Origin of the sequence: Shinella curvata (genome assembly GCF_022899935.1) — a bacterium.
Lineage (GTDB): Bacteria > Pseudomonadota > Alphaproteobacteria > Rhizobiales > Rhizobiaceae > Shinella > Shinella curvata.
The window spans coordinates 230,004-273,889 of record NZ_JALJCJ010000008.1 but is presented as its reverse complement, the minus strand read 5'-3'; the positions used below and the strand labels follow the sequence as shown (position 1 = coordinate 273,889).

The window sequence follows — 43,886 nt, the reverse complement described above, 5'->3', positions numbered from 1 at the left end:
TACAATGAAGGCAAGATGATAGGATCCGTGCTCTTAGGGGCTGGGAACGATTTCTACGATGGGCGCAAAGGCTCCTTAAAGGGCGAGGTCCTTGGCGGAGTAGGAAACGACAAAATCTATGGGGGATCAGCGAACGACATTCTCCGCGGCGAATCTGGAAACGATTCAATACTAGGCGGGTCGGGCGCCGACAATCTGTATGGTGGTGCGGGCGCTGACATGTTTATTTATCGAAGCGTGAAGGATTCCATCCGCGACAAAGCGGGTAGGGATACCGTGTTTGACTTCAACCGTGCCGAGGGTGACAAATTCGATCTTCGGGATATTGACGCCAACACGAAGCTTGCCGGGAACCAGGCGTTCAAATTCATCGGTGGCGCAAACTTCACCAAACATGCTGGAGAGCTTCAGGACTACAGCAATTCAAGCGGGCATTATTTGCGGGCTGATGTGAATGGCGATGGCATTCCCGATTTCTCCATCAAAATCGAGACAAGTAGCGTTTTCGCCAAAGCGGACTTCCTCCTTTAGCACGGCGGCGCGAAACGGCCCGACCCCATACGGCATAGCCGTAACAGAACCGGCAACGGCCGGCAGACGGTAGCCTTCGGGCCGGTTAAGCAAGTTGCCGCGCTGGTGCATACAGCGGTGAGGCTGTGGCGGGCGATATCACTGGAGCCGTCATCCACCCCTCTCCCGCGGGTAGAGCTCCACAGAACCCGCCACAGTCTCTAGTCCGGTCACGTTTCTGGACGAAGCATCGCCAGTGGCCAACCCCGAGCACGCCCATCTGGCCGACGCTCACATCGGTTATCTATGGGCCGCTGTCGAAACACCCGCAAGGGCAAGCGCGTCATAAGCCAGTGCGAGACCGGGACATCCCAGGGCGCCATGGGCAAGTGGGCAAAGGCCCGCATCGAACAGCAGATCACGGAATGGTTCGGCTTCGTCCCGGACTTCATCATCACGCTCGACGCCAACTATTGCGCCCGGTGCGGTGACGCCGAGTTCATGGCTCTGGTCGAGCATGAGCTTTACCACGCCGCCCAGGACGTCGACAGCTTCGGCGCTCCGAAATTCAACAGCATGACCGGCCGCCCGGTCTTCACCATCCGGGGACATGACGTGGAGCAGTTGATCGGCGCGGTTCGTCGCTACGGGGCGGATGCGCCGGCACCTGCGATCTGCGCGTTGCCTAGTCGACGACGATCTGGCCCTTTTGTACATGCTCCGTCACGTCGATATCGTAGCGCTGCACGGTAGCAGGATCACCTCCCATGCTGGGCGGAGCAAAGTGCAGGAAGTAGGACGCATTCCGGCTTTTTGCCCGTTCGATCTCAGTGTCGGATAACTTCTGCCCGACATAGATGCCGTCGCCAATTTCGTGGCCTTCGATCACAACCGCTTTTTTCACGGTGAACTTCACAGGGGTGATGGTCATCGCTTTCCTCCGTTTGACTGGACTTTGACACGGCCATGGCGAAAGCGAAACTCTCGGACGAGGTTAAGACCTATATCGTCCAAGCACTGGCTTGTTTCGACAACCCGTCTATCGTCGCGGCCGCGGTCAAGAAGGAGTTCGCGATCGAGGTCAGCCTGCAGCTCGTCGAGAGCCACGACCTGCACGAGAAGGCGGCCTCTGGCCTGGTGCCGAAGTGGTGGGCGCTTTTCGAGGAAACCCGCAAGACCTTCCTTGAGGATACGGTATCCATTGGTATCAGCCACCGCGCAATGCGCCTTCGCGCACTTCAGCGCATGGTCGACAAGGCCGAGACGCAGGGCAACATGGTGCTGGCATCGTCACTGCTGAAGCGGGCGGCCGAGGAAGTCGGCGGGAGCTACACCAACCGCCGCGAGCTGACAGGGAAGGACCTGCCGGTGCCAGTATCGCCGGTAACGATGTTCCAGTTGCCCGACAATGGAAGGGGATGAGAAGGGCACGGCAGCACAGACGATAATCAGGCGCCACGCCGGGCCGCAGACACAGTTCATCGGATCATCGACCGATATCGCCATCTATGGTGGCTCGGCTGGTGGCGGCAAGACAGGGGCGCTCCTGATGGAGCCGCTGCGCGCCGCACTTGTAAAAGCCTTGGCCACCCGAGGGTGTCGCCGCCAAACGCTCACCGCCAAGCCAGGAAGGTGGCTTGGCAGTCCATTCATGCACCGAGGTAAACAGCGGCGGTAGTCGCCAGCGCAAGAGCAACGACGATGGCTAAGGCAACGACTACGCCGAATTGGCCTGCGACAATCGATCAAGCCATAACCTACGCTGGAGATCCTCAACGAGCACTTTCAGCTTTTCGCGAGGGTTGCCCCACTTCACGCGCCGGAACTTGTAGACGTTGTTGGCCATCTCAGCAGGCTAATTGATGCCCGGTTAATCGCGGGATAACGAGATCGCTCGGGAGCGCGTTGGCGCGCGGGGTTTCGGCTTCCCCCGGCGATCAAATCTGCAAGGGCGAGAGGCGCGGACGGTACGCCAGAAAAGTGACGCTAGTCCAATTGCCGCGCTGTTGCGCACAGCGGAAAGACCGACCGGGCGATATCGTTGGAGTCGTCATTATTCAAAAGGCGTATTGGATCCCGCCGGTTCGTAAACCGGTCATTGATCGTTCTGCGGCTGTTCGCCTGAACTTTAGCGGCTGGAGATATTCGCCAGAAGGCGGGCTCGTCATTTCAATCCGAAATGACTTCGCCGATCGGCGACGAGTTCATCTCGCCAGGCGTCCAGAAAATCAGGTAAGCACCAGCAAAGAACATTCCGATAATGAATATCGCGATGACGAAGCGGATCATGCCAGACTTAGCTTTTTGATCGGTATCTCTCATGCCGTGCCAACTGGCCGAGGTGGCAAAGGTTCCGCGCCAGCCGAAACGAGAGCCAGGCTTGCGCCCGACTTCTCAGAACGTTTAGTCACCGCTCTTGCCGAGACCTGACGGGCCATCAAGACGGCCGGCCGTAGCGGCGAGCGCGGTTATCGCGTCCATCGCCGTGGCAAGGCCCTTCATGAGCATCGCGGTGTCTCGTGTCTCGGTGGCCTTGTCCATCTCAAGTGCTCGGCGCCGCAACTCAGAGCTTTCGGATTGCAGGCGGGAAAGAAGGTCGTCATTCATGGCGCTGTCCTTCACGAGCCGTACGCAGCTTTGTTTGGGTGTTTCGGTGCTTCCGAGTTCACCGCAGTCTGGCCCTCTTTCAGGGCAGGGTTATCGACCGTGCCGGAAACATGATTGGAGGGACCGGTTCCTTTTGTGGCTTTAGGCTGTTTGTGTTCCCGCGCCGAGGGGTGGGTCCCGTCAGAAATGCTGCCGGGATGCGGGTCTTCGACGACCGGTGTCGGTGTCACGGAACTGCTTTCGTCGGTCTTTGCCATAGGTGCTCTCCTTTTCAGGGAGAACGCTACCGCGAGCTATCAGGTTCCTCTGCCCATCAAAACCACTCCCAAGCCATCCAGAAGCAGGCATAGGCAATCACTCCAATTACGAACAGCCACGCAATACGCCGAGCCATGACACAGCACCCTCTGGTTCCAGCCGGACCAGAATGCCCGGTTACGTCGCGAAAGTCGACCTGACGCTCCAAGGCTAATCATCTCAGGAAGGGCGTGGGCAAGGTCGTGAAAGGCGTTAGCGGACTAGAACCGGGCCGCACACCCGAAACAAGAGTTGGCTCTGAGCCCGCGCTCAGCCCCTTATGTAAACACCGCTGAGCAACAGCAGAGGCAGCGCAAACACGGCAAACGAGGCCCCGCCAAAATACTGCAGGCCAATCACTCCCAGGAACCCTCCGATCCCGAAGGAGGCCATATTAGCTAGGTAAAGCTTCAAACGGAGACGCACCGCTGTTTTGTCGGCGCCAGATCGGTTTCCCAAGAGCATGGCGAGGCCAACGCCTAAATCCGTCGCAATCCCTGAAACGTGGGTTGTCCTGACCCTGCTGCCCGATATGCGCGTCGATGCCGCGTTTTGAATGCCCATGGTCAGACTGAGCATACCTAATATCAGAAGCGCATTCGGGGGAACGGGAGTGCGGCGTGCGGTGACGCCAACCATTTTCAGGACGCAAGACTCCAGCACTAAGGTCAGGGCATAGATATTGTTGCGACCGCGCTGCTTCCCGACCTCGATCAGGATGGAGGCGAGGAAGGCGCCTAGAATAAACATCACTACGACGATCAGGAACGCCAGCGCTGCCTGCCATTGGCCTATAGCGAGCAGTTCAGAAGACATCGACACGTTTCCGGTCATGTTTGCAGAGAAGTAGCGGAAAGCCATAAAGCCGGCGCTGTTCACGCCCCCTGCAACGAACGCCAATGACGACGCTAGCATGAGATCCGCTCGAAGGGTTCGGCTGTCGCCTTCGCGGATGAGCATTGGGGTTTTCACTTGCGTTGCTGGAATTGGACCATGGAACGACACGGCGCGCGGGAACGCCGAATTCGCCTTTTTGAAGGCGCTTTACTCTCTATCCTGCGTGGTTGGTAGAGATGGGAACATCACAGCTGGTTTAGAGCAGCGGCAAATCGATTCAGGTAAATGCCAATGGCGCGTTTTGCTTTTGTGCGCTTCCCATTCGCAATATAGACCGCGAGCGGCTGCTGTTCGCATGCGACCTCCGCCCCTCGTCGCGAACTTCGGTAATTTCGCACACATAGAGTCCCATCGGACGTATCAAAATAGATGGCGTACCAGTAGGCATTGTCGTGCGGCAGCCCTTGCCTGAAAAACTCCTTCTCACTAACCACCTGTGCCCCAAGGTTAGCCCATGCCTGTCCTGAAGGATGCAACGCCTGATCGGAGGAGTCGATAGGGCACGCCATTAAGGCCACCGTTCTTTCATGCGCGGCGACAGACAGCCGCGCGGAGAGAATAGCAGATGAAGCCAGATTGTCGCCCGCTGCCTCGCGAGCGCGGCATACCGCCGATCGATGCGTTTCTCGGCGAGCTACCGGCGTTTGCCTGGCCTTAAACGCCGAAAAGAATCCACGGTGGAATGCCGATGACAATGGCTCCGGCCACGATGAGCGCACCGGCCGCCAGCAACGTGTGATCCCGATCCTTCTGCTCCTGCGATCTGCCTTTCATAGCGGCCTCCAGCCAGCGTGATCGATCGCAGGAATTTCGGAGAAGCTGATTTGTTCCAGAGAGCGCGGCTCACCCCGTGCCGGCACACGGCAACTCGATCCGGCTGGGTCTGTTAGACCGGATCGAGACGCACCGAGAATGTCTGAGGATTTTCACGGTAGCAATATCGTACGCAACTTTATGGAAACCGTCAAAGAGTCGACAATCTCATTCCGCGAAGCACATTGACCGGAGGCCGCCCATATGGTCCCCGAGCGGCCTCCGAGATCCAAGCGCCTCGTTACGCTCGGATCACCCTGACTCGGTGGGAGGATTGTACGGCATCGATCGGCAGACTTAAAAGAAAAAGTCCCGCACTGTGGCGGGGCCCGTGTGGCGAGCAAACCACGAACTCGACACAAAACCCTCATTATTCAGGTGGATAGTCCCATGCGAATAGATAATTGCCGCGGCAATTAGTACAGGAGCGGGTCGAAAAATCCAGTCATCTGTTGGGCGGCTACTCGGCGCAATTCTGTTCTAAGCATTGCCTCCCTGGCCCCGACCACCGTGGTCGCCGGACGGGCGAAGGGCCTCGCGACTTGCCGGCAGACAGCAAAGAGGCGCCGCGTCTTTTTTGAACACGGCGCCCTGTAAGCGGCAATACTCGTCTCACTCGTCGCGTTGGCGGCCACCGAGAGCGGCGGCGGCCGAAGCCACGAAGGCGCCGATCAGCAATGACAGGGCGCCGAGCAGCGCCACCGTCGCGGCGGACTTTCGAGCGTCATCGGCAGCCTTGAGGGCTGCGTTCTTCGCATCCTCGATCTGCTGTAGTACCTGGTCCACGCGTGCACGGGCCTCTCCCGCAGGGATATTGGCACGGGAAGCCACGATGGTGGCGATATAGGCACGATCCGCTTCGACGACCTCCCCCTTGGCGGCACCCTGCACCAGGATGCGAGAGACTTCTGCGGCGGCGGCCGTATTGTCAGATTGTGCCCTCACCGCCCCATCCTGTGGACGGAGGAGCATGTCCGTAAAGTATCCGGTGGCAGGATCAGGCGCCGCGTCGCTTCCCGCAGCCGTTGCAGCAGCGCCGACGGTTGCGGTCGTCGCGACGGATGATGCCACTTGCACGCCGCCGCCGAGCAGCGAGGAGAAGGCCGAGCCGGCCAGCCCAGCCACGACGACCGTCGCCAGCGCCCAACTCAAGAAGCCGTGCGCGGTATCGCGAAAGAACACTTCATCGGTATGAACACCCGCCCATTTCGTGCGCAGCCGTCCCGTCAGGTAGCCGCCAAGCGCCGAGGAAAGCCATTGCACGATGACGAACCAGATCGCCGCCGTCACGCTGACGGTTGTGAACGAGGCGCTTTCACCGCCCCAGGGCGAGACCATGGTGAGCCCCACACCGGAGCCAAGAAGCAGGAGGATAAGGCTGATCGCGCAGGCGGCTGTCGCGCCGCCGATAACCGGCCCCCAGTTCAAAGCGGGGACATTGGATTCAACGCCGACGTCGGAGACGCCCGTCGTGTAGTTGGCCATAGCCGCCTCCTATCGCATGAACAGGACAAGCAGGATGACGATCGGCAGGGGAATGCCCAGGAGCCAGAGAAGAATACCGCGACCCATTTGAAATCTCCTTCATGTCGTGAACGCGTCGTGCGCGTGAAAACAACAACTTGTGCAACGATCCGATGTTCCACCTGCCACCGCTTACCGGCCTTTCCGAGAGCACGGCAGCGAGGAACATTGTCCTGTAAGCGGGGTTTGCCGGCTGAGGCGCTTGCGGAGTTTCAGATGGTCAAGGTGCTGAGAGACAATGGGCTGACAATCGTTCTGATCACTTCGACGATGGCGACGTTGGCAGGAATGCTGATGACGGGTGTCAGCGTCTTCAATGACGAATTGGCACAACATCATCAGCCCGCCGTATCGCTCGCTGCGTACCTCACGAGCGGGCATTTTCAATCCGCGCTCTTTGAGAATTGGGAAAGCGAATTTCTGCAAATGTCGGCCTATGTCGTGCTGACGGCCTTTCTCTTCCAGCGCGGCTCGGCCGAATCGAAGGATCCGGACGGCGGCGCGGAACAGGATAAAGATCCTGCAAGCCATGCCGACGCCCTGGAGGCACCGCTCCCAACCCAGCTTGGGGGCTTGGCGGCCAGCCTTTATGCCTATTCGCTTGGGATCGTGCTCTTTATTCTTTTTCTCATGAGCTTTGTGCTCCACCTTCGGCACAGCGCCGCCGCCGAGGCGATCGAGGCATTGAGCCATGGCGAGCCGGCGCCGACGATCTGGCAACATGCGGGTAGCGCTGGTTTCTGGTTCGAGTCCTTCCAGAATTGGCAGTCCGAGTTCCTGTCGACAGCCATTCTCGTCATCCTCTCGATTTTTCTTCGCTTTCGTGGGTCGCCGGAATCAAGACCTGTTGCCGCGCCCCACTCCAAAACGGGAGGATTGACGGTGTCTGCACACGCTCAAAGGAGAAGCAAGACGTGATAGAGCAGTTCACGATCATCAAAGCGCTTGGAGTTCAACCCGACTTCAACGCCGCGCATGAAATCGAAAAGCGCATTGCGTTTCTCAAGACCTATCTCGTCGACAGCCGGCAGACGGCCTATGTGCTCGGTATCAGCGGTGGCGTCGATTCCCTCACCGCGGGCCTTCTGGCCCAGCGCGCCGTGCGGGAGCTTCGCGAGGACGGGCGGACCGCCACCTTCATTGCAGTCCGCCTTCCCTATGGCGTCCAGGCGGACGAAGACGATGCCACCGCGGCGGTCACCGCCATCGGTCCGGATCGCGTCATGACGGTGGACATCAAGCCAGCAGCCGACAGCCTGATGGCCGCCGTGCTTGCCGGCGGCATCGATCCCGTCCTGCACCATCATTTCATTCTCGGAAACGTGAAGGCCCGCCAGAGGATGGTGGCGCAGTATGCGATCGCCGGAACTGCGTCCGGCCTCGTCATCGGAACCGACCACGCCGCCGAAGCGCTTATGGGTTTCTACACCAAGTTCGGCGACGGCGCCGCCGACGTCCTTCCGCTTGCCGGCCTCAACAAACGGCGTATCCGCGCCGTGGCCGCCGCACTCGGCGCACCGGATCACCTCGTATGGAAGGTGCCGACGGCCGATCTCGAATCCGATGCGCCGCTTCGCCCTGACGAAGAGGTCTATGGCGTGACCTATGAACAGATCGACGACTTTCTGGAAGGACGCTCCATAGAGCCGGCGGCGACAGATCGGATCCTGTCGGCCTACAAAGCGAGCGCCCATAAACGCGCGCTCCCCGTCCCTGGCGGATGATGGAACATCGACGGGGCCGGCGGGTTAGGATCGAAAAGGAGATCCGACATGGCTATCGACAAACCCCGGGACGGTGCGCCCGGCACAACCGATCAATCCCCCCGCTGGGAAGGCCCCGAAGAGACCCGGCCTCGCGGCTACCTTCCGGCCAAGGACGACCCGGACAGCACGCGTGATGCCGTCGGGGAGACGAACAAGGATCCGGAACGCAACCGCCCCTCTGACGCTCTGAAAACGAAGGAGCGACCTCATGGCGAATGAGCGCGAAAAGACCGGCGCGTTCGCTCCGTCTCAAGCTGATCGCAAAGCCGATGGTGTGGCCAGCGCAAAGCCGACCGTCATCACGGGCTCCGAGGATGCCACGGCAAACCGGACCCCCGGCAAGAAGCGGCAAAAGGATTGGGAGGTCGGTTTCGACGACGAACAGCCCGACCGGTCATGAGGTGCAATCATGAAAAACAGCCCAAACAATCCCGACAAAACGACTGGTGGTCAGCACACGCGCCCATCGCAAACATCCGACCGCGAGGTTTCGAATCCCCATCCCGGAAGCGTTTCCGACGGCACACATCCCGAAGCCAATGAAACCAAGCTTCCGCGAAACGAAGGAGACAGGAAACATGGGACGCCAAACTGAATCGCCGGCCGTACGGTCCCTGCACGAGGAGCGGGCGCGCCAGGCAAGCGCCGATGCGAAGGGCAAACTTCAAAAGGGATTGGAGGACACGTTTCCCGCTTCGGATCCTGTCTCTGCCACAACAACCTCGACCGTCAAGAAGCATGTCGAGCCGAGCACGTCGCCGGAGGGAAACAGGCAAGAGCAGAAAAGGTAGAATTCCGACCTCGCTCTGTGAGGGGACAGACCGTTAGTTTGTCAACGGTCTGCGCGCACCGCGCGTCCCCTGTCAGGTTTGGTTCTGCTTGATGCTTTTCAAGCGTGGATCGTCGGTTTCGCCTTGGCTTTTCTCATCTGCCCGCAGCGGCGGCAAGCAGAAGCAATACCGCCGCACCGATGACACGCCTCCACCGTATTATGTGACCGCGGTCATGCCGCATCCTCATCCGCTCCCGCAGGGCGGCGACTTCAGCGCGCAGCGCTGCGAGGTCATCGAGCACATTCCGATCGCTCGCCGGCCGGATATCTGCCGGATGTCTCGCCTCTTCGATCTCCTCCAGATATTCGCGCCATTGCGCATCGCTCTCGAAACCATGTTTGCGGATGTCGGTCATTGTTTCCTCTCTCAGATCATGATCTCGCCGCCCGTAACGGGGACAACCGCGCCCGTCATGTAGCTGCCGAGGTCGGAGGCCAGCAGGACGAAGACCCCTGCCAGTTCAGCGGGCTGTCCGGCGCGGCCAAGGAGGGCTTGCTTGCCGAAATCCTTCGTTTTCTCGGGTGGCATGGTGGAAGGAATGAGCGGCGTCCAGATCGGTCCCGGCGCGACGGCGTTCACACGGATGCCCTTGTCCGCGACCATTTCGGCTAGGCCAAGTTCGAAATCGCCCCCTTCGTCGCCGCATAGGCGAGAAGATGGGGCGACGGCTGGCGGGACTGGATCGAGGTCGTGTTGATGATGGCGCTGCCGGGCTTCATGTGCGGAATGGCCGCGCGGGCCAGGAAGAACGGCGCATAGATATTGGTCCGGAACGTGCGATCCCATTCCTCGGTGCTGATATCGCCGATATCCGCATAGGTCCGCTGGAATGCGGCATTGTTCACGAGGATATCGAGCTCGCCGAAGGTTTCCAGGCACTGCCGCACAAGATGGCGGCAGTGATCATCGCTCGTAATATCGCCTGGAAGGACGATGGCCTTGCGTCCCGCCTCCTCAACCCAACGCGCGGTTTCATGGGCGTCCTGGTCTTCGCTGAGATAGGAGATCGCGATATCGGCTCCTTCGCGCGCGAAAGCGATGGCGACGGCCCGACCGATACCCGAATCGGCGCCGGTGATCAGCGCAACCTTCCCCTTCAGCCTTTCAGCTCCGACATAGGTCTCCTCGCCGTGGTCTGGAACCGGCTTCATCGCGCCGGTCAAACCGGGTGGAACTTGCTCCTGCGCGGGTTGCGGCGGAAGGGGGCGGCGCGCATCGTTCTCAGACATCTCGGTCTCCATCGGCAACGGGCATGCGCCTCGAACTCACCGCCCCTGGAGATGTTCCCGCATGGAGCGCAAACATCTGAAAACGTAACGCTCGTGCCGGGCAATCCTGATGACGGGAAAAGTTGGAGGCATATGCCAGTGTGCGGGCAGACCCCAGCACAATGCCCGGGGTCCGCACCTGTGCAGGCGAACCTAGCAACGGTCGACGTATCTGGCACCGTACTGATCCCTGTAGTAGCAGCGTCCTGGCTGATCCGCGACATTGCCAATCAACGCGCCGGCGACACCGCCGACCGCTGCGCCAACGGCTGCGCCGCGCACATTGCCGGTCGCAACGCCGCCGACAACGGCGCCCGTCGCGGCGCCAACACCGGCGCCCCGTTCCGTTGCAGTACATGCGGCGAGCGATAACCCGGCGCAGGCAATAATCATGAGCTTTTTCATGGTAACCTCCCTATCTCGACCTTGTGAGAACCCGCAGTCGCCCCACAAGTTCCCGGCCGTGGTGGCCCGGATTGAGCCGGAGGGCAGGCTTGGGTGCCTATTGTCCGCTTAGGCTTCTGATATGGTCGAGCAGGGCAACGCCACCGCGCAGGGGATCGGCCGGCAGGTGCGGCCCATCGACCGTCGCTGCCGTCATCCGGGCATAGGCACGGGCTGCTTCCGGCGAGAAGCCCAGGGCGCGAAAGCTCTCCTCCCATTTGTCGCGTGGAATGGTCTCCAGCCGCACAGGGCGGCCGAGCGCCGTCGAGAAGGCGGTCGCGACATCGTCGAACGTGTACCGACGCGGCCCTTCGACATAGCGTATGCCGACGTCGTCAGATTTGGAGAGAAGACGGCTGGCGGCCGCTTTCGCGATGTCGACAGGCGAAACCATCGGCAGACGCATGTCGCCCGGAAAGGGTGTCTGCAGGACGCCTTCCCTCGCGGGTTCCAGCAACATGTCGAGGTTCGTGTAGTAGTAGGCCGCACGGTTTATCGCCGTGGGAACGCCGCTTGCCTCGGCTTGCTGCTCGAAGTCGAACAGGACGGACAGGTCACCGATCCCCTCTCCCGGTTGGGCGCCATAGGTCGAGGCGACAACGATCTTTTCAAGGCCCGAACCGGGCAGGGCGTCCGTGATGGCACGCGCCGTCGCCGTTTCCGCTGCATCCGTATCGCCGCCCGGATCGGCCGGCGGATTGAGGAGAAAGGCGCGGCGGCCTCGACGAAAGAGATCGTGCAACGGCGCGGTCTTCCCCACATCGAGAACGATCGGCTCGACATTCGCGGTGCGGATGTCGTCTGCCTTGCCGGCGTCGTGCACGATCGCGATGACCTTTTCGCCGGTCGCATCGAGCAGGTTCACGAGTTCGGACCCGATATGGCCGGTCGCTCCCAGAACAATGAACATTGTGCGCTCCTGTCGCTTATGCCGTCTATTGTCCGTCTTCCGGCGAAACCGCAGGGGCGATATCGGTCTGGGCAGGCGTTGCCGATCCAGCGTCGGGAGAGGCCTCCTCGGGCTTACCCTCCAGCGGGTTTGAGGGCGTCCCTTCATCCATAGTTGAGGACGAAACTCTGTCCGTCGAAAGCGGTTGCGGCGTCGTGGATCCGTCGGCAGCCGCGACCCGCCAGACGGTATTGCCGGCATCATCGGCGATGAGCAGGGCTCCCGTCCCATCCATGGCGAGGCCGACCGGCCGCCCCCGCGCCTCGTCACCCTTCAGGAAACCGGTCACGACATCCTGAGCGGAACCCGACGGGCGTCCATTGGCAAAGGGAATGAAGATGACCTTGTAGCCGTTGAAGGCGTTTCGATTCCAGCTGCCGTGATTGCCGACGAACGCACCGTCTCGGAACGCCTCCGGCATGGCGGAATCGTTGGCAAAGGCGAGGCCGAGGGCCGCGACATGGCTCGACAGCGCGTAGTCCGGCACGATCGCCCGCTCGACCATGTCAGGACGCTGCGGATGAACCCGCGGATCGACATGCTGTCCGTAGTAGCTCCAGGGCCAGCCGTAGAAGCCGCCCTTCGTCACCGAAGTGAGATAGTCCGGAACGAGATCGGGACCAAGTTCGTCGCGCTCGTTGACCACCGTCCAGAGTTCTCCGGTTTGCGGATGGACGTTGAGGCCATTGGGATTGCGCAAACCCGAAGCAAAGACCTTTGCCGCACCGGTCTGGCGGTCGACCTGCCAGATAGCCGCGCGTCCCTTCTCGGCCTCAATGCCCCGTTCTCCGGCGTTGGAATTCGAGCCGATCGAAACGAAGAGAAACCGCGCGTCAGGACTGAGGGCGAGATCCTTCGTCCAATGGTGATTGATCGGTCCGCCGGGAAGCGGCGTCAAAATCTTCGGCTTAGCCGTAATCTTTCCGCCGCCGAGTTCATAGGGATAAGCGAGGATGGCATCGGCCGCAGCGACGTACAGCGTTCCGTCGTGCCATGCGACACCGAAGGGCGAATTCAAATCGGCCAGAATATCCTGGCGCTCATCCACCGCCCCATCGCGATTTGTATCGCGCAGAAGCGTGATTCGGTTCGTCTCGCCGCCTCCCCCTCCTCCGCCGGCCGCCATCGCCATGATCCAGCCACGGATGATATCCTTGGGCCGGTTAAGCAGTTTGCCTTCAGGCGCTTTCGATTGCACGACGAGAACGTCGCCGTTCGGAAGCGTGTGCACTGTGCGCGGATTGGCGAGATCCTTGGCATAGACAGCGACGGCGAGACCCGCAGGGACTTCCGGTGTCTCTCCTTCCTTCCATCCAACAACCGTCGCCACCTTGAGGTCCGGCCACAGGCTTTGCGACGGTTCGGGAAGTACCGGATCGGGGCCGATCTGGCGCGAGGCGTCGAAATCGTCGTTGCCGCCGCATCCGGCGAGCAGAAGAGCCACAAGAAGGATTGCGCGTCTAGACATGAGAAGCCTCCTGCCGGCCGAGCCAGGCAGCCAGGACGATGACCAGCACCGTGACGATCGACACCGCCAGTCCATAGGGGACGACAGCCGTCCAACCGTCGGCGGTATGGATGAAGCTGTTCAACGTCGCCGCCAAAAGCGCGAATACGCCGGCGAGGAGCGCGAGCCATGACGGTCCGTCCTTCCAGATGGCACGGCCGAGCACGGCTATGACGAAGGCGCAAAATCCGAAGACCAGCCCGGCCAACAACAGCCATTCGGAGAAATGTAGCCAGAGCAGGTTCGACGTCTGCCAATAGGCGATGTCCGTCAGAACGGTGAGGGAGAAGCAGGCGACCGGAAACGACGCGAAGAATCCGCAGGCGGCGCGCATCGGCCAGGGGGACATGGGCTTGGTGTGGTCAAGAGACATCGGCGCGGTTCTGTTGTGTTTGAACTTTCACCTTACGCGCCAAGCGCTGGAATGTTCCGTGTGGGGATCTCTGCTGAAGGCGCGGACCCTTGCCGGCGTGGAAATGCGGGCCATATCGCTTCAGGAGACCTCAAGGGAGCGAGAGCAATTTTCCGGCGCATCTTTCCGATATTGCTGGTGCCGTTGACCGGCTGTTCCGGCGTTCAATCGGCGCTCGCGCCTGCCGGTGAGGAAGCGGCCGGGATCTATCAGCTTCTTCTCGTCATGGTCGTTGGCGGGGTATTGGTGTGGCTTGCCGTCGTTGGATTGCTTCTTCATGCTGCAAGGCGCCGGAAAGTACCGTGGACCGAAGAGCAGGCGGGCCGCCTGATCCTGTTCGGCGGCGTCGCCTTTCCCGTCGCGGTGCTGCTTGCGCTTCTAGCCTACGCAGTCTGGCTGATGCCGGTAATCCGGCCGTGGTTCACGCAGCAGGCGCCACAGCCCGAAATGATCGAGGTGACCGGCGAACAATTCTGGTGGCGCATCCGCTATCCGGCCGTTGACGGCATGCCGGCCTTCGAGACGGCGAACGAGCTGCGCCTTCCTGTGGGGGAGCGGGTCGCCTTCTCGCTCGAGGCGGCCGACGTCATTCATTCGTTCTGGATTCCCGTGCTCGGCGGAAAGATGGACATGATCCCGGGGCGCACGAATACGTCGTCCTTGCTGCCGACTAAGACGGGTGTTTTCCGCGCACCCTGCGCCGAATTCTGCGGCACCTCCCACGCGCTGATGGCCTTTTCCGTCATAGTCATGGAGCCTGCCGATTACTTAGCCTGGCGACGCGCGCAGGCTGCGGGCAACGGAACGCGCGGGAGCGAGGGCGAACGGCTTTTTGCTTTCCACGGCTGCGCCGGCTGTCACGGCATAAGGGGGATGACACAGGCCGCGAGCCTCGGCCCGGACCTGACCTTCTTCGGCCAGCGCCAGACGGTCGGGGCCGGCACGCTTGCCAATACGGTCGAGAACGTCACGCGCTTCATCCGCAACCCGGATGCCGTCAAGCCGGGCGCGAAAATGCCGGCTTTCGACATGCTTCCCGCCGCGGACATTGCCGCCATCGCCGATTACCTCGTGGGGCTCAAATGACCGAAAGGGCAGAGCTTTCCGTCGAAGAGCGCAAGGCGCAGGAGGCCGAGCTCCGCGAGGTCTGGCAAACGCCCTCCGGCTGGCGCTACTGGACATCGGTCAACAATACCGAGATCGGCCTCTGGTATGGCTCGGCCGCCTTCCTCTTCATGTTGTTTGCCGGGGTGCTCGCCCTTCTGGTGCGCGTGCAGCTTGCCGTTCCCGACAACGATTTCCTCTCAGCCGACACCTTCAACCAGGCCTTCACCCTGCACGGCACCGTCATGATGTTCCTGTTCGCCGTGCCGATCTTCGAGGCGGTGGCGATCTTCCTCCTGCCTTCCATGCTCGGCGCGCGGGAACTTCCCTTTCCTCGCCTCTCCGCCTTCGGATTCTGGAGCTTCGCGCTCGGCGGCGTTTTCGTCTGTGGCTCCATCTTCTTCGGCGCGGCGCCCAATACCGGCTGGTTCATGTATCCGCCGCTCGCCACCGACAAGCAATATTCGGGCATCGGCGCCGACATCTGGCTGCTTGGCCTGTCCTTCATCGAGGTCGCCTCCATCGCGGCCGCGGTGGAATTGATCGTCGGCATCATGAAGTGCCGCGCGCCCGGCATGCGCATCAACATGATGCCGCTCTTTGCCTGGTATCTCCTCATCGTCGCCGGCATGATCCTCTTTGCCTTTCCGCCGCTGATCGCCGGCGATATCCTGTTCGAAATGGAGCGGATGTTCGGCTGGCCGTTCTTCGATGCGACGCGCGGTGGCGATCCGCTGCTCTGGCAGCACCTCTTCTGGATCTTCGGCCATCCAGAGGTCTACATCATCTTCCTGCCCGCCATCGCGCTCATGGCGATGATCGTGCCGACATTCGCGCAACGTCCCATCGTCGGCTATTCGTGGATCGTGCTCGCCGCCGTCGGCACCGGCTTCCTCAGTTTCGGCCTGTGGGTGCACCACATGTTCACGACGGGCCTGCCGCAGATTTCGCTCGCCTTCTTCTCGGCCGCCTCCGAGGCCGTGGCGATCCCGACTGGCGTGCAGATCTTCGTCTTCATCGCCACCATGCTCGCCGGCCGCGTCATTTTCTCCGTGCCGATGCTGTTCGGCGCCGGGGGCCTTGCGATCTTCATCATCGGCGGCCTGACGGGCGTTATGGTGGCGCTCGTTCCTTTCGATTGGCAGGCGCACGACACCTATTTCATTGTCGCCCACCTGCACTACGTGCTGATCGGCGGCATGCTCTTTCCGGTCGTGGCCGGCGTTTATTATTACTATCCGCTGCTCAACGCGCGAAAGCTCTCCGACCGGCTCGGCAAAATCGCCTTCTGGCTGATGTTCTCAGGCTTTAACGTCGCCTTCTTTCCCATGCATCTGGCCGGCCTGCGCGGCATGCCGCGGCGGGTCTTCACCTATCCCGCTGATATTGGCTGGGACTGGTTCAACCTGATCTCCACCGTTGGTGCTTTCATTTTTGCCGCCGGTGTAGCCATCGTGGTGATCGATGTGCTGCGGCCCAAGCACCGCGAGCCCAAGGGCGAGCAGAATCCGTGGAATGCCGGCACGCTTGAATGGATCAGCGAACCGGAGGAGAAGTGGGGCGTACGCTCCATTCCCATTATCAAGAGCCGCTATCCGATCTGGGATCAGCCAAACATCATCGAAGACATCAAGGCCGGGCGCTTCTATTTGCCCGACGCGAAGGACGGCGCGCGCGAGACGCTCGTCACCTCCGTGCTCGACGCCGAGCCCATCCAGTGCCTGCGCGTCGGCGGCACCTCGGTTCTGAGCATCCTCGCCGCTTTTTCGCTCGGCGGCGTCTTCATCGCGCTCACCTTCCATTGGTGGATCGTCACGACCGTCTGCGCGGTGATGACGCTTGCCGCCATCATCGCCTGGCTCTGGACGGGCACCGCCGTCATACCCAAGGAGGAAATACGCGACGTCGGGCTCGGCAAGACGCTGCCGCTTTATACGTCCGGGCCGCAATCGGTCGGCTGGTGGGCCATGTTCATCACCATGGCTGGCGACGGCACAGCCTATGCCAGCCTGATGTTCGGTTACTTCTTCTATTGGACCATCCACGATGACTTCACCGCCGGCCATGCCGGCCCCGGCACGCTCTGGCCACTCGCCGCAGTCGGCCTCTTCACGCTCGCCTGGCTGGCGATGCTCGCGGCCCGCAAGGCGAACGAAGGCGACCGCGATGCGCGCACGCGCCTCTGGCTTACCCTCTCCGCCCTCCTGACGTTCGCCGCCGGTTGCGCCGGCCTTGCCGGCCCCTATCTCACGGGGATGGATCCGACCGCGCATGTCTATCCGGCCATCGTCTGGGTCGTCACACTGTGGACCGTCGTGCATGGCGGCGTCGGCGTGATCATGCAGGCCTATTGCCTGGCGCGGAGCCTTGCGGGCCGGATGAGCGCCCGCCACGACATGGACCTGCGCAATGTCGTGCTCTACTGGCATTTCCTCGTCATCACCGCGATCACATCCTTCGGCGTTCTCGGCCTCTTTCCGGGATTGAGGTGATACCCATGCGCCTGATCCCGAAGGAAATCGAAAGCCTCTGGACGCTCTTCACCGCACCGACGATCTGGGCGCTGCATTTCCTCACCTGCTACATCACCGCAGCCATCCATTGCGCGAAGGCGGACACCGCCGCCTCCCTCGGGACGACGAGCCTTGTCCTCGGCATGGTCACCGTTGCCGCCCTCGCCGGTATCGCGCTCTCGGCCTATCTCGCCTGGCGGCAATGGGGGTTCGGCTCCGGCGATCCGCCGCATGACGAACCGACACGCAGGGATCGCCTGCTCTTCCAAGGCTTCGCGACGCTGCTGCTCTCCGGCCTCAGCTTCGTGGCCGTGCTCTTCGTCGCCGTGCCGCTCGTCTTCATCGAGGCCTGCCAGCCATGAAGAGATCCACGCGCATCCTCGGCCTTCTCCTCCTCGTCGTGCTTTGCGCCGTTCTCGTGGCGAGTTTCGCCGGCGGCTCGTTCACCGTCCATATGGTCGTCCATATGGGCATCGTCGCGGTCGCCGCGCCGCTCATCGCCTACGGCATGCCCGGCACGCGCCTCGATGCGTTTCCGGGCGTCGCACGGATGACGCCCATGCTCGCATCGTTCTTCGAGCTCGTCGCCGTCTGGTTCTGGCACCTGCCGGCGCTGCGCGCGCTCGCCGACGCGAGCCTCGCGCTCTCGCTTCTCGAACAGGCCAGTTTCCTTGCGGCGGGCATCCTGCTCTGGCGGGCCTGCTTCCGGCCGGGGGAAGGCCGTCTTGCCGGCGCTGCCGGGCTGCTGTTCACCTCCATGCACATGACGCTGCTCGGCGTGTTGCTGGCGCTCGCCCCGCGCCCCCTCTACGGCGAGGGCGACGTCTCCTGCTTCGGCATTTCGCTTTCGGCCGCCGCCGACCAGCAGATCGGCGGGATCGTCATGCTGATGGTTGGCGCCTGCGCCTATCTCCTCGGAGGGATCGTGCTTCTGGCCGGACTGCTGCGTGACGGCGAAGCGCTACCCACGGAGAAACCGCGATGGTAATAGGCCGCAAACACATCGTCGGCCTTCTTCTTGCGGGGGTCCTGGGCGCGTTTCTTCTCGCTTGGTCAGGTCTCATCGGCGTGGGCGCGAGCACGGGCCACTGGAAGGCGACCGACTGGTTCCTGCACTGGGTCATGCGGTCATCGGTACGCACGGCCGCGCTCGGTACGAACGTACCCGGCTTCACCGAAGGCATGTTGCCTATGGCGGCCGGTCATTTCGAAGCCGGCTGTGCCATCTGTCACGGTTCGCCGGCCATGGCACGACCAAAGAGCGTCAGTAGGATGCTGCCCGCACCGCCCGACCTGAAAGACAAGATCGCAACGTGGACGGATGCCGAGCTTTTCCAGATCGTGCAGCATGGCATCCGGTTTACAGGCATGCCCGCCTGGCCGGTAGCGAACCGCGAGGACGAGGCTTGGGCCATGGTCGCGTTCCTGCGCCGCTACCGTGATCTCGATGCGGAGCGCTACCGCGCCCTGGCTGGTTATACGGCAACGCAATCGCCGGCGGCCGACACGGTGCTCGGGACCTGCAACGGCTGCCACATGCCTGAGCACCTTGGTGCCGAAAGCCTCATCCCCAATCTCGCGGGGCAATCGGAACGGTATCTCGAGCAGGCCCTTGCGGCCTACGCGAACGAAACTCGGCCAAGCGGCACGATGGCCGTGGCAGTTCAGGGATTGAGCGAAGCAGAACAACAAACGCTCGCCCGCCACTTCGCAAACCTGCCGCGGGTAACCCTGCAGTCGACAGTGAAGAGCCACCTCGCCCGGCGCGGAGAATCGATCGCTCTGAAGGGAGACGCCGGACGACGCATCCCGGCCTGTCTCTCCTGTCATGACAAGGCGGACGCAAACCCCGCCTATCCGCATCTTTCCGGCCAGACCGAAGCCTATCTCGCCAATCAGTTGCGGCTCTTCGTCGAGAACACACGCGGCGGCGGCCCTTTCCGGGCGCTGATGACGCAGGCGGCCGCCAATCTTCAAGACGAGGATATTGCGGCGCTAGCCGCCTATTTCGCCGCGCGCAGCGCGAGTCAGGATCCGGCACAGCGGTAATTCCTGTCGGCCGTCGCCCGTATGACAGCGCGCTGCTGCTGCCTGGAAAATGAGGGAACAATCCGCAGGTTAAGAGGTTGGGTCTTCAATTCCAACCTCGTGAGACGACCATGACCCTGACTGCGTTGGCACTCAATTGCACGCTCAAGACGGGCAGCGTTCAGCCCGTTTTCTCAAGGAGGCGGAGCGGCTTAACACCGCATTTCCGATTTTGACGGCGGCAATCGTGTGCCATTGGGGCAGTAGAGAGAAACCGGACGAGGAGCGGGATGGCCACGCCTTGCAAGACGGGCTGCTGACGTTCGGCGCGCAGGTGCTGAGCCCTCGCGAAGCCGAGGTGGTACGGATGATCCTGAACGGCCACTCGACTCGCGCCTCGTGGCGCTACTCGGAGGCGCAGAAGGAACGGTGAGAGTCCACCGCCGCCATTCCTGTGCCAAGCTCGGCATCATCTCGCAGGCCGAACTTTTCTCGCTCGCCACCCGCTTCATAGCGGACAGCGGCTGATACTACGTCTTACGGATTTGTCCGGCCGCTCGAAGTTATTCTTTGCGCACGCTTTAGGGCGACATCAAATAGGACATTGGTGCCGGCGGCTGCGTGCTCGGCTTCGATGTCTTCACGCGGACTATGGCTGATCCCTTCCCGGCACGGGATGAAGATCATTGTCGTCGCCACACGTCGCGCCAGATTGAAAGTATCGTGTCCGGCGCCCGAAACGATGTCCTGCGCCGGAAGGTGCCGCGCCGCAGCGCTTTCTCTCACCGCCTCGATGAGGCCCTCGTTAAATCGAACCGCCTGCGCATGCCATGTCAGTTAGGCCTGGAGACCGCAAGTGGATCCACCCTGTGGCAGGTCTGCCCATTCCTTCGCGCCTAAAAAGGACGGGCATCAAACCACTCCAAGCTAAGACGAAATGCAGCAGAGGCTTGCTTGCCGCTCATCACGTGTCGATACCTCGACCGTAGACGTTATTTGACATTCGAACGTATCACCCTCATCGAGCGACACGTATTCACGATCCGATAAAATCTGAATTCTTCCATTTAAAACAATCAGATAACGTAGGACATGCCGAGGATTCGCAACCTTGACCAACGTCCTCGCGCCAGCCTGCACCGCGATCATATCCACTTGGATATCGGCACTGGAGGAACGCTTCAGAGGCAGTATCCAAAGATCGTCTTTTGCTTGAATGGCGCACTGTTCGTAGTTGCGGACAACGCGATGCTGGAGCGGCGGCCCATTATTCGAGTTAGAATAGGACAGCCCAAGACCGTTACACAGTCTGGCGATCGTTGTCTCGTTTGCTCCGCACTTCCCACGCTCAAACTGGCTAAGAAAACTTGGCGTCAATCCCGTGATCGCGGCGAGCGTTGTCAGTGACATGCTTCGCGCATTCCTTGCAGTGCGAAGCAGATGACGGATTTCGGATGTTTGATCCCCGTTCAATGAGCATCTCCGGCTGCGCCAATCAGGTCAACGAGATGAACTTCGTCACGAGATATGCGTCGATTGCCTCCGAACCACCTTCGTTGCCGTATCCGGAGTCCTTTATGCCGCCGAAAGGCACTTCAGGCAGCGAAAGGCCGTTGTGATTGATCGTCGTCATGCCGGCTTCGACGCGCGTCGCGAGCGCCTGCGCATTTTCGATGGACCTGGTGAAAGCGTAGGAAGCCAGGCCGAACGGCAATCGGTTGGCCTCCTCGATCGCCGCGTCGAGGTGCTTAACCGGATTGATGATCGCAAGCGGACCGAACGGCTCTTCGTTCATGACACGGGCATCGATCGGCACGTTAGCTAGCACCGTCGCCTCGAAGAAGTTGCCCTTATTGCCGATCCGACGCCCGCCGGTAGCCAGCCTCCCGCCCCGTTCCACGGCGTCGCTGATAAGCGACTCGAGGGCCGGGATCCTCCGTTCGTTAGCGAGCGGCCCCATCGTGACGTCCTTTCCCAGTCCGTTGCCGATCTTGATGGCGCGTGCGGCTTCGACAAAGCCGTCGAGGAACCGGTCAAACACCTTTTCCTGAACCAGAAAGCGCGTCGGCGAAACGCAGACCTGGCCCGCATTGCGAAACTTCGAGAAAGAAAGAACCTGCACGGCCTTGGCGACATCCGCATCGTCTAGGACGATTGCCGGGGCATGACCGCCGAGCTCCATCGTCGCCCGCTTCATGTGGAGGCCAGCAAGCGAGGCGAGTTGCTTGCCAACCGGTGTTGACCCCGTGAAGGAGATCTTGCGGATAACCGGATGCGCGATGAGAAATTCGGATATCTCCGCCGGCACACCGAAGACCAGACCAACAACACCGGCCGGCACACCGGCATCGACGAAGGCCTGGAGCAGTTGCGCGGGCGCGGCGGGTGTCTCCTCCGGTGCCTTGACGATGATCGAGCAACCGGCGGCAAGCGCAGCCGACAATTTGCGAACGATCTGGTTGATCGGGAAATTCCACGGCGTGAAGGCAGCGGCGGGTCCGACGGGGAGCTTGATCGTGGTCTGGGAAACATTGGTGCTGCGGCCGGGGATCACCTGGCCATATGTCCGTCGCCCCTCCTCCGCGAACCATTCGACGAGGTCGCTCGCTGCACCGATTTCGCCGAGCGACTCGTTCAACGGCTTGCCCTGTTCACGTGTCATCAGAAAGGCGATCTGCTCCTTGCGTGCCCTCAGGATATCGGCAGCCTTTCGCATGATCTTCGACCGCTCGTAGGCGGACATGGCGCGCCATGCCTCGAAACCCGCGGCAGACGCTGAGACAGCCAATTCGAGATCGGCCTTTGTCGCCTTCGACACCTTCCCGATCGCCTCGCCTGTGGCCGGGTCGAACACCGGCAAGGTCGCTCCATCCGAGGCATCCCGCCACTCACCGTTGATCAGCAGCTTGGTGTCGCCATAAACATGATTTTCGATCGTCATGGAAATCTCCGGTCTTCGGGGTTTCGCGCGTCGGCGCCCTCGCGCGCAATCAGCGCATCGAGCCAGCCGCTATTCATCTGGGGGACGGACTCGATGAGCCGTTCCGTGTAGCTGCTGAGCGGATTTTTCAGCACCGCATCACGCCCGTTCTGCTCGATCACTTCACCGTTTTTCATGACAACGACTGTATCGGCTATCGCGGCAACGATCTTCAGGTCATGCGTAATGAACAGGTAGGTCTTGCCACTCTGCTTCTGCATGGTGGAAAGCAGATCCAGTATGCCTTCCGCCACCAGTGGATCGAGGCCGGACGTCACCTCGTCGCAGATGATGAGATCAGGATCGGCCGAAATGGCACGGGCGATACAGACACGCTGCTTCTGACCGCCTGACAGCTCGCCGGGAAAGCGGTCGCCAAGCGCCGGTGATAGCTCGACTTGCTCCAGAAGGTGCGCCACTTGTGCCGCGGCGGCCTCACTCTTAATGCCCTTGTAGAACATCAGCGGCCGCCCAAGAATCTCGGATACCTTCTGGCGCGGGTTAAGCGCGGTATCCGGCATCTGGTGGATCAGTTGAATGCGGCGCAGCGTTTCGCGGTCGCGCTGGTCGACCCCTCCAGCCAACACCGTGCCGTCGAGGCACAAGGTGCCGGTATCCGGCGCAAGGAGGCCCGTGATGACGCGCGCCAGTGTCGACTTGCCGGATCCGGACTCCCCGACTATCGCCATGGTGCGCGCCTTCGGCACACGGATCGAAATGGCATCAAGCACGCGGCGCGCGCCATACGAAGCTGACAGATTGTCGATTTCGAGCAGGTGACATTCGGCGGCGCGTTCAGGGCGAATGACCGGATCGGACGCTAGAAGGCGACGCGTGTATTCCTGCCCGGGCGCGTGGAGAAGGGATTGTGTCTCGGCTTCCTCCACCGTCTGCCCGTGCCGAAGCACCATGATACGGTCGGCGACCTGCGCCACCACAGCAAGATCATGCGTGATGTAGAGTGCGGCCGTCTTCGACCCGCGGACGGCGCTGCGCACGGCTGCGAGCACGCCGACCTGGGTGGTGACGTCCAGCGCGGTCGTCGGTTCGTCGAAGACAATGAGATCGGGGTCGCCCGCCATCGCCATTGCAATCATCGCCCGCTGCAACTGCCCGCCGGAAACCTGGTGCGGATAGCGTTGACCGAAGCCGGCCGGGTCGGGCAGGCCGAGGCGCGCATACAGATTTCGCGCCTTGGCCGCTGCCGCCGCGTGGTCGGCAAACCCGTGCACCGCCAGCACTTCGATGAACTGGTCGATCAGCCGGTGTGCCGGATTGAAGAAGGCCGCCGCCGATTGGGCGACATAGGCGATACGCATTCCCCGCAACCGTCGCAGTTCGTTTTCTGGCATATGCAGGAGATCACGCCCCTCGAACCGCACCTGCCCGCCGGAAAAGCGGCAGCCCGGGCGCGCATAGCCGAGTGCGGCGAGGCCAATGGTCGATTTCCCGGCGCCGGATTCTCCGATGAGGCCGAGCACTTCGCCACGATCAAGCTGGAAGGAGACGCCTTTGACGATTTCCTGCCACTGCCCGCCGCTTTCGCCTTCGATTCTCAGACCGCTCACATCGAGAAGAATGCCTGGTTTCATCATGTGACCCTCACTGTCCTTCCCGCAGGCCGCTCGATTTGTCGAGGAACCAGTCGATGAGATAATTGATGCCGATCGTCAGCACGGCGATTGCGCCGGCCGGCAGCAAGGGGGTGACGTCGCCATATGTGATGAGCGTTGCGTTGTCGCGCACCATGGAGCCCCAGTCCGCCGTCGGCGGCTGTATGCCGAGGCCAAGGAAGCTCAACGCGCTGATCATCAGAAACACGAAGCAGAAACGCAGGCCGAACTCGGCAACGAGCGGCGATAGAATGTTCGGCAGGATCTCGCGGCGCATGATCCAGAGGCGGCTCTCGCCGCGCAGTCGCGCCACGTCGATATAGTCCATCGTCACGACATTCATGGCGAGCGCCCGCGCCAAACGAAAGACACGCGTGGAATCGACCAGTGCGATGACGGCGATCAAGACCGGCACGGACATACCGAAGATCGTCAGCAGGAACATGGAGAAGATCAGCTGCGGTATCGCCATGAGCACGTCGATCGCGCGCGACAGCAGATGATCCGGCCACCCACCCGCCACAGCGGAAAAGATGCCGAGCACGCCGCCAACCGCAAAGGCAAGCAATGTCGATGCAAACGCGATACCGACTGTGTTCCGCGCGCCGTATACCAGCCTGGTCAGCATGTCGCGACCGAGATTGTCCGTCCCAAGCAAGAACCTCGCGCTCCATGGTTCGAATTGCGATCCGACGATTTCCGCCTCGCCATAGGGGCTGACCCAGGGGGCCGAGATGGCTACCGCAACATAGGAGGCGACGATGAAGAGACCGAGTTTGGCGCTCAGCGGCGCTGCCGCGAGTACCTTCATCCAGGCGAAAGAAGGCCGCCACCCTGTGGCGGACGGTCCGGCGGCGCTGCGCGCAAGTGGAGTCATGGACGGTTCCTTGGAAGAAGCATGGTTTTCCGGCATTTCATCGGCGATGCAACAGACGTGGATTTGTCACCGTAGCTAGAATGTCGGCCGTCAGATTGAGGACAATGTAAGTCGCGGCGAAGATCAGGCTGCACGCCTGCACCACGGGGATGTCGCGCTTCTGAACACTGTCGACCATCAACTGGCCGAGGCCGGGATAGACGAAGACGACTTCCACAACGACCACGCCGACGACCAGGTAGGCAAGGTTCAGCACCACTACATTGATAATCGGCCCAAGCGCATTCGGCAGGGCATGGCGTGTGACGATGCCGATCGGAGAAACACCTTTCAGCTTCGCCATCTCAATGTAGGGACTCGCGAGCACGCCGATGAGCGCCGCGCGCGTCATGCGCATCATGTGCGCCACCACGACCAGTGTCAGCGTCAAGGCGGGCAGGACCATGCCTTCGATACGGCCGAGAACCGTGCCGCCGCTAAATCCGGCGAGACTCGGCAGCAGGCCCGCTTTCACCGAAAGGAAGAGGATCAGCACATAGGCAACGAAGAACTCGGGGAAGGAGACCGAGGTCAGCGTCAGCAGGTTGATCGCCCGATCGAACGCGCCATTGCGGTAGAGCGCGGCTAGAATGCCCAGACCGAGCGCGAGAGGCACGGCCATGATAGCCGCCAGAACCGCAAGATCAACCGTACTCGACAGGCGGCCAAAGACCAACTCGCCGATCGGCCGGTGATTGGCGAGCGATATGCCGAAATCTCCATGAAGAATGTCGGAGACCCAGGCAAAATAGCGCTCGTGCAACGGGAGGTCCAGGCCAAGCCGGGTGCGGAAAGCCACAATCGTTTCGGGTGACGCGCTCTGGCCCAGCACCTCCGTTGCGATGTCACCGGGTAATGCCGACACACCGAGAAAGATGATAAGTGACACGATCCAGAGCGTGAGCATGCCGGTCGCGAGCCGGTTGGCGATGAGAACGAGAATGTTGCGCATGACCGGGTCCGTTCACACTTGTCGCATTTCAAAAGGCTGCGCATGGCGCTGCATGCGCAGCTTGCCGTCGTCAGATCTGCTTCTGCAGAAAGGCCTTCATCGACGGGCCGACCCGCTCCGACGCCTCGATCAGGATGGCGTGCTTGAGACCATCGAGGATGACCAGTTCGGAATTCGGCATCGCTTCGGCGATCTGCGTGTTGAGACGCGGATTGCAACCGCCATCCAGCTCGCCTGTCAGCACAAGCGATGGTGCGGTCACCTCATGCAGCCACGGGCTCATTTCGGTCTCCGCATAGATGTCGAACACGTTGAGGAACACGTCCCCGTCGGTATCGATGACCTGCTTCTTGCGCCATTCGATGACATCCGGCCGGGCGGCCGCGAAATCGTCGGTGAACCAGCGCGCCGTCAGCGTGTCGAGGATCTGTGGGATCCCCTTGTCGCGCATCGCCGTTACCACTGCTTTCACCTTGGAACTGTCGTCCTCGGTGCGGAAAGCCGCCGTCGACAGCAGGCCGAGGGAAAGGACGCGCTCGGGATAGCGACGAGCATAGGCAGGGCCTATCATGCCGCCCAGCGAGTGGCCGGCGAAATGCGCCTTCTCGATACCGAGCCTGGCACGTAACGCTTCCAGGTCGTCAACCAGGTCATTAAGCCCAAAGCGGCCCTCGGGAAGTGGCGAGTCCCCATGGCCGCGCAGGTCATAGGAAATGCAGGTGAACTGATCCTTCAGCTGTTCGACGATCTTCGCCCAGCCGGTCTTGCGTGCACCGATGCCGTGGACCAGGAAGAGAGCGGGTCCCTGCCCCTCGAGCGTGTAGGCGCAATCAATTGCCTTGCTCATCGTGGAAAGCCTCACTTCTTCTCGGCCTGCGCCGCGGCTGCTGCCCGATCGGAGCAAAGTTCACCGGCGACGGCCCAATCGTCCTGGGCGATCTCGCTGAAGATGATGTGCACAGACTGCGGTGTCGCCTTGGCGGATTCGACGAAGCTGTCGGTTACCGCCTTCGCAATGGCACGCTTCTGTTCGAGCGTACGGCCGGGAAACATTTCGATCTTGATTACAGGCATGGTCATTCCTTGATCTTAGGGGGGATGCGCCGCATTCAAGCGACGGATTTCTGGCGAATGCCGGAGAGCTGCGGCATGACCTCTGCTGAAAAGCGGGCCATCATGTCCAACGTTTCGGATTGCTCCTGGCCGAAATTCGAGGTGACGATCACCTCATCGATACCAGCCTCTGAATAGGCCGAGAGGCGATCGATCATCTCATTCGCCTCGCAGATGATCAGGCTACGGCCAAGCTCCTCGACCGTCTGCTTACGCGGCAGCGGACGGATAGTGCCGCGGTCAACGATGCCGGGGCCGCTGTAGACGTTGTCGAAGCGCTGGTAGTAGGTGGAGGCAAGCTCGAGCTTGGCCCGTGCATCGGCGGCGTCGCGCGCGAGGTAGATGCCGCGCTGAAGCGCGAGGCGGTTGTTCTTGCCGGTTGCTGCGGCTTCGATTTTGCCGCGGCGGAAAGCATTGACCTGTTCCAGCAAGATCGTATGCGAAGCCTGCAGTGGTGTAGTCTGCACATGATAGCCCTTGCGCGCGGTGTGGTAGATACCCTCCGGCACCATCACAGCCAGCATGAGCGGAATTGCGCGTTCGGGGCGCGGCATAACGGTGATCGGATCGAAGGTATAATAGTCCCCGTCCCAGGAAACCTCCTCCCGTGTCAGCAACGCTTCCAGCACCGCAAGCGATTCCTCGAACTTCTTCTTGGTCTCCTCGATCGGCGTGCCAAGACGACCGACCTCATAGGCGAAGGCGCCTCGGCCCACGCCGAGAACCAGGCGCCCGTCGCAGAGCATGTCGGCCTGCACCACCTCGCCGGCAAAAACCCGCATGTCGCGGATCGGCAGCACGGCGATCGACGTCACCAGTTCGATGCGCGACGTCACCGACGCAATCTTGACGGCAAGTTGCAACGGCGATGGCACGAGCAGGATATTGATCAGGTGATGCTCGGGGATCGACACGCCGCGGTAGCCGCATTTTTCCGCCTGCACTGCCTGCTCGACCATGTCGCGATAGAGCCGGGTGCCCCCGTAGCTCGGATCGGGCAGATAGCTGGAAAGGAAGTGGTTGAAATCCATCTTGATAGGTCCTCGTTTCTGCTGTCCTAGCGGGCGACTGCCGGCTTTGCAGGCAGGCCGGGCCGCCATTCGGCCCATGGGAGTGGCTTGCCGTCGAGGGCCGCAACGCGGCCCCCGTCGGCGGTGTCGTAGTAGATGCCGAAACAGCCAGCTTCCCGCTCGCGGAAGAACCGCTGCAACATGCCTCGCTTCATTTCGCCGTCGATCAGGCCCCAGGGGCTGTCCTCAACGCCGAACAGGCGCGCTTCGATGCCGTTGGCGCTTTGAGCCTCAGCCTCACCATTGGTTTCGACAGAGAACATCATCGTCGTTCGGCGCTCTCCTTCCTCCTGGAAGAGCGAGTAAAGAAGCGAGGCATCTGCCTGGATGCCGAAACGGCCAAACAGAGAGCGGAGCACGCCGGTATGCTGCTCGCCGGCTGAAAGCGCCGCACCCGGCACCTCCCAGCGATCGCTCCCCTGCCGCCGGCAGAGCAGCACCCTTCCCTCGCGCTCGAGCAAGCCTCCAACGAAGAGCGGTGCGCCTAGCTGCTCCAGTTCACGCACGGCAAGACCGAAGCCGACATAGCCGCCACGGAAATAGCCGAGAGGTTGTCCGTTCTTCGACTGAAACCGTTCAACGGCACCGAGCAGGATGACGTGATCTCCGGCATCGATGATCCGGTCGCGCGCGCAGATCATGGTTGCGAGGCTTTGTTCCACGAAGGGCACATCGGCGCCGCCGAGCCTTGCGAGCGCATCCGCTTTCACCAACGGATCGCGTGAGGCGAAGGCATTCGATATCTGGCGCTGCCAATCGCCAAGGACGCTTATGCTGAAGTGTTCGGCGGAGGAGAACGTATCGTAACTACCGGAGGTCTTTGCCAGGCAGGCCAGCACCAGCGGCGGATCGAGCGATACGGAGGTGAAGGAGTTGGCGGTAAAGGCTCGCACCACGCCATCGCCGCCACGCGTCGCCACCACCGTGACGCCGGTCATGAAGGAGCCGAGCATGTCCCGGAAGAGACGGCGTTCGCAGTCGTTCGCATCCACCCACATGTGCGTCATCCCAAGTCCTCAATTTCCCATTTCGCAAAGACCGGCCTGGCCGCAAAAGCGAGAGCTGACGTCCGCCCCGCTCCGTAATTTGGCATCGCGAGCGAGGCGTGACCGATCCGTTCAGGCTGTGACCCACCAGCGCTCGATCGCCTTCATGCCATCGAGCGGCAAATCGGCGCTCTGGCGTTCCGGGGTCTGGACGGCTTCGCCGAGACCGTTGACGTAGTTCATGAACATCGGGACGATGGTGCCGCCGTCGTCGCTCAGGATGGTTTGCATCTCACCATACATGTCCTTGCGCTTGGTTTCGTCGAGTTCCGCGCGAGCCTCGACGAGAAGGCCGTTGAAACGCTCGTTGTCCCAACGGGTATCGCCGAAGGACGCACCCTTCGCGTAGATCAGCGAAAAAATGGCGTCTGGTGTCGGCCGCCCGGTCCAGTAGCACGTGCAGAACGGTTTTTTCGCCCACACGTTGCTCCAATAGCCGTCGCTCGGTTCGCGTTTCACGTTGATATCGATACCGGCAGCGGCAGCGGATTCTTTGAACACCACAGCCGCATCGACGGCGGTCGCGAAGGCCGCGTCCGATGCGCTGAGCTCCACCGACAGGTTGTCGAGGCCCGCCTGCTTCAAGTAGTGCTTCGCCTTATCGGGATCATAGGCCCGCTGTGGTAACTCGGAATTGAAATAGCGCTGGTTTGCGGGTATCGGGTGGTCATTCCCCACGACGCCATGGCCCTGCAGAAGCGTCGCAACCCATTGCTCGCGGTCGATCGCGTATTTCAAGGCCATCCTTACGTTCTTGTCGTCGTACGGCTTAACGTCGACCAACATCGGCATGGTGGCATGGCAGTATCCTTGCACCTCGTCGACACGCACCTTGCCGGCGCGTTGCAGGAGGGCGATGGTTTTAAGGTCCACGCGGTTCATCACGTTGATCTGACCGGTGACCAGCGCGCTCTGGCGCGCAGTGACATCGTTAATCGCAATGAGTTCGACCGCATCGGCATGGGCACGCCCCTGCTTCCAGTAGTTGGCGAAGCGCGTCGCCGTGGCCCTCACGCCCGGTTCGAAGTTCTCTAGCTTGTAGCCGCCGGTGCCCATGCCCGATTGCCAGTTGACACTGCCATCCGCATTGGCCGGCATGATGCCGACATGATAGTCGGACAGGAGAATGGCGAGGTCTGCATTGCCGGCGGCAAGTTCGATACGGACGCTTCCCGCATCTTCGATCTTCACGTCGGCGATTTGCGAAAATATGCTCTTGGCGAGCGACGTCGTCTTCTCGCCCCGGTGATGGTTGATCGACGCCACCACATCGTTGACGTCCAGCGATTTGCCATTGTGGAATTCGACACCCTTGCGCAGGCGGAAGATCCAGGTCTTGGCGTCTGTGCTCGATTCCCAGCTTTCCGCCAGCTCGCCAACCGCATTGCCATCCGCATCGAGCTCGACAAGATTGTTGCGCAGGCCGCCGTAACTGAGAGCCATCATGAAATCGTCCCAGGCAAGCGCTGGGTCGAGAGTGTCGGTCGTATTGGCGCCGCCCAGGCCCATGGTGAGCGTGCCGCCGCGCGTGGGCTCAGCCCGCGCCATCCGCGGCAACGCGAGCCCACCGAGCATTACTGCGCCGCCAATAGCGGCTGCACCCTTTAGCATCCCCCGTCGGGAGACGTTACCTTTGGAGAGACGATCCCAGTCAAAATTGCTCATTCCCTTAACCCCCCATGGCCCCGCTTCAGCGCGAGGCCGCAACGTCGAATATTTGTACATCCGTACGATATTCGTTTTGTACATCTGTACCAATTGCCTTGTCAACACGGAAAGTGTGACTTAGGAGAACGAGACTGGGATGGCGCGCAAATGTGGCAGGTCATGCTCTTGCCTGAAGCACGATCAGCGAAGATTATGTCGCGCAAATAGATGAAAAGGATGCAGTGTGACGGAAGCCAAGAAGAAGCAACGCACCTTTCGCTCCTCGGAGGATCGGCGGGCGGAAATCATCGAGGCGGCTTTCCAATGCATCCAGGATGTCGGATATGCGAAGCTGACCGCCCGGAAAATCGCTGAGCACTCGAATATCTCGCTCGGCCATATCACCTACCACTTCAAGGACATGAATGAGGTGCTGGTGGAGACCTACCGATACGCATCACGCATCCTGCTGGACGCGACGTTTCAGGATGTCAGCCGCTCTTCGAAAACGCCGATCGAGCAGCTGAAGGCCTTTCTAGGTACGGGCTTCAGTTCGGCCTTTCTCAAACACGAATACCTGCGCGTGCGTGTCGATCTCTGGTCTGCGGCACTTTCCCATGCGCAAATCGCGGAGACCGAGCGTGAACTGTACGACCGCTATCGTCTGAATCTGGTAGACGTGCTTCAGACGGTGCGAGAAGAAAGGCAGGGTACCGACGGCGACGTAGCCCTTCTCGCCGACAGCATCATGGCAATGCTCGACGGCCTCTGGCTCGACTGGGAACGTCATCACGACGACGCATCCATTCGCAATGGCCTTGAAGGCTGCATCAGATTGGTCAACGCAGTCCTCCCCGCCAAGGAACACCCCGTTATTCAGCCGACGAATTGAAGGGTATGGTGCTGTCCAGCATCTACCTGCACCCTGTTGCCGTCCTCTCCAAGCCGCGCCCGGCTGTCTTACGCTCTCCAGTCTGCAAAGGCACGAAAATCGGCGACCAGTGACTACGGCGAGGACCTGCAAGCACCGCTGCGAGCGGATGCCATGCCAATATCCGTTGCCACAAAGAAAGTTTCGGGCTCGACACGTTCATGGCGCTCTCCGATCACGCGACGGCGTTCAAGTTGCTCTTGGCGAAGTGTGGTGCGACTTCCGATGCGAAGCGGTGCATCATTTCAAGCATGTCCGCCTGGCTCTGTCCGAACCCACCGCTAAGGATGACCTCGTCGATGCCTGCTTCTTCATAGGCGCCCAAACGGTCGATCATTTCAGCCGGTGGACACACCAGAACATTGCGTTCCAGCTCCTCCAACGTCTGCTTGCGGGGAAGCGGCTCGATAAGCCCATTGTTCACGATGCCCGGGCCGGAGAAAACATTGTCGAACCGTTTGTAGTATTCGTGGATCAGCGCGATGCAGCGCTTTGCATCGGCTTCATCGCGCGCGGCATAAGCAACACGCTGCAAGGAGAGCCGGCTGTTCTTGCCTTTTTTCCCGGCCGTCGCCTTGCCGCGCTTGAACGCGTCGACCTGCTCCAGCAGAACCGAATTCGATTCCTGCAGCGGCGTCGTCTGGACGCTCAGGCCGCGGCTGGCTGCGGCGTAGATTGCCTCCGGCGCCATGGCCGCGACCATCATCGGGATCCGCCGCACCGGCCGCGGCATGATCGTAATCGGCTCGAAGCGATAATATTTGCCGTCCCAGGAAACCTCTTCCCGCGACAGGAGGGCGCTGAGCACATCAAAGGATTCGTCGAATTTCTGCCGCGTCTCGGTGATTGGCGTGCCCAGCCTCTCGACCTCGTAGGCAAACGCACCGCGACCGACGCCAAGCACGAGGCGGCCATTGCACAAGATGTCCGCCTGCACCACCTCACCCGCAAAGATGCGCATGTCGCGGACCGGCAACACGACGATCGCCGTCGTGATCTCGACACGGCTCGTCAGGCTGGCGATCTTCACGGCCATTTGCAACGGGGAAGGCACCAGGAGCACATTGACTAGGTGGTGTTCGGGGATTGAAACGGAGCGAAAACCGAGACGCTCCGCAAGAAGCGCCTGCTCGATCATATCGCTATAGAGCCGCTCGCCGCCAAACTCCTTCGTCGGGAGATAGCTGGTCAGGAAATAGTTGAAATCCACGGGGAAACACTCCCTTGCCGTTGTTTGTTGGAACGCCGGATGTGAACGAGCTCGACGTGCCCGAGGAAATCACCGCCCGGCTGCGAGCCGGGCGGCGCATGAATAGGCCACCGAGATGACGCTTACTTGCCGGTCCAGGATTTGACGCGCTCCGGATTCGCGGAGACCCACTCCTTGGCCACGGTGGCAGGATCTTTCTTGTCGATCGTCATGGAATAGATCCACGCCCCGACTTCGCTCGGCTCGATCGCAACCTTGTTCAGGAACGCAGCGATTTCCGGCGCACGCTGTTCAAGCGAGGACGAATAGGCGATGTAGATCGGCTGCGGTGGCGTCGCGCAGGTGATGCGGCTCTGTTTCAGCCAATCCGGCGAGTCTTTCGGATCGACATAGTTGTAGCAACCATCGGCCTTGTACTCCGGCGTGCCCTTCTTGCTTTCCATTGCAAAGCCATCGAATGCCGGCTCCTCGAGCTGCGTCAGCTCAAAAGCCTGATGTAGCGCTTCCGGCTTCCAGTAATAGAACAGCAGGCCGTTCGTTTTCTTCGCCTCGACGCTGGCAAGCTGCGTCTTCATCAAAGCGTCGGAGGCAACGATCGGGTCGTAGAATTCCTCCAGTCCGTAGCTTACACCCTTGACCCGGTAGATATTGGTCACGCCCCAACCCGGAGCACCCGGCCAGTAGTCGCCACGGCCATCACCATTGATATCGAAGAGCGCAGCGATTTCCGGCTTCTTCAGGTCCTCGATCGACTTGATGCCATGCTGCTCGGCAAAGAACTTCGGGACATAGAATCCATCGGTGGCATCATAGGGTTTGGCATTCAGCCTCACCTTGCCCTCGCTGGTGACGAAACGGTCGATATTGCTCTGCTGTGCACCGGACCAGACCGCAGGATGGACATCGACGGAACCGTCGCCTTTCCCCATCGCCGCGAAGATCGCCGTCTGGTCGGCTGCAATAAGACTGACCTCGGCACCGTAGGTGTTGGTGAGGATCTCGGCGAGAACGGCGTTCACCGCTCTCGGCTCGTCCCAAGTGAGGTCGGCCAGCACGATCTTTTCTCCGGCATCTGCGGCTAGAGGCTGAATGAGCGCAAGGACGCCGGCAAGTGCGAACGCGTGGATCCGTTTTTTCATCTGCATTTCATTGTTCCCCTTGTTGTATCGAATGGAATCAAAAGTCCGTCTTGCGGCCGCTGCCTGCTAGGCGATCGAACAGCACGGCACAGAAAACGATTGCCAGGCCCGCCAGGATGCCTTCGCCGTACTGGACATTCTGCAGTGCGAAGAGAACGTTGTAGCCGAGCCCGCCACCCCCGATCAGCGCGGCGACGACGACCATCGACAGGCACATCATGATCGTCTGGTTGATGCCTGTGCGGATGGAGGGCAGTGCCAGGGGGAGTTCCGCCTTGAGCAGCATCTGCAGCGGCGTGGCCCCATGCGCCTGCATCGCTTCACGCACATGCAACGGAACCTGCTCGATGCCGAGGCATGTCAGCCGGACGAGAGGTGGCAATGCGAAAATCACCGTCGCGATCAGCGCTGGCGGTTTGCCGATTGAAAAAAATGCGACCGCCGGCAACAGGTAGACAAAACTTGGCATGGTCTGCATAAGGTCAAGAACGGGTGACGCGATTGCACGGCTAGCCGGGCTTTTCGCAAGCAGAATCCCCGCCGGGATACCGATGGCGACACACACGCAGAGCGATGCCAGCACCAGTGCGGAGGTCTGCAGTGCCTCCGACCAATATCCGAACAGCCCCAGATAGCCGAGCGCCATCCAGACCAGGACGAGCAGCCCCGCCCCACCCCGCTTCCACGCGGCAAATCCGACGACGGCAAAAATGACCGGCCATGGCGACAATGTCAGCACGCTCTCCAGTCCCTTCAGAAGCGCCAGAAGCCAGCGTGTCACGATCCGAAAGAAGACATCGCCATGCACGGTGAGATAAGTAACCGTTGCGTCGATAGAGGCCGCGGCCGTAACTCGCGTAAACTGCGACGACGGAAATGTGGAAAGCTGCGCTGCGATCGGCCCTGTCATGTTGGCGAGAACGATGGTCGCCAAGCTGAAGATATAGAGCAAGACCTCGACCCAAGGCCGTCGCGCCGCGACGGCCTCACGACGGAGTTTTGCCTCCGGCCCGGCAAGGTGGACCAGCGCGACCACCGTACAGCGCGATAGACTGAAGACAACAAGCATAGCGACGAAAAGCTCCTGCATCGCAAGCCAAACCGCAGCCCCATCCGCAAGCAGATACAGCAGCAGGAAGCGCCTTGGCTGTGCCGAGAAACGGAGAGGCCCGACCAGCTGGTCGGCAAAATGGAGGACGGACGCTTTCCCGGCGCTTCGACGTGCCGGTAATGCTGTGCTTAACGTCGCCGTATCGGCAGGCTGAAAGGCCATAGGCACGTCTCCTTCTATCTTTTTTCGTGCCCGCCGACGGCGATCAGAATTTCCCGAGGCCCGACAACGCCGATGACGAGACCGCCATCGACGATGGCAATCGGGCGGTCACTTTCGGTTTGCAGGACAATGAGCTTGGCAAGCAGCGTGCCTCGTTCGCAGACCGGCCATCCTTCCGGCACGACTGAGGCCAAAAGGGCAGCGGCGTGCGCTGGATACTGCGTTGCAGGCACCATGATGCGCTCGGCATCGACAAAATGAACCGGCGATATGCCCTCGACGAATTGGGCGACGTAGTCGTTGACAGGCGACAGCACGATCTCGGCGGGCGATCCTGTCTGCACGATCTGCCCATCGCGCATGATCGCAATCCGGTCGCCAATACGGATCGCTTCGTCGAGGTCGTGGGTAATGAAAAGGGCCGTCTTGCCGAGCGTTTTGGCAAGCCGCCGGAACTCGGTCTGCAACTGTTTACGGATCAATGGATCCAGCGCGCTGAATGGTTCATCCATCAGGAGAATGTCGGCGTCCGCCGCAAGCGCCCGCGCTAATCCCACACGCTGCTGCATGCCGCCGGAAAGTTCGCTCGGGTACCGATCTTCCCAACCAGCAAGCCCGACGATCGACAGGGCCTGATGGACCGCCGCATGTGCGGCAGCACCTGTTTCGCCACGCAATTCGAGCGGAAGATACGTATTTTCTTCAACGGTTCGGTGCGGGAGGAGCGCCACGTTCTGGAAGACCATCCCGATCTTGCGGGCGCGCAGTTCTCGCAATGCCTTGGCATCAAGGGCGGAAATAGAGCAGTCATCGACGAGGATGTCTCCGGCCGTCGGCTCAATAAGACGGTTGACATGACGGATCAGGGTCGATTTTCCCGAGCCCGACAGCCCCATGATGCAGAAAACCTCGGACGGACGGACGTCGAAGCTGACGCCTTTCACCGCCACGACACAGCCATGCTCTCGGCGCGCGCGCTCCACGTCGATGTTCTCGGCAAGAAGGTCGCCTAGAATCCGGTCAACGACAGACTTGTGTCCGAAGACCTTCCAGACGTTCCGGCAGGAAACAACCGGAGCTCGAGCTTTGTCGAAATGCGACGTATCGAACTGCATCTTGGGGACAGCGTTCATTTTACCTCATCGACGGATGGAAGCTGCATGAGCCGGGTGTTCGGCCACGAAAAGCACGATCGGCCCCTCGCCCGGGGCGACAGTCACCATTCCGAGGCGAAGGTCGCCCTCAAGAGCTTTCCCCGCTTGGCCGGTGGATGACGAAAAGTTGACAGAAAGCCATAATCCTGTAAATCAAATTATTATGGTAATAATATTCGACTTTATCGAATTTACTCGAAAGCGGATCCGGGCATGAATCTGTCGCACGTGCATACGTTTCTTGTGGTGATGGAAACGGGTAATCTCAATAAGGCCGCCGCCAAACTGAACGTCACGCAATCGACCGTGACAGCGCGCATCAATGCGCTCGAAGACGTGCTCGGCCAGAAGTTGCTGCGGCGGGTCAAATCCGGCGCCGAGCTGACAGCCAACGGTTCCAAATTCGTCAAGCACGCCCAGATCCTGATCCAGGTCTGGAACCAGGCTCGCCACGACACCTCGCTGCCGAGTGGATTTGACGATGTCTGCAATCTTGGCTGCACCGACGCATTGTGGAGCGGGGTGGGAGAGTTGTGGCTCAATACCATCCGCTCCAGATGCCCGACGGTCGCCGTGAACGTCGAGAGCGGAAGCGAGGCGGAGGTGCGCCCGTGGATTGTCAACTCCATCGTCGACGTGGCAATCGCCTACGAGGCGCCGCCGGCAACCGGCTTTTCCATCAGTCCGCTTTTCGAAGATCTCTTCATCGAGGTCGCGACTGTCGAACGGGGCCTGATGCGCTGGGATCCGATGTACGTCTATGTCGACCACGGCGAGGATTTCCGCCGCTGGCATGCAGAGACGTTTCCGGTCGAAGATACAGCTGTGGTGACGTTCACCAACGGTGTGTTCGCCTTGGAACACATCCTGAAATGGGGTGGATCGGCCTACCTGCCCTATAGGGTCGTCAAGGACCGAATGGAAGACGGTCAGGTTTTTGAGGTCAAGGATGCCCCGCGCTTTCGCCGCACTGCCTATCTCGCGCGCAACGTCTCTCGAACACAGACCTGGCCTTGGTTTGACGATGTGCATGCGGGGTTCAGGCAAGCGGCAGAAAAGCTCACGCTTCCACCACAATGCTGATTTTGGTTCGAACGAGCACCTAGGGTATAGCAACGAAGCCTCATTAGTACATCCGTACCAATACATTTCGTACAGATGTACCAAATCGTCAAGCCTTGTTTTTCAGGCTCTTGGGAGCAAGCAACCGTTTGTGAAGGCGAGTGACGACGGAGCAGGCGGTCTCGGCCTGAGTGCGAGGTTTCCAGCTGCTCCCCCCGGTGAGCAAACCGCCAAGGTCAGCGAGCTTTGCTCTTGATGGGACTCGAACCGTGGCCCGTTCATCATGCCGCGCTTCGAGTTGCGCAAATACTTGGAAAACAAAGATCAAGCTTTTTAGGCAACTGCTTGCGCACCAGTGATTTCCACCAGTGACCCGCACATGAACGCAGCTTCGTCGGACGCGAGGAACGCAAAGAGCGCCGCGACGTCCTCAGGCTTGCCAACGCGGCCGAAGGGCACGAGCATGTCGAGGTCGGCGATCGTGCGACCGGAACGACACACCCCGGCTTCGGGCATGGGGTATATCTCGACGATGCGAGGCCTCACGAGATCTTTACGTCGGTTTCAGACATCGTTTTAGCAGTTTCGTAGCAAATTCAATCTCTTCCTCGTTCGATGCAGCGAAGCCGACGAGAAGCGCCTTTCGCGGCGATGTTCGGTTTGCGTAGTAGTAAGACAGTTGTTCAACGCCGAGATTGTTGCGCCGGCAGCGGATCAGAACGGCGTCCTCATCGATCGACTGATCTCTGTAGTAGCAAAGATTGTAGAAGCCCGATGCAAACTCGGGCGGTTCGAAGATATCGGCGAAATCGGAGCGAAGAATGTCGAGGAGCTGGTTCTGACGCTGGGCGTAGATACGCCGCATCCGATGGAGGTGGCGCGCGTAGTGACCGTCCTCAATGAGGCGCCCGACGATCTGTTCGGTGAATTGCGGCAGTGCGCGATAGCGCACCTGGATCAGCCGGCGGCATTTTTCCGCGAGCGCCCGCGGCATGATCATGTAGCCGACGCGCAGGGATTGCAGCAGCGACATGCTGAACGCGCCGACATAGATGACCTGGCCAGCCTGATCCAGGGCCTTCAGCGGGGGAATGGGCCCGCCCTGGTAACGAAACTCACTGCCCAGGTCGTCCTCGATGATCAGCGTGTCGCGGTCCGCCGCCCAATGGAGCATTTCCAACTTGCGTTTCATGGGCATGCCGATTGTCATCGGCTGCTGCTTGGCGGCCGTGACGAAGGCCAGCTTGACGTCGCGACTGGCGACCGTGTGCGGATCCGGGCCGGATGCATCGACATGCATCGGCTCAATCCTGCAGCCATAGGACTGGAAGATCGATCGGATCGCCGCCATTCCTGGTTCCTCGAAGGCGACCGTATCGCCCGGGTTGAGCAGCAACTCGGCAAGAAGGTTGACGGCATGATGGGCGCCGAGAGTGGTAACCACTTCCTCCGGCTCGCATCGGATGCCGCGGCTGACGGCGATATGTTTGGCGATCTGCTCTTCGAGGAGGGACGGGCGGAGGATCTCGCGATAGTTGACGATGCGAAAGTCGCCCTCGGCAAAGACCTCCTTCGTCAGCCGCGACCAGATGTGCACCGGGAACAGGCGGTGATCGGGCGAGGCCATGTGAAGATGTTGCGACCCGTCGTTGAGCGTCAGGGAATTGCGCCATGTCAACGCCTGGCCGCGATGCGAGACCAGCTTCTCGAACCGGTCGGAGACCACAACACCTTCGTGATGCACCTTGGACTTGCCGGCATCGCGCCTCGGCACGGTTTCCACATAGGTGCCGCTGCCGCGAGTGGAACTGAGGTATCCCTCCGCCACGAGCTGATCGAGTGCCGTCACGACGGTGAAACGGGAAACCCCCAGGCTTTCCGACAGCACGCGGGACGAGGGTATGCGCGTCCCGCCCGGTATAGCGCCGGACAGGATCATCTGTCGCAACCCGTCATAGAGTTGCAGGTACAATGGCCTCGCGCTGTCGGCGTCGAGGATCAATCCGTCCAGGCTGGACCCGTCGATCGTGCGTGCGATGATGCGCCTCCCGTATGTCACGGGCGTTACAAGTGGACTGGTCGAATTTGCGATTTCTGGCCATGTATACAGCACGCTTGCCGGTTCATATCCATCCCGGATTTCAAAAAGGCGCCACCGGACGGGCCAAGCCCGTCTCACCTGGCCGTATCGGGGGATTATCGATGGATGAACTTGCCTACCTCTCCGGCCTCGTTGCTAAGGGCCGGGTCTCGCGTCGGGATTTTCTCGGGCGCAGTGCTTTCCTCGGCCTGAGCATAGTCGCCGCGGGCTCCCTGCTGTCGACTGCCGTGCGGGCAGAAGGCCCTGTGCGTGGCGGAACGATCAAGGTCGGCATGCAGGGCGGCGCGTCGAGCGACAGCCTCGACCCCGGCCTCGCCACCAATCAGGTGACCGCGATGGTCAACCACCTGTGGGGCGAAACGCTCGTCTGGCTGGCGCCGGACGGTTCGCCCATTCCAGTCCTGGCCGAAGAATGGCGTTCCTCGCCCGACGCCAAGACGTGGACATTCAAAATTCGCAAGGACGTGCAGTTCCACGACGGCAAGACGCTGACGCCCGATGACGTGGTCGCAACGATCGAACGGCATTCGGACGAAAACGCAAAATCAGGCGCGCTCGGCATCCTCAAGGGCATCGAGACCGTCAAGGCTGATGGCGATTCCGTAGTCTTCACGTTGAAGGAAGGCAATGCCGACATGCCCTTCCTGATGATCGACTATCATCTGGTGATCCAGCCAAACGGCGGGAAAGACAACCCGGCCGCCGCAATCGGCACCGGCCCCTACAGGATTGTCGGCAGCGAAGCAGGCGTGCGCTACAACGCCGTCCGTTTCGACGGTTACTGGGAAGGCGACAAGGTGGGCTTTGCCGAACAGGTGGAGATCGTCGTCATCAACGATGCGACGGCGCGTATCGCGGCCATGCAAAGCGGCCAGGTGCACATGATCAACCGCATCGAGCCGAAAACCGTCGCGCTGCTCAAGAACATGAAGAAGGTGACGATCAAGAACATTTCGGGCCGCGGCTTCTATCCCTTCAACATGTTCTGCGACACGGCGCCCTTCGACAATGCGGACCTGCGCCTCGCCCTGAAATATGCGATGGACCGCGAGACCATGATCGACCGTATCCTGCAGGGCTACGGCTCGCTCGGCAACGACACGCCAATCAATAGGGCCTATCCGCTCTACGAAGAAATCGAGCAGCGGACCTACGATCCGGAAAAAGCCGCCTTCCATTTCAAGAAGTCGGGCCATGACGGCAGCATCCTGCTGCGCACGTCGGAGGTCGCCTTTCCGGGCGCGGTGGATGCCGCGGTCCTCTATCAGGAAAGCGCCAAGAGGGCCGGCATCGACATCGAGGTCAAGCGCGAGCCCGGTGACGGATATTGGTCGAACGTCTGGAACGTCCAGCCCTTCGCCACCTCCTACTGGGGTGGCCGGCCGACGCAGGACCAGATGTATTCCACAGGCTATATTTCGACGGCGGACTGGAACGACACGCGCTTCAAGAACCAGGCCTTCGACAAGCTGGTGATCGCCGCGCGCGCCGAACTGGACGAGGCGAAGCGGCGCGCAATGTACCGCGACATGTCGGTGATCATGCGCGACGAAGGCGGCCTGATCGTGCCGATGTTCAACGACTTCATCGATGGCGTCAGCGAGAGTATCCAGGGTTGGGTGGACAATCCCGCCGGCGAACTGATGAACGGTGATGCACCGCTGCGGTGCTGGCTCAGCGCCTGAGCAAGCATGCAAGACACCGACCCAATCCGCCGCCTTGCCTGGCGGCGCATCCCGCCAGCACCGTTCATGGACAGCCAATGCCCCTTCGCAACAAACTCCTGCTCATCATCCTCGACGGCCAGCCCTGGCGCAACGCCCGACGGCTGATGGGCAATCTGGAGGGCTGGGTGCAGACCGGCGAGGCACGCGTGTGGAAGATGCGCTCCGTGCTTCCGTCCACATCGGCATCCTGCTACGCCTCGATCCACACCGGCGTGCCGCCGCAGGTCCATGGCGTTCTCTCAAACGAGACGCTCTTCCGTGTCGATCAGCCGGATATCTTTTCCGAAGTGACCAAAGCCGGCGGCAAAACCGGCGCGGTGACCCATTCCTTCTGGTCGACCTTCTTCCAGCGTGCGCCCTTCGACATGGTGCAGGACATCGAATACGACAATTCCGATGGCCCGATCCATCACGGCCGTTTCCATACGATGGCGGGCTACAACCACCAGAACCAGATGACGCCGAGCGACCTCGATCTCTTCGCGACGCTCACCATGCTGACCGAGCGCCATGCCATCGATTACGGCATACTGCATACCTGCACGCTCGACAGCATGGGCCACCGCTACGGCCAGGATTGCGGGCAGATGGACGTCGCCTGCTTCACCATCGATGCCCAGCTCGCCGCCTTCCTGCCCCGCTGGCGCAAGGCAGGTTACGAGGTGATCGTGACGGCCGACCACGGCCAGTCGAACCGTGGCCACCATGGTGGCCGCGACGACGAGATGCAGGACGTCGCCTTCTATTGGTTCGGCGGTGGCGAGGGCCCGACCGAAGATGCGCTCCTGGACCAACTCCAACTCGCGCCGACCATCCTGTCTAGACTGGGTGTTGATCTGCCAGGCAGCATGAAGTCAAAGGCGATTTTCGATTAGCTTGCTCGCAGGAAGGAAAAGGGCGCTTAAGTAAGAAAGCTCTTAATGGGATATCAACGTTCGAATCCTGCTTCCCACAACGGGTAAGGCTTTGAATTCTTTAAGCCGGCGGCATAGTCACAGTGAAACGCCCGAGACGATCGTCTCGGGCGCCAGAAATAATCCGTCTCTGCAGGAAGCTGAGGCTCCGCCAATACGTTCAGAGTGCCTTTGAGCTCTCTCGCTCCACGTGCGCATAGCGCTCTTCAAGAAGCGCGAACAGCCGGTCGGCATCAACGTCCGTCATGACGAAGCAGTTCGGCGCACGACCGGCGAGCTCCCGTTTGGTCACACTGACAACGCTCTGGCCGATGGCAAGCGGCGAAACGCAGTCCACTTCGACAAAACCTTGAACACCGGAGAAGATTGCAGGCTCGATGAGATAAGCGATAACGCATGGGTCGTGCAGGCACGGGTCTCCCGCGCCATATGCGTTCAGCATGTCGGCGATGATGCCGCCGATCCGGCCGAGGCTCTTTAAACGCTCCGTCCGTTCCTGCGTGATGATCGCCTTGTGGGTAACATCGAGGCCGAACATGATCATCGGGATGCCCGAAGCCATAACGGCCTGGGCGGCATGGGGATCAAAGTAGAAGTTGAATTCCGCGCGCTCCTTGATGTTTCCAGGGCAGAAAGCCGCTCCCCCCATGAAAACGATGCGCCTGATCAGCGGTGCGATTCCGGGATCGATCGAGAGGGCAACCGCGATGTTGGTCATGGGGCCGAGCACTGCAAGGGTCACCTCGCCGGGCGCGGCGCGCACCTGATCAATGATGAACTGGACGGCCGTGCGTTCGGCGGGTGCAGAGGCCGGCTTCGGCAGACCGATATCCCCAAGCCCATCATCACCATGCACGGTGACGCCGGCGCGTTCTGGATAAAGCAGCGGGCGGCCGCAGCCCTGGAAGACCGGGATGTCTGTTCGGTTGGCGAGCTCGCAGATCAGCCGGGCGTTGGCCTCCGTCTTTTCGAGCGGGATGTTGCCAGCGACTGCGGTAATGCCGAGGATCTCGACCTCGCTCGATCCAAAGGCAAGCAGAATGGCTGCGGCGTCGTCGACGCCCGGGTCACAATCGATGATAATACGTTCGGTCATTCAACGTTCTTTCGTATAAGGTATGCCGCCGGCCTTCGGAGGGATGGCGCGGCCCATGAAGCCGGCCAGCAAAACCACCGTGAGGACATAGGGGAGAGACTGGACGATCTGGGTGGAAAGCGCCGGCCCCAACCCGAAATCGAAGGCCTGGAAGCGGATCGACAGGGCTTCCAGGAAGCCGAAGAGAAGGCAAGCGAAGAGAACGGGAACCGGCCGCCACTTCGCGAAGATCAATGCCGCCAGGGCCATGTAACCCTTGCCAGCGGACATTTCCCGCACGAAGCCCGCCGACTGGGCGACCGAGAGATAGGCCCCGGCAATGCCGCAGAGGATCGCCCCGCAGAGCAGCGCACGGTAGCGCAGCCAGTCCACGGAAATGCCGGCCGTATCGACAGCGGCGGGGTTTTCACCGACGGCGCGAAGGCGAAGGCCGAACCGCGTGTGATGGAACACCCACCACGTCACCGGCA

Annotated in this window: 46 protein-coding genes and 2 pseudogenes (1 of these 48 only partly in view); 17 read left to right on the top strand and 31 right to left on the bottom strand. The window is 61.0% G+C overall.

Annotated features, from left to right (window positions below; translation table 11 throughout):
* On the top strand, window positions 1–531 hold a 531-nt coding region (locus MUU55_RS26205), incomplete at its 5' end, for a M10 family metallopeptidase C-terminal domain-containing protein (protein ID WP_425314235.1).
* A gap of 285 nt (window positions 532–816) precedes the next feature.
* Window positions 817–1,263 (top strand): putative metallopeptidase, encoded by a 447-nt coding sequence (locus MUU55_RS26200; RefSeq protein ID WP_244763722.1) that lies wholly within the window; start codon window positions 817–819, stop codon window positions 1,261–1,263.
* On the opposite strand, the gene MUU55_RS26195 is transcribed toward MUU55_RS26200, so the two are convergent.
* Entirely contained in the window at window positions 1,196–1,441 is a 246-nt protein-coding gene (locus MUU55_RS26195) for a hypothetical protein (RefSeq protein WP_244763721.1), read from the bottom strand. The genes MUU55_RS26200 and MUU55_RS26195 overlap by 68 nt on opposite strands.
* A 35-nt stretch (window positions 1,442–1,476) precedes the next feature.
* Here MUU55_RS26195 and MUU55_RS26190 point away from each other — a divergent pair, with 35 nt between their 5' ends.
* Window positions 1,477–1,932: a DUF2280 domain-containing protein gene (locus MUU55_RS26190; protein WP_244763720.1), complete on the top strand. Its 456-nt coding sequence runs from the start codon at window positions 1,477–1,479 to the stop codon at window positions 1,930–1,932.
* Between the two features lie 747 nt (window positions 1,933–2,679).
* Here MUU55_RS26190 and MUU55_RS26185 read toward each other — a convergent pair.
* From MUU55_RS26185 to MUU55_RS26165, 5 genes are all read right to left on the bottom strand, one after another.
* Complete coding sequence (locus MUU55_RS26185) at window positions 2,680–2,832, bottom strand: hypothetical protein (protein ID WP_244763719.1); 153 nt, start codon at window positions 2,830–2,832, stop codon at window positions 2,680–2,682.
* Between the two features lie 81 nt (window positions 2,833–2,913).
* The gene (locus tag MUU55_RS26180; RefSeq protein ID WP_244763718.1) at window positions 2,914–3,117 is read right to left on the bottom strand and encodes a hypothetical protein; all 204 of its coding nucleotides are present in this window, start codon (window positions 3,115–3,117) and stop codon (window positions 2,914–2,916) included.
* An 11-nt stretch (window positions 3,118–3,128) separates the two neighbouring features.
* Window positions 3,129–3,374 (bottom strand): hypothetical protein, encoded by a 246-nt coding sequence (locus MUU55_RS26175; protein WP_244763717.1) that lies wholly within the window; start codon window positions 3,372–3,374, stop codon window positions 3,129–3,131.
* Window positions 3,375–3,684: 310 nt separating this feature from the next.
* The gene (locus tag MUU55_RS26170; protein ID WP_244763716.1) at window positions 3,685–4,374 is read right to left on the bottom strand and encodes a YoaK family protein; all 690 of its coding nucleotides are present in this window, start codon (window positions 4,372–4,374) and stop codon (window positions 3,685–3,687) included.
* Between the two features lie 1,362 nt (window positions 4,375–5,736).
* Entirely contained in the window at window positions 5,737–6,609 is an 873-nt protein-coding gene (locus MUU55_RS26165) for a hypothetical protein (protein WP_244763715.1), read from the bottom strand.
* A 255-nt stretch (window positions 6,610–6,864) separates the two neighbouring features.
* On the opposite strand from MUU55_RS26165, the gene MUU55_RS26160 reads away from it, so the two are divergent.
* The 4 genes from MUU55_RS26160 to MUU55_RS26145 are packed head-to-tail and all read left to right on the top strand — an operon-like array spanning window position 6,865 to window position 8,814.
* Entirely contained in the window at window positions 6,865–7,566 is a 702-nt protein-coding gene (locus tag MUU55_RS26160; RefSeq protein WP_244763714.1) for a DUF6766 family protein, read from the top strand.
* Window positions 7,563–8,372 (top strand): ammonia-dependent NAD(+) synthetase, encoded by an 810-nt coding sequence (gene nadE, locus MUU55_RS26155; protein ID WP_244763713.1) that lies wholly within the window; start codon window positions 7,563–7,565, stop codon window positions 8,370–8,372. The genes MUU55_RS26160 and nadE overlap by 4 nt, the downstream gene beginning before the upstream one ends.
* A gap of 48 nt (window positions 8,373–8,420) precedes the next feature.
* The gene (locus MUU55_RS26150; protein WP_244763712.1) at window positions 8,421–8,633 is read left to right on the top strand and encodes a hypothetical protein; all 213 of its coding nucleotides are present in this window, start codon (window positions 8,421–8,423) and stop codon (window positions 8,631–8,633) included.
* A complete protein-coding gene (locus tag MUU55_RS26145; protein WP_244763711.1) occupies window positions 8,623–8,814 on the top strand; it encodes a hypothetical protein in 192 nt (63 codons plus the stop codon). Before MUU55_RS26150 ends, MUU55_RS26145 begins: the two co-directional genes overlap by 11 nt.
* Window positions 8,815–9,338: 524 nt before the next feature.
* On the opposite strand, the gene MUU55_RS26140 is transcribed toward MUU55_RS26145, so the two are convergent.
* From MUU55_RS26140 to MUU55_RS26115, 6 genes and pseudogenes are all read right to left on the bottom strand, one after another.
* Window positions 9,339–9,602: a hypothetical protein gene (locus MUU55_RS26140; RefSeq protein WP_244763710.1), complete on the bottom strand. Its 264-nt coding sequence runs from the start codon at window positions 9,600–9,602 to the stop codon at window positions 9,339–9,341.
* 11 nt (window positions 9,603–9,613) lie between these two features.
* Window positions 9,614–10,476: pseudogene (locus MUU55_RS26135) on the bottom strand (SDR family oxidoreductase).
* A 192-nt stretch (window positions 10,477–10,668) separates the two neighbouring features.
* Window positions 10,669–10,920 (bottom strand): glycine zipper domain-containing protein, encoded by a 252-nt coding sequence (locus MUU55_RS26130; RefSeq protein ID WP_244763709.1) that lies wholly within the window; start codon window positions 10,918–10,920, stop codon window positions 10,669–10,671.
* A 97-nt stretch (window positions 10,921–11,017) separates the two neighbouring features.
* Window positions 11,018–11,869, bottom strand: a complete 852-nt coding sequence (locus MUU55_RS26125; RefSeq protein WP_244763708.1) for an NmrA family NAD(P)-binding protein — start codon at window positions 11,867–11,869, stop codon at window positions 11,018–11,020.
* 25 nt (window positions 11,870–11,894) lie between these two features.
* On the bottom strand, window positions 11,895–13,376 hold the full coding sequence (locus MUU55_RS26120) for a PQQ-dependent sugar dehydrogenase (RefSeq protein ID WP_244763707.1): 1,482 nt from the start codon (window positions 13,374–13,376) through the stop codon (window positions 11,895–11,897).
* On the bottom strand, window positions 13,369–13,788 hold the full coding sequence (locus MUU55_RS26115) for a DUF2231 domain-containing protein (protein ID WP_244763706.1): 420 nt from the start codon (window positions 13,786–13,788) through the stop codon (window positions 13,369–13,371). Before MUU55_RS26115 ends, MUU55_RS26120 begins: the two co-directional genes overlap by 8 nt.
* Between MUU55_RS26115 and MUU55_RS26110 the strand changes: the two genes are divergently transcribed.
* The 6 genes from MUU55_RS26110 to MUU55_RS26085 all read left to right on the top strand — a co-directional run bounded on the left by MUU55_RS26110 (window position 13,774) and on the right by MUU55_RS26085 (window position 19,905).
* Entirely contained in the window at window positions 13,774–14,913 is a 1,140-nt protein-coding gene (locus tag MUU55_RS26110; RefSeq protein ID WP_244763705.1) for a cytochrome c oxidase subunit II, read from the top strand. The genes MUU55_RS26115 and MUU55_RS26110 overlap by 15 nt on opposite strands.
* Window positions 14,910–17,423 (top strand): cytochrome c oxidase subunit I, encoded by a 2,514-nt coding sequence (gene ctaD / locus MUU55_RS26105; protein ID WP_244763704.1) that lies wholly within the window; start codon window positions 14,910–14,912, stop codon window positions 17,421–17,423. Before MUU55_RS26110 ends, ctaD begins: the two co-directional genes overlap by 4 nt.
* Before the next feature lie 5 nt (window positions 17,424–17,428).
* Window positions 17,429–17,806: a hypothetical protein gene (locus tag MUU55_RS26100; RefSeq protein ID WP_244763703.1), complete on the top strand. Its 378-nt coding sequence runs from the start codon at window positions 17,429–17,431 to the stop codon at window positions 17,804–17,806.
* Window positions 17,803–18,432 carry a cytochrome c oxidase assembly protein gene (locus MUU55_RS26095; RefSeq protein ID WP_244763702.1) on the top strand — a complete coding sequence of 210 codons (630 nt, stop codon included), beginning with the start codon at window positions 17,803–17,805 and terminating at the stop codon, window positions 18,430–18,432. The genes MUU55_RS26100 and MUU55_RS26095 overlap by 4 nt, the downstream gene beginning before the upstream one ends.
* Window positions 18,426–19,493, top strand: coding sequence for a c-type cytochrome (locus MUU55_RS26090; RefSeq protein ID WP_244763701.1), 1,068 nt, complete (start codon window positions 18,426–18,428; stop codon window positions 19,491–19,493). Before MUU55_RS26095 ends, MUU55_RS26090 begins: the two co-directional genes overlap by 7 nt.
* A gap of 136 nt (window positions 19,494–19,629) precedes the next feature.
* Entirely contained in the window at window positions 19,630–19,905 is a 276-nt protein-coding gene (locus MUU55_RS26085; protein ID WP_244763700.1) for a hypothetical protein, read from the top strand.
* A gap of 104 nt (window positions 19,906–20,009) precedes the next feature.
* Here MUU55_RS26085 and MUU55_RS29415 read toward each other — a convergent pair whose 3' ends face one another.
* The 11 genes from MUU55_RS29415 to MUU55_RS26035 form a co-directional block, all read right to left on the bottom strand.
* Window positions 20,010–20,309: a M20/M25/M40 family metallo-hydrolase gene (locus tag MUU55_RS29415; protein ID WP_367892221.1), complete on the bottom strand. Its 300-nt coding sequence runs from the start codon at window positions 20,307–20,309 to the stop codon at window positions 20,010–20,012.
* A gap of 90 nt (window positions 20,310–20,399) precedes the next feature.
* Window positions 20,400–20,945 carry a helix-turn-helix domain-containing protein gene (locus MUU55_RS26080; protein WP_280519127.1) on the bottom strand — a complete coding sequence of 182 codons (546 nt, stop codon included), beginning with the start codon at window positions 20,943–20,945 and terminating at the stop codon, window positions 20,400–20,402.
* A 22-nt stretch (window positions 20,946–20,967) separates the two neighbouring features.
* Window positions 20,968–22,413, bottom strand: a complete 1,446-nt coding sequence (locus MUU55_RS26075; RefSeq protein WP_244763698.1) for an NAD-dependent succinate-semialdehyde dehydrogenase — start codon at window positions 22,411–22,413, stop codon at window positions 20,968–20,970.
* Window positions 22,410–24,047, bottom strand: a complete 1,638-nt coding sequence (locus MUU55_RS26070) for an ABC transporter ATP-binding protein (RefSeq protein WP_244763697.1) — start codon at window positions 24,045–24,047, stop codon at window positions 22,410–22,412. The genes MUU55_RS26075 and MUU55_RS26070 overlap by 4 nt, the downstream gene beginning before the upstream one ends.
* Window positions 24,048–24,054: 7 nt before the next feature.
* Window positions 24,055–24,942, bottom strand: coding sequence for an ABC transporter permease (locus MUU55_RS26065; RefSeq protein WP_342346076.1), 888 nt, complete (start codon window positions 24,940–24,942; stop codon window positions 24,055–24,057).
* Window positions 24,943–24,979: 37 nt separating this feature from the next.
* Window positions 24,980–25,933 carry an ABC transporter permease gene (locus MUU55_RS26060; RefSeq protein WP_244763696.1) on the bottom strand — a complete coding sequence of 318 codons (954 nt, stop codon included), beginning with the start codon at window positions 25,931–25,933 and terminating at the stop codon, window positions 24,980–24,982.
* 70 nt (window positions 25,934–26,003) lie between these two features.
* A complete protein-coding gene (locus tag MUU55_RS26055) occupies window positions 26,004–26,780 on the bottom strand; it encodes an alpha/beta fold hydrolase (RefSeq protein WP_244763695.1) in 777 nt (258 codons plus the stop codon).
* An 11-nt stretch (window positions 26,781–26,791) separates the two neighbouring features.
* Window positions 26,792–27,013 (bottom strand): 2-hydroxymuconate tautomerase, encoded by a 222-nt coding sequence (locus tag MUU55_RS26050; RefSeq protein ID WP_244763694.1) that lies wholly within the window; start codon window positions 27,011–27,013, stop codon window positions 26,792–26,794.
* A 29-nt stretch (window positions 27,014–27,042) separates the two neighbouring features.
* A complete protein-coding gene (locus MUU55_RS26045) occupies window positions 27,043–28,077 on the bottom strand; it encodes an LLM class flavin-dependent oxidoreductase (protein ID WP_244763693.1) in 1,035 nt (344 codons plus the stop codon).
* 26 nt (window positions 28,078–28,103) lie between these two features.
* Window positions 28,104–29,123: a flavin reductase gene (locus MUU55_RS26040; protein WP_244763692.1), complete on the bottom strand. Its 1,020-nt coding sequence runs from the start codon at window positions 29,121–29,123 to the stop codon at window positions 28,104–28,106.
* Window positions 29,124–29,234: 111 nt separating this feature from the next.
* A complete protein-coding gene (locus MUU55_RS26035) occupies window positions 29,235–30,911 on the bottom strand; it encodes an ABC transporter substrate-binding protein (RefSeq protein ID WP_244763691.1) in 1,677 nt (558 codons plus the stop codon).
* A gap of 142 nt (window positions 30,912–31,053) precedes the next feature.
* Here MUU55_RS26035 and MUU55_RS26030 point away from each other — a divergent pair, with 142 nt between their 5' ends.
* Window positions 31,054–31,701 (top strand): TetR/AcrR family transcriptional regulator, encoded by a 648-nt coding sequence (locus MUU55_RS26030; protein ID WP_244763690.1) that lies wholly within the window; start codon window positions 31,054–31,056, stop codon window positions 31,699–31,701.
* Window positions 31,702–31,915: 214 nt separating this feature from the next.
* On the opposite strand, the gene MUU55_RS26025 is transcribed toward MUU55_RS26030, so the two are convergent.
* The 4 genes from MUU55_RS26025 to MUU55_RS26010 all read right to left on the bottom strand — a co-directional run bounded on the left by MUU55_RS26025 (window position 31,916) and on the right by MUU55_RS26010 (window position 36,495).
* Window positions 31,916–32,878: an LLM class flavin-dependent oxidoreductase gene (locus MUU55_RS26025; RefSeq protein ID WP_244763689.1), complete on the bottom strand. Its 963-nt coding sequence runs from the start codon at window positions 32,876–32,878 to the stop codon at window positions 31,916–31,918.
* 194 nt (window positions 32,879–33,072) lie between these two features.
* Window positions 33,073–34,089 carry an ABC transporter substrate-binding protein gene (locus tag MUU55_RS26020; protein ID WP_244763688.1) on the bottom strand — a complete coding sequence of 339 codons (1,017 nt, stop codon included), beginning with the start codon at window positions 34,087–34,089 and terminating at the stop codon, window positions 33,073–33,075.
* 37 nt (window positions 34,090–34,126) lie between these two features.
* Complete coding sequence (locus MUU55_RS26015; RefSeq protein WP_244763687.1) at window positions 34,127–35,362, bottom strand: ABC transporter permease; 1,236 nt, start codon at window positions 35,360–35,362, stop codon at window positions 34,127–34,129.
* A 14-nt stretch (window positions 35,363–35,376) separates the two neighbouring features.
* A complete protein-coding gene (locus tag MUU55_RS26010; protein WP_244763686.1) occupies window positions 35,377–36,495 on the bottom strand; it encodes a betaine/proline/choline family ABC transporter ATP-binding protein in 1,119 nt (372 codons plus the stop codon).
* Between the two features lie 234 nt (window positions 36,496–36,729).
* Between MUU55_RS26010 and MUU55_RS26005 the strand changes: the two genes are divergently transcribed.
* A complete protein-coding gene (locus tag MUU55_RS26005; protein ID WP_244763685.1) occupies window positions 36,730–37,599 on the top strand; it encodes a LysR family transcriptional regulator in 870 nt (289 codons plus the stop codon).
* 312 nt (window positions 37,600–37,911) lie between these two features.
* Here MUU55_RS26005 and MUU55_RS26000 read toward each other — a convergent pair.
* Window positions 37,912–38,097: pseudogene (locus tag MUU55_RS26000) on the bottom strand (SDR family oxidoreductase); the annotation flags it as partial.
* Window positions 38,098–38,131: 34 nt separating this feature from the next.
* Complete coding sequence (gene pdxR, locus MUU55_RS25995) at window positions 38,132–39,637, bottom strand: MocR-like pyridoxine biosynthesis transcription factor PdxR (RefSeq protein ID WP_244763684.1); 1,506 nt, start codon at window positions 39,635–39,637, stop codon at window positions 38,132–38,134.
* A gap of 143 nt (window positions 39,638–39,780) precedes the next feature.
* Here pdxR and MUU55_RS25990 point away from each other — a divergent pair, with 143 nt between their 5' ends.
* Both MUU55_RS25990 and MUU55_RS25985 read left to right on the top strand, forming a co-directional pair.
* Complete coding sequence (locus MUU55_RS25990; RefSeq protein ID WP_244763683.1) at window positions 39,781–41,364, top strand: ABC transporter substrate-binding protein; 1,584 nt, start codon at window positions 39,781–39,783, stop codon at window positions 41,362–41,364.
* Window positions 41,365–41,441: 77 nt separating this feature from the next.
* Window positions 41,442–42,281: an alkaline phosphatase family protein gene (locus MUU55_RS25985; RefSeq protein ID WP_244763682.1), complete on the top strand. Its 840-nt coding sequence runs from the start codon at window positions 41,442–41,444 to the stop codon at window positions 42,279–42,281.
* A gap of 199 nt (window positions 42,282–42,480) precedes the next feature.
* Here MUU55_RS25985 and MUU55_RS25980 read toward each other — a convergent pair whose 3' ends face one another.
* Together MUU55_RS25980 and MUU55_RS25975 are read right to left on the bottom strand one after the other, a co-directional pair.
* A complete protein-coding gene (locus MUU55_RS25980; RefSeq protein ID WP_244763681.1) occupies window positions 42,481–43,416 on the bottom strand; it encodes a nucleoside hydrolase in 936 nt (311 codons plus the stop codon).
* Window positions 43,417–43,886, bottom strand: partial view of an ABC transporter permease gene (locus tag MUU55_RS25975; protein WP_244763680.1) — the 3' end only. The gene runs 505 nt beyond the window's last position; only the last 470 of its 975 coding nucleotides appear in the window; the start codon falls outside the window, past its right edge; its stop codon occupies window positions 43,417–43,419.

Excerpts from the sequence above, each read along its gene's own strand:
- MUU55_RS26045 (WP_244763693.1), bottom strand. The coding sequence starts at position 28,077 with ATGGATTTCAACCACTTCCTTTCCAGCTATCTGCCCGATCCGAGCTAC.
- MUU55_RS26090 (WP_244763701.1), top strand. The coding sequence starts at position 18,426 with ATGGTAATAGGCCGCAAACACATCGTCGGCCTTCTTCTTGCGGGGGTC.
- MUU55_RS26160 (WP_244763714.1), top strand. The coding sequence starts at position 6,865 with ATGGTCAAGGTGCTGAGAGACAATGGGCTGACAATCGTTCTGATCACT.
- MUU55_RS26150 (WP_244763712.1), top strand. The coding sequence starts at position 8,421 with ATGGCTATCGACAAACCCCGGGACGGTGCGCCCGGCACAACCGATCAA.
- MUU55_RS26015 (WP_244763687.1), bottom strand. The coding sequence starts at position 35,362 with ATGGCCTTTCAGCCTGCCGATACGGCGACGTTAAGCACAGCATTACCG.
- MUU55_RS26180 (WP_244763718.1), bottom strand. The coding sequence starts at position 3,117 with ATGAATGACGACCTTCTTTCCCGCCTGCAATCCGAAAGCTCTGAGTTG.
- MUU55_RS26060 (WP_244763696.1), bottom strand. The coding sequence starts at position 25,933 with ATGCGCAACATTCTCGTTCTCATCGCCAACCGGCTCGCGACCGGCATG.
- MUU55_RS26185 (WP_244763719.1), bottom strand. The coding sequence starts at position 2,832 with ATGAGAGATACCGATCAAAAAGCTAAGTCTGGCATGATCCGCTTCGTC.
- MUU55_RS26120 (WP_244763707.1), bottom strand. The coding sequence starts at position 13,376 with ATGTCTAGACGCGCAATCCTTCTTGTGGCTCTTCTGCTCGCCGGATGC.
- MUU55_RS26025 (WP_244763689.1), bottom strand. The coding sequence starts at position 32,878 with ATGATCGAGCAGGCGCTTCTTGCGGAGCGTCTCGGTTTTCGCTCCGTT.
- MUU55_RS26095 (WP_244763702.1), top strand. The coding sequence starts at position 17,803 with ATGAAGAGATCCACGCGCATCCTCGGCCTTCTCCTCCTCGTCGTGCTT.
- MUU55_RS26125 (WP_244763708.1), bottom strand. The coding sequence starts at position 11,869 with ATGTTCATTGTTCTGGGAGCGACCGGCCATATCGGGTCCGAACTCGTG.
- MUU55_RS26065 (WP_342346076.1), bottom strand. The coding sequence starts at position 24,942 with ATGACTCCACTTGCGCGCAGCGCCGCCGGACCGTCCGCCACAGGGTGG.
- MUU55_RS25985 (WP_244763682.1), top strand. The coding sequence starts at position 41,442 with ATGCCCCTTCGCAACAAACTCCTGCTCATCATCCTCGACGGCCAGCCC.
- MUU55_RS26035 (WP_244763691.1), bottom strand. The coding sequence starts at position 30,911 with ATGTACAAAACGAATATCGTACGGATGTACAAATATTCGACGTTGCGG.
- MUU55_RS26005 (WP_244763685.1), top strand. The coding sequence starts at position 36,730 with ATGAATCTGTCGCACGTGCATACGTTTCTTGTGGTGATGGAAACGGGT.
- MUU55_RS26175 (WP_244763717.1), bottom strand. The coding sequence starts at position 3,374 with ATGGCAAAGACCGACGAAAGCAGTTCCGTGACACCGACACCGGTCGTC.
- MUU55_RS26020 (WP_244763688.1), bottom strand. The coding sequence starts at position 34,089 with ATGAAAAAACGGATCCACGCGTTCGCACTTGCCGGCGTCCTTGCGCTC.
- MUU55_RS26050 (WP_244763694.1), bottom strand. The coding sequence starts at position 27,013 with ATGACCATGCCTGTAATCAAGATCGAAATGTTTCCCGGCCGTACGCTC.
- MUU55_RS26145 (WP_244763711.1), top strand. The coding sequence starts at position 8,623 with ATGGCGAATGAGCGCGAAAAGACCGGCGCGTTCGCTCCGTCTCAAGCT.
- ctaD (WP_244763704.1), top strand. The coding sequence starts at position 14,910 with ATGACCGAAAGGGCAGAGCTTTCCGTCGAAGAGCGCAAGGCGCAGGAG.
- MUU55_RS26165 (WP_244763715.1), bottom strand. The coding sequence starts at position 6,609 with ATGGCCAACTACACGACGGGCGTCTCCGACGTCGGCGTTGAATCCAAT.
- MUU55_RS26055 (WP_244763695.1), bottom strand. The coding sequence starts at position 26,780 with ATGAGCAAGGCAATTGATTGCGCCTACACGCTCGAGGGGCAGGGACCC.
- MUU55_RS26195 (WP_244763721.1), bottom strand. The coding sequence starts at position 1,441 with ATGACCATCACCCCTGTGAAGTTCACCGTGAAAAAAGCGGTTGTGATC.
- MUU55_RS25990 (WP_244763683.1), top strand. The coding sequence starts at position 39,781 with ATGGATGAACTTGCCTACCTCTCCGGCCTCGTTGCTAAGGGCCGGGTC.
- MUU55_RS26070 (WP_244763697.1), bottom strand. The coding sequence starts at position 24,047 with ATGATGAAACCAGGCATTCTTCTCGATGTGAGCGGTCTGAGAATCGAA.
- MUU55_RS26100 (WP_244763703.1), top strand. The coding sequence starts at position 17,429 with ATGCGCCTGATCCCGAAGGAAATCGAAAGCCTCTGGACGCTCTTCACC.
- MUU55_RS26010 (WP_244763686.1), bottom strand. The coding sequence starts at position 36,495 with ATGAACGCTGTCCCCAAGATGCAGTTCGATACGTCGCATTTCGACAAA.
- MUU55_RS26200 (WP_244763722.1), top strand. The coding sequence starts at position 817 with ATGGGCCGCTGTCGAAACACCCGCAAGGGCAAGCGCGTCATAAGCCAG.
- MUU55_RS26130 (WP_244763709.1), bottom strand. The coding sequence starts at position 10,920 with ATGAAAAAGCTCATGATTATTGCCTGCGCCGGGTTATCGCTCGCCGCA.
- MUU55_RS26190 (WP_244763720.1), top strand. The coding sequence starts at position 1,477 with ATGGCGAAAGCGAAACTCTCGGACGAGGTTAAGACCTATATCGTCCAA.
- MUU55_RS26115 (WP_244763706.1), bottom strand. The coding sequence starts at position 13,788 with ATGTCTCTTGACCACACCAAGCCCATGTCCCCCTGGCCGATGCGCGCC.
- MUU55_RS25980 (WP_244763681.1), bottom strand. The coding sequence starts at position 43,416 with ATGACCGAACGTATTATCATCGATTGTGACCCGGGCGTCGACGACGCC.
- MUU55_RS26040 (WP_244763692.1), bottom strand. The coding sequence starts at position 29,123 with ATGACGCACATGTGGGTGGATGCGAACGACTGCGAACGCCGTCTCTTC.
- MUU55_RS26140 (WP_244763710.1), bottom strand. The coding sequence starts at position 9,602 with ATGACCGACATCCGCAAACATGGTTTCGAGAGCGATGCGCAATGGCGC.
- MUU55_RS26170 (WP_244763716.1), bottom strand. The coding sequence starts at position 4,374 with ATGCTCATCCGCGAAGGCGACAGCCGAACCCTTCGAGCGGATCTCATG.
- MUU55_RS26075 (WP_244763698.1), bottom strand. The coding sequence starts at position 22,413 with ATGACGATCGAAAATCATGTTTATGGCGACACCAAGCTGCTGATCAAC.